This is a genomic window from Robiginitalea rubriflava, from assembly GCF_052540725.1.
Genome location: NZ_CP199309.1, coordinates 3081453 through 3139123, shown reverse-complemented (window position 1 = coordinate 3139123; position 57671 = coordinate 3081453). Strand labels below are relative to the sequence as shown.

Sequence of the window (57671 nt, the reverse complement as noted above, 5' to 3'; positions counted from 1 at the left end):
CGTTTTTGCGAACCATATAGGCTTTCAGGAAAGTTTGCTTCAGGACCTCACTCATGCCACAGCCAAAATACAATGGGAAAACAGCAGCCCTCCTTCAAACCCGGCCGAGCTGGAAAAACAACAGCAACAGCTACAAAGGAACAATGAAAAAAGCATTCAAAAGGCATTGCATACCGCATTTGCAGAACGCCTGCCGGTACATTTAAATCTGCCCTTTGAAGAACCGCTGTACGATAGTACCGCTAAACCATCAGTAAGCCCGGAATATCAGCCCGTTCGAAAAGAAGCTTCTCAAATTCAGCAGCTGGAGGAGCTGGCCCGGGCCTGGAATAAGGCATCCAGGAAAATGATTCTGATAGGGGAGAGCAGGCCGGGCTTGCTTTCGGGATCGCAATTGCAGGCTCTTGCAGCAGACCCCTCTGTCCTGGTTTTTACCGAAACCACCTCCAATCTGCAACATCCGGATTTCTTTCCAAGTATCGACAGTATTATGGGCCCTTTGGAACTTCGCCACGATAAGGAGGAGCAATTCAAAAAACTGCAACCTGAGCTATTGCTGACCATGGGGGGGATGATCGTCTCAAAGAAAATCAAGCAGTTCCTGCGCCAGTACGCCCCCTCTGAGCACTGGCATTTGAGCCCGCTTGGTGCCCCGGATACTTTTTACTGCCTCAAAAAGAAACTGGCATACAGCCCAACCCGTTTTATGGAGGCTTTCCTGCCCGAAACAAAAGCGGTGGCCAGCGATTACCAATCTTATTGGGAAGGGTTTCGTTCCGATTACAGGGAAAAACGCAAGCAGTACCTCGGCAAAATCCCATTTACGGATATGAAAGCCTTTGAACTCATCAGCCGGGGGATACCTGCAAACTGGCAGATACAGCTGGCGAATAGTTCTACCGTACGCTATGCCCAGCTGTTTGACTCCGACCCCTCAAATCCGGTATATTGTAATCGCGGTACCAGTGGGATTGAGGGCAGCACTTCCACAGCGGTGGGTGCAGCCCTGAAGAACGAATTCCCCACCGTATTGATCAGTGGCGATCTCAGTTTCCGGTATGACGTCAATGGATTATGGAACCAGTATCTCAGGGATGACTTCAGAATCCTGGTTTTGAACAATGAAGGGGGCGGGATCTTTCGGATCCTGCCTGGGAAAGAAGATTCTGAGGAATTTGAAACTTTTTTTGAAACGGTACAGCACAGCCCGCTGCAACCCCTTTGCGAAATGTATGGTTTGCACTATGAAATGGCAGATTCTACCGAGAGCCTCGAAAAAGCCCTGAAATCATTCTTTAAACCGAAAGGCAGGCCTGCCTTACTCGAAATCAGGACCCCCCGCAAGCTCAATGATAAAGTATTGCTCGGCTACTTTGATTACTTGTCTTAACTTTGGGGAGCTATCTACAAAAAGCCGAAATGAACAAGCGAGAACTACTGATTGAACAATACGCCGAGCATATTCGCTCCAAATTCGGACAGGAGCCGGACCTGGCGTTTCTGAAAAAAGTCACCATTGGTCTGGGACCATCAATATACAAGAATGACGCATCCAAAGTTTCTGGTTCTGATCAAACGGAGCTGGAACGGGTTAAGCACAATTTTCTGATTGCAAAACTCGGTTTGGAAGACAGCCCGGAATTGATGCAGGCCATAAATGAAGTAATGGAGCAGTACGGGGCATCGGTACGGAATAAGCACAGGGCAGTGATTTATTACATGCTGGCCCGCAGATTTAATAAAGAAGCAGTATATCAATAAAAACCGGGAATTATCCCGGTAGCCTGAAGCTAGATACTTTCTGAGATATGATTGAACTTGGGAACTACAATACCCTGACCATTTTAAGAAGCACCCGTGTGGGCTTATTCCTGGGGGATGAAGAGGTAGATGACCTTTTGCTGCCAAACAAGTACATTCCCGAAACTTTCAATATAGGCGACAGCATAGAGGTATTTTGCTACCTGGACCACGAGGAGCGACCTGTGGCCACAACCCTGAAGCCCTATATTACCCGGAATACTGCTGCTTTCCTGGAAGTAGTGGATTTAAACGAATTCGGGGCCTTTCTGGACTGGGGCCTGGAAAAGCACCTTTTTGTTCCCTTTCGCGAACAGCTGGAACCCATGGTGAAGGGAAAACGCTATGTGGTGTATTGTTACCTGGACCCTAAATCTTTTCGGCTAACCGCCTCTTCCCGCCTGGATCGCTTTCTCAAGGCTTCGGGGGAAGGATTGGAAATGGGGGAGGAAGTCGCCTTGCTGGTATATCGGGAAACGGAACTGGGTTTTGAGGTAGTCATCAATAACACACAATTGGGGCTGGTATTCAAGAACCAGGTTTTCCAAGCCCTGAAGGTGGGGGACAGCCTTCCAGGGTATATAAAACATATCCGTGCGGATGGAAAAATTGATGTGGTATTGCGGCCGCAGGGATACAGAAGCCTGGAACCGGCAGCCAATACGATTTACGAAGCCCTGCAGGCGGCAGGAGGGACACTCCCTCTGCATGACAAGGCCAGCCCTGAGGCAATAAAGTCACAACTGGGCATGAGTAAGAAGATGTTTAAAAAAGGGGTGGGAGCACTGTACAGGGAGCGCAAGATTGAATTGGGAGACAATTTTATAAAACTGCTCTAATTACTTAAGGAGGGCTTTTTAGACTTCGCCTGTGATCCTTTAAATAGGTGCTGTATACTGACAGAATTAGTTTGTTGGATATGAGCAATTTAATTACATTTACTCCATCTGGAACTAAAATAAGCTGCACATGCCTTTTATAGAAGAAAGCGATTTACTGGAACTGCATAAGGATATCGACAAGGCTCAGATCATTAATGAGCGCTTGTTGGATCAGATCAAATTCAAGAACAAGGAACTGCGCAGATCCAAGATCCAGCGGAATATTTTTGCAGGAGTAACCGTATTGTTTCTGATTGGCACCCTGGCAATTACCTCATTCTCAGCAGGCCTTGCCTCCAGTAAACAGAAAAATGAGGATATGGCACTGGTTTCCATTGACAGCCTGGATGCCTTCAGGGATCGCCTGCGCAATCTGCAGCAGCAAAACCAGGAACTCAGCCTGGTAAAGGAATTCTACCTGGCTAAAAGCTTTCTTGAAAAAGAAAAAATTTACTCGGTTCAGATCAAGGCATTTGTTGAAAACAATATCAATCTGGCACCGGAAACACTTACCAATACCATGTTTGTAAAGACAAATCCCTTTTACGCCTATTCGCTGGGGAATTTTGAAACTTTGGAAGCGGCCCAGAATTTTCGGAAAGAATTGGTTTCCATGGGCTTTAAAGATGCCTTTGTTGCTTCTTATCAGGATGGTAAAAGAATTCAAATCGAACAACCGCAGTAAGCTTGCAATCACTTAGGACGTGGCTCAGGGCAGCCCGATTAAGGACCTTACCTCTTTCAGTGGCCGGCGTGCTGGCAGGTACCGGAATTGCCAATGGTTATGGGTATGCAGACACCCTATTATTTGTATTAACCCTGCTTACCACTCTTGCCTACCAGATTATTTCAAATTTTGCCAATGACTACGGGGACGGAGTAAAAGGCACCGATAACGATCTTCGGATCGGACCCAAACGCGTTTTGCAAAGCGGCGCACTGAGTCGTTCAAAACTCAAAAGAGGCATTGTGATCATGGCGGGCATAGGCGGCTTGCTAACCCTGCTTACGCTGCTAAGGGCCTTTGAGGGAGAGCTGTTTTCGTATTTCTTGCTTTTTGCCGGCCTGGGCGCTATGGCCATATGGGCTGCCGTAAACTATACTGTTGGTGATAATGCTTATGGATACCGGGGGTTTGGAGATCTTTTTGTTTTCCTCTTTTTTGGATTACTCAGTGTTCTGGGAACCCTTTTTCTATATACAAAAACCATTAACTGGGAAGCTGTTTTACCGGCAATTGCCGTGGGAGCCCTGAGTGTTGCCGTACTCAACCTGAATAATCTGAGGGATATCGAAAATGACCGGAATTCCGGGAAGCGGACACTGGTTGTGCAGTGGGGATTCCAAAAAGGCCTGATTTACCATTTTGCCCTTTGCCTGCTGGCATTCAGTGCAATGCTGATATTTGTTTTCCTGCAGGATCGGCCGCTCACCTATAGTGGATGCCTGCTCCCATTTCTGATCATAGGGAGGCACCTGATAAAGATATACAGCGTACAAAATCCGAATAAACTTGACCCGGAATTAAAAAAAGTTGCGCTGAGCACCTTTGTGATGGCCTTAATCATATATCTTGTGAATAATTATTTTTTGTAAATTTGATCAGGAATAACCTTAACTAAACCCTATTTACTTTGGAACGACCGATAAAGATTCTCATTGTTGAAGACAATGTGATTATTGCTGATGACATGCAATCCATGCTGGAGGAGATAGGCTATGAGATTGTAGATAATGTAATCGTCTACGAACAGGCCGAAGAAGTCCTGAAAACCAAAGAGGTGGACCTTGTGCTGATAGATATCATCCTTGCCTCTGATAAAACCGGAATAGACCTTGGGAAACATATCCGCGAAAACTACGATATCCCTTTTATTTTTGTCACCTCCAACTCAGACCGGGCTACCGTTGAAAACGCCAAAACCGTTAAACCTAATGGCTATCTGGTAAAGCCATTTGAACAACAGGACTTATACACCTCCATAGAGATTGCCTTGTCCAATTTTATTTATGGAACAAAAAACCAAAGCAGTTCTGCGGATAATGCGGAAGTAGCAGACGGAATGAGTTCCAACTCTGTTCTTAAGGATTCCATCTTTGTTAAAAAGCAACACCTTTATTACCGGATACAATTTGAAGATATTCAATTCATCAAGGCAGACAACGTGTACCTGGAAGTGAACACGGCAGACAAGAAATTTCTGGTCCGCTCTCCTCTGAAGGACTACCTGGAGAAACTCCCGAGAAACAAATTCTACAGGGCCCATAAATCCTATATCGTAAACGTAGACCATATTGAGGCAATTAATTCTAAAGATATCCTCATTAACAAAAACCTCATCCCGATTTCGAAGGACTTTAAGGAATTCATCATTTCCGCAATGAATTCATAGGGGTTTAATTCCCCCGATTTAGAGGAAAATTTTCCAATCCTTGCATTTCACAACACTATTGGCTGGGTTCACAACAATTAGTTGGTTCCCTGGCTATGGCTGCCATATATTTGAAGTGTTCTTAAAAAATTAATTTTTTCATTTTCATATAGTGTTCTCGTAAAAGAGTCTTATCCTTCAGGGTAGGGCTCTTTTTAATTTTGGGAAATTCAACTGCCCTTTCCAGTCCTTCATTCCGGGTAAGATAACAGAATCAGGGGTGTTCACAACAAGTTAGCCACTCTACACAACAATTTGCATTGCACCTTGAGGTTTAAGGTTATTTTTGGCTCTACTAGAAGTCAGATCCCAAATCTTACTTTTTTGATAGAAAGGCTATGTGGTTTCACATGGCCTTTTTTATTGCTGCCGGTCTTCCAAAAACACCTGCCAAAACGCCACTTGCATGCCTTACAACACTATGGCCCGGATTTACAACAAATAATAGTGAAACGCGTTAGAAATAGGTAAGTTTGAAAATTGAAATAATCGGGCATCAACTACCCGGGAGATTGAAAACAGGGCTACAATCGATGAAAATCAGGATCTTATACTTCTTACTGGCTTTGCTTTGCTGTGGCACCACTATGACCTGGGCACAGGATGACACCTTCCAGGTGGAAGATCCGCTTCGGGCTTTCGAGGAACAACCCTCGGCTTTAGAGAAGTTCAAATTCTTTTTTGAAACCTCAAATCGCTATGAGGAAAATTCGGCTTACGACTGGATGGACCGCGTAAATGCCGATCTGAGTGAGGCTACCCGCAATAAAGACACCGCAGCTGTTAAGGCTTATGAACTGATGCGGGCACAGCTTTACTACGATTTGGGAAGTTTTCAGCAAAGTGTATCCATTGCAAACAAGCTATACACCAAAACAACAGATAACGAACCTGATATGTTGTTGATGCTTCTGGACCTTATGGATCAGAATTACGGACAGCTGCAACTCTACGATAAACAGGTCGAGGTTCGAAAGAAAAAGAAAGAACTCGGGTTAACCGAGCAGGTCTTCTTTTACGATATATATGCCAACCTGGGGCTGTATCGCAAGGCGATGGAAGACTATATCTATGACAAGAAAAAGACCATAGACAACACCAACCTTTACGAGCAGGCTGCCTACCATAATGAAGTCGGAAAATTCCTTCTGATGGATAAATCTGCGGCTTCTGCACTCTCTTATTTTAAGCAGGCACAAGGCTATGTTGTGGTGTACAACAACGATATGACCACGGTTAAGACCGAATCTGAAATCAGCCAGGCCAAACTGTTGAACGGCTTTATAGAAGGGAATATCGGAAAGGCCCATGTATTGCTTACTCAATACGAAGAGGCATTACCCTTCCTGGAAAACGGAATTGGAATATTAAACGAACAGCATAAGGTGATTTATCGGGCCGAGATCTTTGAAAACACCCTTTATCTGGCCCTCGCACATATGGAATTGGGGAATCTCAGAAAAGCCAAGGAATACCTGGACGGTCCCTGGGACATTTCCAAACCCAAGCTGGTTTTGGAGCGCAATGGTTTGCTGGCCGCGTATTACGATGCTATGGGGGATTATCGCAACCAGGCCCTTTACCTGAAACGGAATGTCCGCCTGCAGGATTCAATCAATGACAAGGAGTCTGCAATCCGCAGGCAGCAGATGCTCGCCATCGTAGCCAACGAAGAGCTCGATAATTCCAGGCAGATGATTGATGACCAGCGTAAACAACTGGAGGAACGCAAGGCAGAATTAAAGGCAAAGGACATGCGGACCAACCTGGTTTTCATCTCCCTGGTATTTACGCTGCTCGGATTTGCCGGTCTGGTATACGCCTACCTGAAGAGTATCAAAAACCAGCGCCTGATTGCGGAACAAAAGCATATTATTGAAAATTCCCTTACGGAGAAAGATTCGCTGCTGAAAGAGATCCACCACCGGGTGAAAAACAACCTGCAGATGGTATCCAGCCTTCTCAGTCTTCAAACCAAGAATACCCGAAGCAAAGCGGCCATTGAGGCCCTGGAGGAAGGGAAGACCCGGGTTAAGGCGATGGCACTTATACACCAGAAACTCTATCAAAACGATGACCTTTCAGTGATTGAAATGCAGGGGTACATCGAAAGCCTGATCAACAGTGTGCAATCCGTATTTAAAAAAGGCGGGCATAACATCAACATTACTATAGATGCTGAAGGGGTGGAACTGGATATTGACCGGGCCATTCCTTTTGGACTGATCCTCAATGAACTGGTTTCCAACTCCTTTAAATACGCTTTTCCGGAAGACGATGCCGATGGAAAAATCTATATCCATATTCGCAAAAATGGCGATGGTGGGTTCTTTGAATACACTGACAATGGCATTGGGATGCCCGATGACGTCTCCGATCGGGAAAACGAATCTATGGGAATCCGGCTGATGAGGCGCCTTGTAAACCAACTGCAGTCTACCCTGAATATAGACCGGAATGCAGAAGGAGTTCGTTTTTGGTTTAATTTTAAATAACTTTGGGAAAAACACTTCCCATGAAAATCACTTTTCTCGGCCACGCAGCCTTATTAATTGAAACCGGAGAGCACCGTTTGGTGGTAGATCCCTTTATTACGGGTAACGAACTGGCCAAAGGTAAAGTAGACCTGAAATCCTTAAAGCCCGATTTTATTTTAGTCACCCATGCCCATCAGGACCATGTCCTGGACGTACCGGCCCTTGCAGAGGCAAGCGGGGCCACAATTATAAGCAATTACGAAATAGTCAGCTATTACCAGCAAAAAGGCTTTGAAGGCCACCCTATGAACCATGGGGGGAATTGGGATTTTCCTTTTGGCAAGGTTAAATATGTAAATGCGGTTCACACCTCTTCATTTGCAGACGGGACCTATGGGGGGCAACCCGGGGGCTTTTTACTGAGTATTGACGACAAACAGATTTATATTGCCGGAGATACGGCCCTGCATATGGATATGAAGCTCATTCCGGAGTATGGAGATCTAAATCTGGCAATCCTGCCCATTGGTGATAACTTTACCATGGGGGTTTCAGATGCGCTTAGGGCCTCGGAATTTGTGGAGTGCGATACCATACTTGGAGTACATTACGATACCTTCGGCTACATTAAGATAGATAAGGAAAAGTCAAAAGCCACCTTTGAAGCGGCCGGGAAAAAGCTTCACCTGCCTGAGATTGGGGAAAGTATGGAAGTGTAGGGTAAATAAAATTGTTTTGAAATAAAAAAGCTGCAGGTTTCCCTGCAGCTTTTATCATTAAAAGGTATCGCGCTTAATTTCCTTCGCTCATGGAGAAACTACCATCACCTTTAAAATTGGTGACACGGATGGTTACTGTCCAGATTCCTGGGGAGCCGGCAGCCGTAACCCCACTAAAGGAGTCGGGTTCTACGCTTCCGTCCAGTACGCTATCCAGTACAACTACACCTTGTGAATCTTCCACGATCATCTGGAAAGTTCCTTCCGTTGTGGCCGTTATATCTGCATTGTAATCGGCTGTGCTGAGATTGTTGTTCCAGCTGAACATTCTTACGGCAGTTCCGCCATTCCCGGTAAAACTGGCGTCTATATCCCCGTTGAAATCGGAACGGTCACCCACTACAAAATCGGATGGGCTGGTCGTTAACTGTGTCCCGTTTACGGTAACACGTGCAAATGCGTCATCGTCATTGCTACAGGCAATAAACAGTGTTAAGACAGGTAACAATAATAATAGTTTAAAGTTTCGCATGGTTTTAAATTTAGAATTCATAGTAATACTTTTTTTGCGATTCGGTTCTATACAAAACTTTTAACGGCTAATACCCTACCGTATTGCCTTTTTTTTTTTTTGGTAAGATGCCCTTAAATTAAGTACCAGCCATCCCGGTTTGAACAGTGTATTTAAACCACCTGGCTTTTCAGCACCAACTTATGTAGTAATCGCGGAAAAAACCGCTTAAGATATACCCCTGCGGTTTCTTTTCCGCCAATGTATTTTTCCCAGGTCTTTTTTTCAATGGCATCTGCCATTTTCCGGGCAAAGCGTTCCGGGCTCAGGCCGTTGGAAGTGGCTGTATCCTGCTTATTCTGTGGGCTGCCATCAGCTGTAAGGGCATTTTTCGCAATATCAGTCTGTACGAAGCCCGGGCAGATCAAACTCACCGCAATACCGTCTTTTTCGTGTTCCATCCGCAGCACGTCAAAAAAGCCGTGCAGGGCGTGCTTGGCACCGCAGTACCCGGAGCGGAGCGGGGAACCAAACTTACCCATCAGGCTGGTGACCGTTACAAAGTGCCCGCTTTGCTGGTTTATAAAATGGGGCAGCAGTGCCTTGGTGAGGGCAACAGTACCCAGGTAATTGACCCGAATCAATTTTTGATATACCTCCATTTCGGTATCCGCTATTAAAGAACGCTGGCTGATCCCGGCATTATTGACCAGGATATCAATACGATCAAAAAGGTTACAGGCCTGCTGCACTTTTGCGGATAAGGAATCCATATCCGAGAGGTCCAGGGGTAGGATGCGCACCCGATCCGGGAAGGCACAGGAGGCTTTAACCTGTTTCAATTTGTCTGCCGAACGGGCTGAAAGGATTAAGGAACAGCCCTTTGAACTCAGTTCATAGCTCAGCGCTTCCCCAATCCCTGAAGAAGCCCCGGTTATCCAAAATACCTTATCTGAAAATGCCATAGTACGTACTTTTAAAGACCAAAAATATACGTAAATTTGGCCTGCTTCTATGAGGGCTACTTTCACAAAATATATTCTGGAATTCAAGCGACCTGGTGGGACCTCCCGCGGGGTGCTTCGCAGCAAGGAAACCTTTTTTATCTATCTGCAGGAGGGCACCAACTGGGGAGTAGGGGAATGCGGCCTATTCAGGGGGCTGAGTGCAGACGATCTCCCGGATTACGAACAGAAACTGCAATGGGCCTGCGACCAAATAGAACAGGGAGAAAGTGCGCTACGGCAGGCCTTGCAAAAATACCCCAGTATCGTTTTTGGCCTGGAGCAGGCCTTTCGCTCCCTGCAATCCGATAAGCCAATGGAATTGTTTCCTTCGCCTTTTTTAACAGGGCAGCCCATCCCGATCAATGGCCTGATCTGGATGGGGGATATCTCCTTTATGCAGGAGCAGGTAGCGACCAAACTGGCTGATGGATTTCGCTGTCTCAAGTTAAAAATAGGTGCCCTGGATTTCAGTGAAGAGTTCAAACTGCTACAAAGCCTCAGGGAACGCTTTAGCGCAGAGCAGCTTGAAATTCGCGTGGATGCTAACGGCGCCTTCCATCCGGCAAACGCCCTTCACAGACTTACGGAACTGGCCAGCCTGCAGCTGCATTCCATAGAGCAGCCCATCAGGGCAGGACAAATTCCCGAAATGGCAGCTTTGTGCCGGAAAAGCCCGCTGCCGGTGGCCCTGGATGAAGAATTGATCGGGGTATTCGAAAGAAAAGAAAAAAAGGCCTTATTGGAACAGATCCAACCAGCTTATATTATACTAAAACCCAGTCTTACAGGAGGCTTCGAAGCTTCCGGGGAGTGGATCAGTCTGGCCGAAGAACTCCGAATCGGCTGGTGGGTAACCTCTGCCCTTGAAAGCAATATTGGACTCAATGCCATTGCACAGTGGACGGCCACCCTGAACACAAAGTTACCCCAGGGCCTGGGAACCGGAGGCCTCTTCACAAATAATATAGCTGCGCCATTGGAGGTAAAAAATGCTAACTTGTGGTACCGGCCGGAAAAGGGCTGGGATTATTCCCAAATAAATCGAATATGTACATAGAACAAGGTTACCGGGGCGATATTGGCCTCTGGAAATATTTATTTATACCCGGCGGGTTTATAGCCCTGATGGTTTTTAATTACATAGTTACTATCAATTCTGATGTGAGTGTGGATGAATTGATGGCCAATATGATAGCCGAATTGGGATCCAATACGGTTTTGATCCTCTTACTGGCACCCCTTGCTTTCGGATTGGTGGTGGTTTTAGGCTGGACCAAGCTGGTACATCCGCAGTCTATTCGTTCCCTGACTACCTCGCGAACGAAGATTGACTGGAAGCGTGTTCTTTTTGCTTTTGGGGTGTGGACACTTATAACGGTGGGTCTTACCTTGCTTGATGTCTATCTGAGCCCGGATGACTACGTCTTAAATTTCCGCTGGGAAGCCTTCTGGAAACTGGCAGTGATTGCCGTATTACTGATACCGCTGCAGACCAGCTTTGAGGAATATTTGTTCAGGGGGTACATGATGCAGGGCCTGGGAATCCTGGCCAGGAACCGCTGGGTCCCCCTGGTGGTTACCTCGGTTTTGTTCGGCCTGATGCACCTGGGGAACCCGGAAGTTACCAAATTGGGATACGGGGTAATGGTCTATTATATCGGGACGGGGTTTTTCCTGGGAATCATCACCCTTATGGACGAAGGTCTGGAACTGGCCCTGGGCTTTCACGCCGCCAACAACCTGATTACAGCGCTTTTGGTAACTGCAGACTGGACGGCCTTTCAAACGGATTCTCTTTACAAGGACATTTCGGAACCCGGCCTGGGCTGGGATGCTTATATCCCTATTTTTGTGGTGTTTCCTTTGCTTTTATGGTTTTTTGCCCGTAGATACGGATGGACAGACTGGAAGCACAGGCTGAGTGGAAGGGTTTTAGCTAAGGAAGCTGCCCGAGAACGATTTAAAGAAATAAACTGATGAAAGAACATTTTCACCACGAATTTTACCTCAATGGCCGGAACTATGCCTATGAGGACCTTAGTGAAGTGGCCTACAGCCTGGTCAAGGAGGGCGAACCCTATGAAAAGCTTATCGGAGACTTTTTGCTGGACTGGTTATCAGACAGCTCTTTTATAGATCAGAAAACATCCGGTTCCACCGGGGAACCCAAATGGATCCAAATCCCTAAAATAAGCATGGTCAACAGTTCTAAGGCCACCTCCAAGAGGTTTCACCTGGAACCTGGGTCCAGGGTTTTGAACTGTCTGGGGATGGAGACTATTGCGGGTAAAATGATGCTGGTTCGCGCTATGGTTTCTGGCTGGAAAATTGATTGTGTCCAGCCAACTGCAAACCCACTTGAAAATTTCAAGCAACCGCTGGACCTGACGGCCATGGTCCCGCTGCAGCTGCAAAATTCCCTCAAAAAACTCCGGAAAGTATCCAAAATTATTGTCGGGGGCGCGCCCATGCCTTCTGAGCTATTAGCAGCCCTGCCAAAATCAGGCACTGAGATCTACGAATCATACGGGATGACGGAAACCGCCAGCCATGTTGCCCTCAGGAAGTTAAAGTCTGTGCCCGAGGACCAGGATAGAGAAGAGGTACTCGAACCTTTTGAAGCTATTGAAGGGGTACATTTTGAGACGGACGAAAGATCCTGTCTGATTATTCACGCCAGTCATCTCTCGGATAAACCTTTTGTAACCAACGACCTGGTAAAACTGGAAGGGGAAACCCGCTTCCGCTGGCTGGGTCGGTTAGACCATGTGATCAATTCCGGGGGTGTGAAGCTGGTACCCGAAAAGTTGGAAGACCGGATGTCCGGAATGATCAAGGACCGTTTCTTTCTCAGTTCCCTTCCCGACCAGGAGTTGGGGGAAAAAATGGTTCTGATAGTGGAGACGGATAAAGACCCAAACGGGTATCTGCAGGCTTTACGGGATTCCAAACAGTTCAGTAAATACGAAATCCCAAGGGAGGCCTATCAGATTCCCCATTTTGAAGAGACTTCCTTTGGTAAAATTAACCGCAGGGATATTGTAAAAGAAATAATGAAAAACCGCTAGGATGAATCGGATTATACTACTGCTATTGTTTTTTGGCCTTGGTTCACTTTCTGCCCAGAAAATCCTGCCCGAGGTGGAACGGGCGAAGCTTGTGGATGATATTTTGCAGCAGCGAATGGATTCTCTCCTGCCGGGCCTAATGGATCGCGAAGGAATCGATATGTGGATACTGATTTCCAGGGAGTATAACGAGGACCCGGTGCTGAAGACCTTCCTGCCGGCAACCTGGCTGAATGCCAGGAGAAGGACCATTCTGCTCTTCTATCGCGATAAGGCTGCCGACCGCCTCGATAAATTAGCCGTAGCGCGCTATAATATCGGGAAGGATATCATTTCGGCCTGGGATAAGGAAAAGCAACCCGATCAATGGGAGCGGCTTATGGAGCTAATTACCGAACGAAATCCTCAGAGAATTGGACTGAATTTTTCCACGGACCACAACATTGCAGACGGTTTGGACAAAACGGATTACGATTTATTTATGTCCAGATTGCCACAGGAGTATAAAAGCAAGGTAGTCTCGGCTGAAAACCTGGCCCTGGGCTGGATTGAGACCCGAACCGAAAGGGAGATGATCCTGTATTCCCATCTGGTGCGAATCACCCATGAAATTATTGCGGAAGCTTTTTCCGATGCAGTCATCATGCCCGGGTTAACCACAACCACAGAGGTGGAATGGTGGATGCGACAAAAAGTAACAGATATGGGCCTGAACACCTGGTTTCACCCAACCGTAGACATACAGCGCAGCTCCAAACAACTCCAGGGGCATCTGTACGCTTTTTCAGATCGGCCCGAAAACCAGACAATTCTGCCCGGAGACTTGCTGCACTGCGATTTCGGGATCACCTATCTGAGATTAAACACAGATTGCCAGCAGCTGGCCTATGTACTGAAACCCGGGGAAACGGATGCCCCGGATTTTTTAAAACGAGCCCTGAAAGATGGCAACAGGGTACAGGATTATCTTACAGAGAATATGCAGCAGGGCCTGAGCGGGAACGAAATTCTGAAGCGCTCCCTTACTGAGGCCAGGGCGGCAGGCCTGAAACCGGCCATCTACACCCATCCTTTAGGAAGCTATGGCCATTCTGCCGGTACCACTATCGGGATGTGGGATGCCCAGGGGGGTGTAAACACTGCAGACGGGACTGAATACGGCTTGCACAGGCGTACTGTCTATGCCATTGAATTGAATACCACTGTGAATATCCCAGAATGGGGCAGGGATATCCGGGTGATGCTGGAAGAGGCCGGATACTTCGGTCCAGAAGGCTTTCGCTACGTTAACGGGCGCCAAACCAAACTCCGTTTGCTCTCAGGGCAATAACCGATGTGCAAATCGTTAAAATTTCTTAAGAGGGCTTGAATTCCGGGCCTGATATTTTTTTATTCCGTATCTTTAAGTAGCTAAAAATGCAGTTGTTATGAAAAAGATATTGATATTATTATTGTTTGCCGGGCCCCTGCTATGGTCCCAGCAAAACCAGAAAACAATACGCGGGATGGTAACAGACGGCCGGGCCCCCCTGCCCAATGTTTCCATTGAAGTGGAACAGTCTGCTACCCAGACCTATTCTGATGAGGACGGGCGTTATGAAATAAATGCCAATGTCGGGGATATCCTGGTGTACTCTTACCAGGGTATGAAAACCCTGAAAATCCGGGTAGAAGATGTTACCCGCATCCTAAACCCTGAAATGGTCATGGATGTGGCCCAGCTGGATGAGGTAGTTGTGATTGGAAGCAACCGCAAGACCCAGAAAGAGCTGGCGATGGAATATTCCCAAAACGAGCGACTGATCCGGACGGCTTTTGGTATCCTGAATGCAGATACGGCACCTGGGAACATCCGGTTTATGAATGAACGACAGATCAACCCGGTATACCTGTGTATCCTGGATTTATTGCGGAATCAGTTCGCCGGGGTGGAAGTAAGGGGTAGCTGTACAGGCGCAACCGGCCCGGGAGCGATAAACAACCAACTCACCAATATTGCGGGAGTAGCACAACCCGATGCTGATTCCTTCCGTGAATTTGACAATACCACCAGCGGGAAAGTCTTTATTAGAGGCGCCAGCTCGGTTTTTAACCCCCGGTCTGCCATTTTTGATGTGGACGGGCAGTTATTTAACGATCCGCCGCTATGGCTGGATGTCAAGCAGATCAAGAGACTGGCGATTTTGAATAATTTTGCCACTACCACCATCTATGGGAATATAGGAGCCGGTGGCGTCATCGTTATCAATACGCTTACAGGCAGCCCTCGTAATAACGAAATAGTGGATATGGCCCGCCTCCGCAACAACTATGTGAGCGGACCGGTTTTACAGCCAAATGAAGTGGCTGCGAATGAGCCATCATATATGAAAGCCTTAAGGGATAGCAATGCCGGTTCCGTGCAAGCGACTTATGAGGATTACGCAGCTCGCTACGGAGGTTCTCCTTATTTCTTCATGGATGCTTACAGACACTTTTACGAAGAAAGAAAGCAGCCTGAAGCGGCAGATGCCCTCTTGCAGGAGCACTCCTACCTCTTCGATAAAAACCCGGTCTTGCTAAAGGCCTTAGCATACATCTACCAGGCACAGAACCGCCAGGCAAAGGCAAATGAAATATACAAGGAAGTACTGCGGCTACGACCCAATTACGCCCAATCGTATATGGACCTGGCCAACAGTTATCGTGAACTTGGGGATTACGAAAAGGCAGCCGCTATTTATAAGCGCTATGACTATATGGTCGGGGAGGGTATCATGCCCAGGGACAGTGTATCTCTGTTCCCAATCATAAACCGCGACTTTAATAATTTGCTCTCCCTGCATCAGGCAGCACTGGTCAGCAGTGAAAAAAGATCTGACCTCTTCGTAGATGAAGAAGATTTTGAGGGTACCCGGCTGGTCTTTGAATGGAATGACGGGGAGGCTGAGTTTGACCTGCAGTTTGTGAACCCCGGAGGACAATACTTCAAGTGGAGCCACTCATTGGCAAGTGACGCCGAAGGCATCATGCTGGAGAAGGAATTAGGCTTCAGTACAAAGGAATATTTGATTGACGATTCCCTTCCCGGTACCTGGAAAGTAAACATTCATTATTCAGGCAACAAAAGCCTGACGCCCACTTACTTAAAGGTTACCGTTTATAACAATTACGGAAGTCCCGGTCAGACCAAGCAAACCAAGGTCTATAAACTATTCCTTAAAGATGTGAATCAGGAATTGTTCAGACTCACCAAAGGCTCTACGCTGGCATTCAATTAATTGCCGGTTACAATCACGCCCGTCTGAAGTGCCGGGCGCGATTTTTATACAGGGATATTCAGCTTATTATCAATATGGCTTGGTTTTTGTGCTGTAATAGACAATTACCAGGCCATATTCACATACATTTATTTTCTATAATCAAGTTCAAATGAAAACATTCAGAATATTCTTTCTCAGCTTTCTTTTAGCCCTTCCATTAGGCGCACAGACACGGCAAACGCATACCATTCAGGGTACCATCACTGACGGGAAAAACCCAATAGAGAATGTGGCCATTAGTGTGGAAGGCACCGAAAACAGAGTGTTTTCAGATGCAGACGGGAAATATTCGATTCAGGCCAATACGGGAGACCTTCTTATGTATACCCTTATGGGAATGAAAGATTACATCATCCGCGTGGAAGAGAAAACCCGTTTCCTAAACGTAATCATGATCCCCGATGTAACCGAGCTGGATGAGGTAACAGTAACCAATAGCAACCGTAAGTCACAGGCAGAGCTGATGAAGGAATACCCCATCAATAAGCGACTGATTCGCACCGCCTTCGGGATACTCGATGCCGATGCCCTGGCAACAAACGTCCGGTTTTTGGATGAGGATCAAATAAAGCCCATAGGCCTCTGTATCATCGATCTGCTAAGAGCACGGTTCGCCGGGGTACGTGTAACTGGTAACTGTCAGGAAGGTGGCCGGGTTTTCCTGAGAGGTGGAGTGGGCAGCCTCACCCAAAGTACCGGTGTAGTTTATGATGTGGATGGGATGATCCTTTCCCAGGCACCTATCTGGATAGATGTAAATAACATCAAACGTATTGCCATAATTGCCGGCCTGGCCGTTACAATGAAATACGGCACTTTCGGAAGCCAGGGTGTAATTGTAATCAATACCAAAGGCTTTAGCCCGCAGTGGGATCAGAAATACGATTTGGCGAGGTTGAGAAACAATTTTGAAACAGGGCCGGTACTCACCGCTGAGGCCATCAAGGAAAACCAACCGCAATACCTTAGTTTACTGCAGGAGAGTGTTTCTTTTGAAGAGGCTCGGGAAAAATACAATTCCCTGAAAGCCATGTACAGCAGTTCAGGTCATTTCTTTCTGGATGCCTATAAACACTTTAGTGAAGACAGAAGACAGCAGGCCTTCGCAGATGAGATAATAGAGGAGAACCTGGCGGTATTCCGGGAAGATCCTAATTTGATGAAAGCCCTGGCTTTTGTGTATCAGTCTGAACAGCGCTTCGAAAAGGCTCTTGAATTATATAAGGAATTGTTCATCCTTAGGCCGCATTACAGTCAGTCCTATATGGATTTGGCAGCTGCCTACCGGGACGCCGGCGCATTCGATCGGGCAGCGGCCATGTACGCCCGTTACAAATATCTGGTAGATGAGGATTTCCTGCAGGCCTCAGAAGATTTTTCAAAAATCATGCAGCATGACAGTGATAACCTGCTATTTCTCCATGGCGATAATATAGGGGTGGACCTACGGAAAATCCAAAGGGATGCCTATGTTGAGAACACTACCCGGCTTGTCTTTAACTGGACCGATATGGAAGCCGAATTCGAGCTGCAATTTGTAAATCCTGAAGGGCAATACCATACCTGGAAGCATACCTATATCGATAATGAGGATCGCCTTGTAGATGAGAAACGGAAAGGTTATATGGTGGAAGAACAGATTATTGATAGTTCCCTGCCGGGCCTCTGGAAGGTAAATGTTAACTATCAGGGAAACAAAAGCCTGACCCCAACCTATTTAAAAGTAACTGTTTACCAGAACTTTGGAAGCCGGGCCCAGTCCAGGCAAATAAAAGTTTATAAGCTTTTCCTCAAAGATGTAAACCAGGAGCTTTTTAAAATTGCTACCGGAAATAGTATGGTTCTGAACAAATAGTAATGCCTGGTCAAAAAAAATTAAGGATCTGAATTTCCTGAATCAAGTTCACCAGTGATTTAAACCTGCAATATTCCCATATTAAAATCGCGGCTAATTGGCGCGTGATCGGCGGCAGCTATGCCTGTAGAAATCCAGTTCCGGGTTTCCAGCGGGTCGATTACCGCATCTGTCCAGAGGTGTGCCGCTGCGTAATAGGGTGATATCTGACGGTCATACCGGGCTTTTATTTGTTCAAACAGGGCTGCTTCTTTGTCCTTGTCTATGGTTTCTCCTTTTTTCTTAAGACTGGCTTTTTCGATCTGAAGAAGCACCTTGGCCGCAGAATTTCCACTCATTACAGCCAGTTCTGCACTGGGCCAGGCCACAATGAGCCTTGGGTCGTAGGCTTTTCCGCACATGGCGTAATTACCAGCCCCGTAACTGTTTCCGATTACTACTGTAAACTTGGGTACTACCGAATTACTTACGGCATTCACCATTTTAGCCCCATCCTTGATTATGCCCCCGTGTTCGCTTTTGCTGCCCACCATAAACCCTGTAACATCCTGAAGGAATACCAGCGGTATTTTTTTCTGGTTGCAGTTGGCGATGAACCGGGTGGCCTTATCGGCTGAATCCGAATAAATCACACCCCCGAACTGCATTTCGCCCTTCTTGGTTTTAACAACTTTCCGCTGGTTGGCAACAATCCCAACCGCCCAGCCGTCTATACGGGCATAACCGGTAAGCAGGGTTTTTCCGTATCCTTCTTTGTATTGTTCAAAAGAAGATTCATCCACCAGCCTGCTGATGATCTCCAGCATATCGTATTGCTCTGTACGCGAGGCGGGTAATAAACCATAGATATCTTCCGGATTGGCAGCAGGCTTGGCTGCTTTTTTACGATTGAAGCCTGCAGATTCCGGGGCTCCCATTTTATCCAGGAGGCTTTTGATACGATCCAGGGCATCTTTATCATCTTTTGCCTTGTAGTCGGTAACCCCGCTTATTTCACAATGGGTGGTAGCTCCGCCCAGTGTTTCATTGTCAATACTTTCACCAATAGCCGCTTTAACCAGGTAGCTTCCGGCCAGAAAAATACTTCCGGTTTTGTCTACTATCAGGGCTTCATCACTCATAATCGGCAGATAGGCCCCACCGGCTACACAGCTTCCCATTACGGCCGCTATCTGCGGAATGCCCCTGCTGCTCATTACAGCGTTATTCCTGAAGATACGTCCGAAGTGCTCTTTGTCTGGGAAAATTTCGTCCTGCATGGGAAGGAAAACCCCGGCACTATCTACCAGGTAGATAATCGGAAGGTGGTTTTCCATGGCTATCTCCTGCGCTCTTAAGTTCTTTTTGCCGGTTATCGGAAACCAGGCTCCGGCTTTTACCGTTGCATCATTGGCGACAACCACACAGAGGCGGCCCTGCACCCGCCCGATTTTAACAACTACTCCGCCACTGGGACAACCCCCGTATTCTTCATACATTCCATCTCCGGCGAAGGCTCCTATTTCAAGGGCTTCTTCGGGAGCATCCAATAGGTAATCGATACGCTCCCGGGCCGTCATTTTTCCTTCTTCCCGTTGTTTTTTCAGGCGCTGTTCGCCACCCCCCTTTTTTATTTTGGCATATTTCCGACGTAAATCGGATAATCTTAATTTATTATGGTCTTCGTTCTTGTTAAAAGTAACATCCATGGTTCGATTCAATTTCAGCTGGAACAGCCCTAAAGATACGGAGGATTTATGATTAACTTTGGATTTCACACAAAAGCATAATGGCAGATAAAATCAACTGGGGAATTATAGGCCTGGGGAGAATAGCGCGGAAATTTGCAGAAAACCTGCAGTTGCTACCCTCCGCCCGGCTCGCTGCTGTCGCTTCCCGGGATATAGACAAGGCCATAGGCTTTGCCAGCGAATATGGAGCTGCCAAAGCGTATGGGTCCTACAAGGAGCTACTGGAGGATAAGGCTATAGAAGTAGTCTATATTGCCACCCCGCACACCTTTCACCTGGAACACAGCCTGATGGCGCTGCACAGCGGAAAGCACGTGCTTTGCGAGAAGCCTTTGGGCATCAATGCCCGGCAGGTAGCCGAATTGCAAAAAGCTGCTTCCCAAACGCGATTATTTATGATGGAAGCGCTGTGGAGTAGGTTTAACCCCTCTATTCGGGAAATCTTACAGAGAGTAAAATCGGGGCAATTGGGAAAACCGGCCTATCTCAGGGCCGATTTTGCTTTTCCCGCCCTGGACCGGGATCCCTCGGGTCGCCTCCTCAACCCGGAACTGGGAGGGGGGTCCCTTCTGGATATTGGAATTTACCCGGTTTTCCTGGCCTATCTGTTTCTGGGGGTTCCGGATGAAATTAAAACCGTCACCCATTTCGGCCCTACCGGAATTGAACAGCAGATAGGGATGGTATTCAAGTATCCGCAGGCAGTGGCCCTGTTGTACAGCGGGCTAAGTTCCCGCTCCGGCCTGAGTGCGGAAATATCTGGTACCCTTGGCAGCATTTACCTGCATCCACCCTGGTATAAAACGGATGGATATGAACTGCAGATAGGAGAGGAGCGCAGCCAGGTTTCACTCCCGGCACAGGATAATGGTTTTCTTTACGAGATTGAGGAGGTCCACCACTGTCTGCAGAACCGGCAACGGGAAAGTAATCTGTGGTCCCTGGAAGACAGCCACAACCTGCTTGGCATTCTGGACCGGGTAAGGGAAGCATCAGGAATCGCTTTTCCCGGAGAATCCGCCGGCTAAGGGCTGTGCATTTGGCCAAAAATTTACGATATTTGAACTCTACCAAACTAACGAAACATGGGAATGAATAAGAATACGGTTCTGGCCTATGCCACTATTATTATGATTATTGTGGGAATAGGATTGATCGCTTTAGGTGCCTTCAGGTATAATGAGGTGGCCGGATGGGGATTCGCGGCCGTCGGAGTTGGATTTTTTGCTATTGCCTGGGTGTTCAATGCCCTTAAAGGAAGGGTTTAAAACAACCTTCCATTTTTCATCTTAAATAATAAAATGTATGTCAGACGATAAGAAGGTAATCTTCTCAATGTCCGGGGTTACCAAAACTTACAAAAATGCCAATACCCCGGTACTTAAGAATATTTATTTGAGCTTTTTTTACGGGGCCAAAATAGGCATATTGGGGCTGAATGGCAGTGGGAAATCAACACTTCTCCGGATTATTGCCGGCAAGGACAGCAATTATCAGGGAGATGTGGTCTTTTCACCGGGCTACAAGGTGGGATACCTGGAACAGGAGCCCGAGCTGGATGATAATAAAACAGTTCTTGAAGTCGTAAAGGAAGGCGTAGCCGAGACAGTTGCCGTACTGGACGAGTACAACAAGATAAACGACATGTTCGGATTGCCGGAGGTATATGAGAATGCTGACAAAATGCAGCAGCTTATGGATAAGCAGGCCGCGCTGCAGGACCAGATTGACGCCAGCAATGCCTGGGAGCTTGATTCGAAACTGGAAATTGCCATGGATGCGTTGAGGACGCCTGAACCGGATAAAAAAATACAGCTGCTCTCCGGAGGGGAACGCCGCAGGGTGGCCTTGTGCCGTTTACTTCTGCAGGAGCCGGATATTCTATTGCTGGATGAACCGACCAACCATCTCGATGCCGAATCGGTTCACTGGCTGGAGCACCACCTGGCGCAATACAAAGGAACGGTAATCGCGGTGACGCACGACCGGTATTTTCTTGACAATGTCGCGGGATGGATCCTGGAACTGGACCGTGGGGAAGGGATACCCTGGAAGGGGAATTACTCCAGCTGGCTGGAACAAAAATCCAAGAGGCTGGCCCAGGAGCAAAAACAGGCCAGTAAACGGCAAAAGACCCTGGAGCGCGAGTTGGAATGGGTGCGTCAGAGCCCTAAAGGCAGGCAGGCCAAACAAAAGGCCCGATTAAACAATTACGATAAGCTATTGAGCCAGGACCAGAAACAACTGGATGAGAAACTCGAGATTTATATCCCTAACGGGCCCCGCCTGGGAACCAATGTGATTGAAGCCAGTGGGGTCAGCAAAGCTTACGGGGATAAACTCCTTTACGAAGACCTGAATTTCAAGCTGCCCCAGGCAGGAATTGTGGGCATTATTGGCCCTAACGGAGCCGGTAAAACCACCATTTTCCGAATGATCATGGGAGAAGAAACCCCGGATAGAGGAAATTTTTCTGTTGGTGATACCGTAAAACTGGCTTATGTGGATCAGAGCCATTCCAATATAGATCCTGAAAAAACAATTTGGGAGAATTTCAGCGGCGGACAGGAACTGGTAATGATGGGGGGGAGGCAGGTTAATTCCCGCGCCTACCTGAGCCGCTTTAATTTTTCGGGTAGTGAGCAGAATAAAAAAGTCAGCATGCTTTCAGGAGGCGAGCGGAACAGGCTGCACCTGGCCATAACTCTGAAAGAGGAGGGCAATGTGCTCTTATTGGATGAGCCCACCAATGACCTGGACGTAAATACACTCAGGGCTCTGGAAGAAGGACTGGATAACTTTGCCGGGTGCGCGGTTATCATTTCGCATGACCGCTGGTTCCTGGACCGGGTCTGCACCCACATCCTGGCCTTTGAAGGGGATTCACAAGTGTATTATTTCGAAGGGTCTTTTTCCGATTATGAGGAAAATAAAAAGAAACGCCTCGGGGCGGATATCATGCCCAAAAGGATCAAGTATAAAAAGCTTATTCGCGATTGACAAAAAAACCCGGATTCGTCCGGGTTTTTTGATTCTATTACGGATAAAGACTTAATAGTCTTCGGACGGATACCAATCTAACTGCACCACTTCAATATCCGGGTCTGCCTGAGTAACCAGTTCCCTGAATTTTGAAACATCACTAACCTCCGGCCTTCCCCTGTAGTGGTAGGGATAAACCTGGGCGGGTTTAAATTCCAGTACGGCGTTTGCCGCACTATCCACCGTCATGGTATACGGCAGGTTCATACAGACAAAGGCCTTGTCGATATTTTCAAGAGCCCGCATTTCCGGTATATCCTCTGTATCTCCCGAGAAGTATATACGCTCACCATTTTTCTCCAGCACATAGCCATTCCCCCGGCCCTTTACATGAAAATCTTTGGCTTCCTCCCGAAGGTTGTACATAGGGACTGCTGTAACGGATATCCCGTAGCGCTCCTTCTGCTCCCCATTGCTGAGGATGTCAATCTGGGTAGTAAAAGAATCCGGCATCTGATCTGCCACCGCCTGTGGCATTACAATCTTTGCTTGTTGTGTCTGCAGCCCCATCAGTGTTTCCAGATCGAAATGGTCTCCGTGAATATCTGTTATCAGGATCAGGTCGGGTTCGGGATACTCACTAAAGGCTTCGGCTCCGCCCACCGGGTCTACATAAATGGTAGTATTATCCCAATTCAACACGGCTGTGGCATGAGATATGGGAAAAATCTGCAGCTTGGCAACTGCTTCTTTCTCCGTTTTGTTTGTCGTGGTTTCGACCTCCGCGGCCTGCAGCTCATCTTTTTTGGAAGAATCCTTACAGTTGACCATTAACAGCGCATTCAGGATCAACAAATAGCAAAGGCTCCTTGTAGGTTTAAATAAATCTTTTAACATCATTCTTTTTTGAGTTTTGAAACCCTTAAAGATAAGACTATTACAGCTCTGGGTGAAGCATGATAAAAAAATTTACAGCTTCCGAAATCCAGATGAGCTATTAAAGCGTATATAGACTGAAACAAAAAATACTTTTAACTTTTAAAAAGTAATCAATTCAAAAATTATGGCAGAACAAAAAAACAATAATGGATTAAAGGTAATAGCAGGATTATTAGGAGTGATCCTTCTAGGTACCATCATTTACACTGTAAGCCTGTATCAGGATAAGAAAAAGACTGAAACAGCCCTTACCGAAGAAAAAGAATTGGTAGTTGAAGACCTGAACAGCCTGAAGTCCGAATACGACAAAGCAATTCTGGAAAGCAATGCCACCAACGAGGAATTGGTAGCAGCTCGCGACAATATTGCAAAGTATATCGATTCAGTAAAATCAATGAAGGCAGATATTGCTACGCTTTCAAGGTATCGTCGTCAGGTTTCCATCCTTAAAAAGGAAAGGGAAGCTTTATTGAAGCAAGTAGACTCCCTTAAAGAGTCCAACTCCCTGATTGCCATGCAACGCGACAGTACCTTTGCTGAACTGGAAAAGCAAACCGTATTTAACGATTCCCTGGTTGTACAGAATACGCAACTGGCTGATGCCGTAGAGCGCGGATCTGCCCTTAACCTGACTAAATTCACTGTGGATGCAGTACGGGAAAGAAGCAGCGGGAAACTGGTATCTACATCAAGAGCCGGACGTACTGACAAGCTGAAAGTTTGTTTTACCGTTGCCGACAACGTAATCGCAGAAGCCGGAGATCGTGAATTCTATATCGAAGTGCTCGATCCTCAGGGGAACGTGATGGGCGGAGGAGCTACTAAATCTATGGAAGAAGGGGCTACTGTAAGCTATACCAAAGGGACTAATTTCTACTATGAAAATGCAACTCTGGACGTATGTGACTACATCAGCAACTACTCCGGAGAGTTCCAGAAAGGAAACTATATGGTCAATGTATATGATGATGGCCTTAAACTGTTAGGTACTTCTAAATTCGAATTGAAGTAAGTAAACACAATCCATTAACAAAAAGGGATCCGAATCGGATCCCTTTTTTCATTTACAGACCTTTGGTATTATTTCATAATTCGCCAACCATATCTTCCGGCTTAACCCAGGCATCGTACTCTTCTTCGGTCACATATCCCAGCCGAACCGCTTCTTCCTTCAGAGTAGTACCATTCTCGTGGGCTGTATTGGCTATTTCTGCAGCCTTGTAATACCCGATTTTTGTATTGAGGGCAGTTACCAGCATCAGAGAATTGTTCAATAATTTCTCGATCGTTTTATGGTTGGGTTCAATTCCGGAGGCACAGTTCAAATCAAAGCTTATGCAGGCATCTCCCAACAGACGTGCAGATTGCAGGACGTTGGCAGCCATTACAGGCTTGAATACATTTAACTCATAATGACCCTGGGTTCCTCCCACTGAAATAGCTACGTCATTACCAATTACCTGAGCGCAAACCATTGTAAGCGCCTCACATTGGGTTGGGTTAACTTTCCCCGGCATGATGGAACTTCCCGGTTCATTAGCCGGAATAATGATTTCGCCTATCCCAGACCTGGGGCCGGATGCCAGCATTCTGATGTCATTGGCAATTTTATTCAGCGAAACGGCGAGTTGTTTTAAAGCTCCGTGCGTTTCAACCAGGGCATCATGCGCAGCCAGCGCTTCAAACTTATTTGCTGCTGAAACAAAGGGGAGTCCTGTAAATTCTGCTATAAATCCGGCGACCATTTTGGCGTATCCCTTTGGGGTGTTCAGACCCGTACCCACGGCAGTCCCCCCAAGTGCAAGCTCGCTGAGGTGCGGCAGTGTATTTTCCAGGGCTTTTAAGCCATGGTCCAATTGGGAAACATAGCCCGAAAACTCCTGGCCCAGGGTCAGGGGAGTGGCATCCATCAAATGCGTCCTTCCTATTTTGACCACCTTCATATAGGTTTTGGACTTCTGCTCCAGGGTATTGCGCAATTGGCGGATACCCGGGATGGTTTCCTCCACTATTTTTTTGTAGATCGCAATGTGCATCCCGGTTGGGAAGGTGTCGTTTGAAGACTGCGATTTATTTACATCATCGTTCGGTTGCAGGGTTTTTTCACCTTCCCCAATTTTTTTCCCGGCTATTTCATGGGCGCGGTTGGCAATCACCTCATTGACATTCATGTTGCTTTGAGTACCCGACCCGGTTTGCCAGATAACCAGGGGAAACTGATCATCGTGTTTGCCTTCCAGAATTTCATCGCAGACCGCCGCAATGAGATCCCTTTTGGCCTCGGAAAGGACCCCTAATTTGCAGTTGGTATAAGCGGCTGCTTTTTTCAGATACGCAAATCCGTAAATGATTTCAAGGGGCATAGAGGCAGGCGCGCCTATTTTAAAATTATTGCGGGAACGCTCCGTTTGGGCTCCCCAGTATTTGTCTGCAGGGACTTTTACTGCCCCCATGGTGTCTTTTTCAACTCGAAATTGCATGATTGGAAGTTTTTACAAAGGTACGGAATCAACCAAAAATTCAGACCGGGCAAAAGGCAGGATATTTTCAAAATTGATTTGCAGTTTTAAACCAATTCCTGCTATCTTTGTAGCTCAAAGCGCAAAAAGATGTTTGAGTTCGATCAATACCTGGGCTTTCTGGCCTTTCTTACCATCCTGACCATCGGTTTCTGGCTGATGATGTTCCTTTTGTTATTTGTTGTTCCCTACTGGCTGGGAGGTAACCTGATGGAGCTCTGGAAAGAGCGCAGGGAGGCTAAACGTGCCCGGCGCGAATCATAAGACCAATAAAAAAGGCGGGATTTTGTCCCGCCTTTTTTATTGTCATATAAATAAAGCTTCTGTTACGTACCACTCCCGAAGCCTTCTTCATCGTAGTCGTCATCCCGGCCATTACGACCATTTCTTTTTTTTGACTCGTTAAACCGGTAGACAAAGGAAAGCCTAATAGAGCGAACCCTCCACTGGAACTCACTGTCTGAGGTAAAAAAGTCAGTTTGTGTAAAGGAGCGGCGAACCCGCGAATTAAAAAGGTCCTGAACGTTGAGTAAAATGGTGCCATTATCGTTCATGATATCCTTACTGAAGGCCAGGTTCAGCGAAAAAATACCTTCTGATTTGGTCTGTGCGTTCTGGGTAGGGCCCCTGTAGAACATATTGGTTTGCCAGTCAATTTTGGCAGGCAGCGTAACTTTGGAACTGAAGCGGGCGAACCAGCTGTTGTTTTCTGCCCCGTAATCTACGTTGTTAAAAGTTCCTTCCGTCACAAAGCGGAAAAAGTTAAAACTACTATTGATCCGCAGCCAGCGGGTGGGATTAAAAAGGACCCCTGCTTCCGCTCCAACCCTTTGGTTGGTGGAAAGGTTTATAGGGATGGATCGCACAATTTCGATACCATCTGTGGTTGTTTGCCCGGTCTGTTCCTGAACCCTTTCAAAGGAACCGGTCTCCCGCTGATAATATACTGAGGAAGTAAGGGTCAGTTTTTTCCAGCGCTTCAGATAGCCCAGGTCAAAGGCATTTGCAAAGGCCGGGTCCAGATCCGGGTTTCCCTGAAAAATATTCGTCCGGCTGCTGCGCGATGGAAAAGGATTGATAAACCAGCCCCTGGGCCTGTTAATCCTCCGGTTATACCCCAGGGAAATATTTTCTGAATCCGAAAGTTCATAAATCAGGTTGACAGTTGGAAAGAGCCCCAGATAGCGCTTGTCGAAATTAAGGTCTACATCCTGCCCCAGGGTTTCCTCCAGGTCCGCCAGGTCAAATTCAGACTCAACTTCACCTTTGAGCTGGGTGTATTCCAGTCGCAATCCCGTAAGGAAGGAAAATTTCCCCAGTTTACTTCCGTATTGGGTGTAGGCTGCATGAACGTTCTCGTTATAGGTAAACAGGTTGGTGAGCGTTTCATTGATAACCAGGTTCCCGGAAGCCTGATCCAGAGAATCCAGGCGGTAGTCCGTTATTTCCTCTTCCAGATTGGAACGAAAACCAGCCTCAAACTGGGAGTCTTCCATGGGTAAAACATAATCTGCCTGTATCAGCCATTCGTTCCGGTCTTCAGCCTCCAGGACATTCTCCAGTGCCAGAAGTTGCTCATTCGGGAAGGTATTCCGCTCTTCAATTACAGCTTCAACATCTTCCCGGTCAATAGAATATTGGGCATCTACGGTTAATATATGGCCTTCATCGTTAAACTTATTGCGGTAATTCAGGGAAACCTGATAGCTGTTGTCGTCTTCGGTTTCATCCTCCTGGCGGAAGGTTCGGCTTTGCAGGTTACCATCGTTTGAGCGGATCGTTGCATTTTCAGTAACATCGTTATCTTCTGAAAAACGCCAGAAGAAACTCCCCGTAAGGCTGGAATTTTCACTAAAAAAATACTCCATCCCCAGGTTGGTGTTAAAACTCTGATCTTTTCGGTTGATATCCCGGTCTTCCGTAATCCGGTCAAAGGATCCGGAAGTATAGGTATTGTCAAAAAAACCGTTTCCCGGGGAGTTGCGGTAGCGAACCCCGGTAGTATTGAAGATATTTACCCTGTTGGTTCGCATATTGACGTTTGTGGTAATCCCGCTGGTTGCCGGATACCCCAGAAAGGAATTGACCGATCCGTTAAAGCCCAGGGTCTTTTCCCGTTTTAAAATGATATTCAGGATTCCTGCCGTTCCTTCGGCGTCATACCGGGCAGAAGGGCTTGTAATTACTTCAACCTTTTCAATGGCATCAGCCGGCAACTGCTGCAGGGCGTCTGTAGACCCGAAACCTGCCAGGGCGGATGGTCTTCCATTGATCAGAATACGAACATTCCCATTCCCTCTGAGACTTATATTGCCTTCTACATCCACATCTACTGAAGGAACGTTATTTAAAGCATCTGAAACGGTTCCTCCACTGGTGGTGATGTCCTTGCCCAGATTATAGATTTTCTTGTCCAGGCGTACCTCAACGGTGGTACGCTCTCCAACGACTTCAACGGCCTCCAGTTCCGCAACATTCACTGCCATACGGAAGGTGCCCAGATCTTTGGATTGGTTTAATTGTTGATTGTCTAGACTGTAAGATTTATAGGAGATATACTCTACCCGGATATTGTAGTTTCCGGCAGGAGCTTTAACAGAGAATTTTCCATCGAGATCTGTAATGCCTCCGGTTACCCTTGTTGGGTCTTCTGAAGACTGCAGTACCAGAGTGGCATATTCAAGTGGCCTTCCCGAGTCCTGATCCAAAACCGTTCCGGTTAAGGTTATTTTATCATTCTGCCGACGTTGCGATCGTTGCGCCTGAAGGTTCAGACAAAATACTGCCAGGAGCAGCACCAGGGAGTTTCTCATAAAGGGGGTTTAGGTTTTCTTTTTCTTTTTCTTCTTTTTCTTGTTCTTTTTGCTATTGTAACCGTTTTCCTGAAGATCTACGAAAGCCTCGTATTTCTCCACAGGTAATCCCTCTTCCAGTTCTTTGCTCTGGTTAATACTGATCTTTTCAAGGGATTCCCGCATTTTATCTGCGGGCAGTTCTAAAATTTGAAGTTCGATGCGTTGTTTTAGATACTTGGTCAGGATAGATGAAACCACTGCCTGCTCGAAGTCGTTCAATTCAAGGGCTTCTGTGAGTTTTGGCATTTCCTCTTCTACCATTTCTTCCGCTGTCTTCGGTTCAGGTTTCTTCGGTTCCGGTTCCGGACCCCTTGGAATGGCTGTACGTTGTCTTCCCAAATATCCGTTTCGTCCAAATTGGCTGTGGGCTAACTGGCTGGAGAGCAGCAGAAGCATTAAAATGAAAATTATTTTTTTCATGGTTTCGGTTTTTAGATTCCTTAGGTCGCTTTAGGTTTAAGCCCTAATGGTTAAATGTTTGTTAAACAATCAAAAAATATATTAAACAATAAATCAGGAGAATAAATCCCTGATGGTATCGGCAGGCCTGGCCACTACCGCCCGCTGGTCTTTTACAACAATTGGGCGTTCGATCAGTTTCGGATTTTCAGTCATGATACCGATCAATTCATCCGCGCTTATTTCTTTTCCCTTGTATTTCTCTTTCCAGATGGCCTCGTTTTTTCGCAGGAGTTCCCATGGAGACATGTGTAGTTTTTTTAAGAGGGACCTGAGTTGCTCCGGGCTAAGCGGGTTTTTCAGATATTCGATTATTTCTATATCCGCACTAATTCCCTTTAGGTATTCCAGGCCTTCCCTGGACTTGCGGCATCTGGGGTTGTGATAGATCTGTACCATATTTAAGGATTGTATAATTAACTTTCATGCTGCCCCATCATCATCAGATAGGCTTTCAGGAAACGGTCAATATCCCCGTCCATAACGGCGTCTACGTTCCCCGTTTCCTCTGCGCTGCGCACATCTTTTACCAGCTTGTATGGATGCATTACGTAATTGCGTATCTGTGAGCCCCATTCAATTTTCATCTTGGAAGATTCTATAGCATCCCTTGCTTCCTGCTTTTTGCGCAATTCGATTTCATACAATTGGGATTTCAGCATTTTAAGAGCTGTTGCACGGTTGTCGTGCTGCGATCTGGAATCTGAGCATGAAATCTGTATCCCGCTGGGTTTGTGATACAATTGTACCTTGGTTTCAACTTTATTGACATTTTGCCCTCCCGCCCCGCTGGATCGGGCAGTAGTTATTTCAATGTCTGAGGGATTGATATCGATTTCTATGGACTCGTCTACCAGAGGGTAGACATAGACAGAGGCAAAGGAGGTGTGTCTTTTGGCGTTGCTGTCGAAAGGAGAAATTCTGACCAGGCGGTGCACTCCATTTTCCCCTTTTAACCAGCCAAAGGCATAGTCTCCTTCAATTTCAAGGGTTACTGTTTTGATCCCGGCCACATCCCCTTCCTGGTAATTGAGCTCCTTGACCTTGTATCCATTTTTCTCAGCCCACATCATATACATACGCATGAGCATGGAAGCCCAGTCACAACTTTCCGTACCCCCTGCACCGGCGGTTATCTGTAAAACGGCGGTCAGATCATCTCCCTCTTCGGAGAGCATATTGCGGAACTCCAGCTGTTCAATGGCCTGTTCGGCTTTTTCCAGCTGTTCTGCCAGTTCTTCGTCGCCAAGCTCCCCCTGTTCGTGAAATTCGGTAAGTACTTCCAGGTCTCCGACTAAGCGTTTGGCCTGTTCAAAATCCCTTACCCAGTTCTTTTTCCCTTTAAGGGTTTTCATCACCTTCTGGGCTTCCATTGGATCATCCCAAAAGCCGGGCGCCAGGGTTTTTTCCTCCTCGTTCTGGATTTCGATGCGTTTGGCATCTATGTCAAAGATACCTCCTTAACGCGCCAAGGCGTTCCAAAAGCGTTTTCAGCTTGTCGTTCATATCAGATTTTTAATGGGGCAAAAATAAGATGTTTTTATGAAAGCAAATGCTATTATTGCTGGGATTCCACAATTACCTTATGCCGGCTTTCATTCCCTCCGGGACCAATAACAACTCCTTTGATAGCTGCGCAGTCTGCGTAATCTTTCCCATGGGCCACTTTGATATGGTCTGTGCTTGCCAGTAAGTTGTTAGTGGGGTCAAACCCCAGCCATCCGATGGACGGAATAAACGCCTCTGTCCAGGCATGCATCTGGGAATCTCCAAAATATCCCAGCCCCTGATGCAGGTATCCTGAAACATACCGGGCCGGTATCCCGTGTTTGCGGGCAACTGCTATGAATAAATGTGCAAAATCCTGGCAAACCCCCTTGTTAATGTTAAGTACTTCATCCAGGCCGCTCTCCACATGGGTAACCCCGCCTTTATATTCCAGGAGCTTGTTTACCCATTCGTTGAGCGCCTTTAAATTCTCAAAAGCGGTTGCATGCTCCTCAAAACGGAAAATCTCCTTGGTTTCAGGCAATGTGGTTAGCCGGGTATGTCGTAAATAACGCTGATGCGCAACCTTAAAATCCAACTTGCCGAATTGATCTTCAAAAAAAGGAACCAATGCTCCTGAATCGAAATCAAAGGGGTTTGTGTGTGCTTTTTCAAGGGTAAAAACACCCTTAAAACTTATTTGTTGAAAGGACTGTCTGGCACGCAGGCGAATGGCCTGGAATCCCAGCGGATTTACTGAATATTCCCAGGGTAAACCGAGGCTGTTGGTGAATTCTGCACTGAGCAGCTGCTGCCCTTCCGAAACTTCAGGGATGATCAGGAATTGCCAGTACGCCTCAATGAGCGGATGCTCATATTCATTCTCGGACTCATACTGAACCTTGTAAAGCTGTGTCATAGGCGGGTAAAGAAAAGACTATTTGTCTGGTACTTAATAATTGAAAAATTCTTTTTCCATATAATTCCCAATATTGGCCAGTTCAGATAAAATATGATCGATAAAGGCCTGTATATCTTTTTCAATATCCTCTACAATTTTATATTGGTATTCCGCCCGTACCTTACCCACCAGGAAAGCTGTGGAATCCTTCGGATGCCTGTGAGTTGTATCCAGGACACAAATATGCTTGTATACCTGATTAAGGCTATTCATTACGGATCTGGGACAATCCGGATTCAATATCAGAAATTCCAGGGTGCTTATGCTGGTTGGGGCTTTTTTGTAAAGCCTTCGGAACATATCGTAAGATTCCGCACATTTTAAAAGCGTAGTCCATTCGTAACTGTTGCTGAAGCGATCGCCGTAGCTGCCTTGTGATTTTTTAGCGTCGTTGTACTTCGCGTTGATGATGCGGGTAATCTGAAAGGCCCTTTCAATATTAACCCCCATCATGATAATGGCATAAATGGAATCGTGTAAAAGGGTGGCCCTGATCTTACCCCTTAGGATTGCAGTCATTTCGGTAACCTGCATCGTAAAATCAAAAAGCCCGGTTTTGACGAATTTATTTTCTGGATAATCTGAAACAAAGTGGTAGAATTTATTGATTGACTCGTATAATTCTGTGGAAATCAAGTCCCTGGCACTATTGGCATTTTCCCGGGCATAGGTTATTGTATTGTAAATGGAGATCGGGTTTTCTTTACTAAAGCCTATTTTGTGCAAGACCTTGTTTTCCTGCAGGTTGGTTTTCCCCGCATCAGGGTCTCCCATCATTTGCAGCATGGAACTCAAAACGAACTGCCGGGACTGGGAAAGTTCATTAGGCGCATCCAGGGATGAAAAATAGTTGACATTAATAAAGCGGGCCATATGCTCTGCACGCTCCAGGTAACGCCCCATCCAGAAAAGATTATCCGCAACTCTTGCTAACATGAATTGATTATTTTTTAAGCACCCAGGTATCTTTCGATCCGCCTCCCTGAGAAGAATTAACAATTAAATTACCGCGACGCAGGGCAACCCTGGTAAGGCCTCCCTTTAAAACAAAATCCTTTTCCTGCCCCAGCACCGTAAAAGTACGCAGGTCTATATGCCGTTGTTCGAAGGATTTTGTGTCTTCTATATAGGTAGGGTGCACCGAAAGGGACATAATGGGCTGTGCTACGTATTTTCTCGGGCTTGCCTTAATTTCGGCCCGTACTTTCTCCACCTCCTCATCACTCAGTCGATTGCCGATTGAAATGCCATAACCCCCGGCTTCATCAACGGGTTTGATCACCAGTTCCCGGATGTTATCCAGAACGAATTCCAGGTCTTCAGGCCGGTTACAATGGTAGGTGTGTACATTTTTCAGGATGGGCTCCTCCCCGAGATAATACCGGATAATGTCCGGGACATAGGTATAAACAGCCTTATCGTCGGCCACTCCGGTACCTGGTGCATTGGCCAGGGTAACATTTCCCTTCTGATAGGCTGCAAATAACCCAGGCACGCCCAGGGTGGAATCCTTCAAAAATTCCAGGGGGTCGATGAATTTATCGTCTATACGCCTGTATATAATATCTACCTTTTCGGGCCCCCGTATGGTTTTCATATAGACAAAGTCATTCTCCACGAACAAATCCCTGCCCTCCACCAATTCCACTCCCATGGTTTTGGCAAGATAGGAATGTTCATAAAAGGCAGAATTGTACATGCCGGGGGTTAATACAACTGTGTTAGGGCTATCCACCCCCTGCGGTTTTACAGATTCCAGAAGGTCCAGAAGATTTTCAGCATAATTGGTTACCGTGTGAGCCTGGTAATGGTTAAAAACCCCGAACAGCGCCCTTTTCAGGGCTGTACGATTGCTCAATACGTAGCTCACCCCGGAAGGGCAGCGGATATTGTCCTCCAGCACATAGAATTCCCCATCGCTGTGCCGGATCAGGTCAGTGCCGGAAATATGGTTGTAAATGCCCCCCGGAGGATCTATTCCCTGCATCTGATCCAGATAATTTTCGGAGGAGTTTATCAGTTCGAGAGGAATAACCCCGTCTTTCAGGATTTTTTTATCGTGGTACAGGTCCCAAAGAAAGGCATTTAAAGCTCTGCAACGCTGCTTTGCACCGCTTTCTATATGTGCCCATTCGGCTGCTCCTATGATCCTTGGGAACAGGTCAAAGGGAAAGATTTTCTCGTTGGCTTTCTGGTCTCCGTATACCCTGAAGGTTATACCCTGGTTAAAAAAAGCAGACTTTGCCTTGCTGTTTAACTGATTATATTCTTCAAGAGACTGTTTTCCGTAGAGATTAAAAAGCTTTTTGTAGACTTTGGTCACTTCTCCCTCACGATCGAAAATCTCATCAAATAAGACCGGGTTTCTCTCGTAAGAATCGAAAATAGTGTTTTTCGCTTTGCTCATATTCAATCTTTCAAATAAGATACTGTTTTTTAAGAATTATAAAAGTAATTACCACTTTAATAATCTGGAAATCCGAATCTGGAGGCTTTTAATGATTTTAGTGTGGCCAATATATAGATACCAGCTTTTATAAAAGGGCATTTTCTTATACATTTAAGCCAAAATCATTTCCATGAAGAACATATACCTGCTTGCCGCCTGTTTTTTTATTTTTTCGGCGACCTCGGCCCAGTTTTCTGAGCAACGCAAATCTTTCCAGAAATATGAAGGTTATTTTGATTTCTATTACGATGACACTAAAGACAAAATTTATCTGGTGGTAGATAAGCTGGATACAGACTTTCTGTATGTTTACGGCCTGAGCAGTGGTATTGGCAGCAACGATATTGGCCTGGACCGGGGTCAGTTAGGCAGTGAGCAATTAGTTCGATTCAAAAAGGCAGGGAATAAAATTTTACTGATGCAGCCCAATATGAAGTTCCGCGCCCTTACAGAAAATTCCCTGGAACGAAAATCCGTGGAGCAGGCATTTGCCAGTTCAGTACTATTTGGCTTTCCTATCGTTGAAACCATAGGAGCCAATTATATTATTGATTTTACGGATTTTTTGATGCAGGACGCTCACGGGGTTTCAGACCGGCTCAAGCGCAGCAAACAGGGATCGTATTCTCTGGACGGCTCCAAAAGCGCCATGAACCTGGAACGAACCAGAGCTTTTCCAAAAAATTGTGAGTTTGATGTAATGCTCACCTTTAAAGGAAGTCCCGCAGGCGGCTATATTCGTTCGGTTAGCCCAAACCCGAAATTGGTAACTGTTGCCCAGCACCATTCCCTGATCGAGCTACCAGATGATGGTTTTGAAAAAAGGGTTTATGACCCCAGGAGCGGGGCGAATATGTTTTCCTACTATGACTACGCTACCCCCGTGGAAGATCCCATCGTTAAAAGATTTGTAACCCGGCACCGGCTCGAGAAAAAGGATCCTTCTGCAACTGTAAGTGAAGCCGTGGAGCCCATAATCTATTATCTGGACAATGGTACTCCGGAACCAGTTCGTTCCGCACTGTTGCAGGGAGGACAATGGTGGAACCAAGCCTTTGAAGCAATCGGATTCAAAGACGCCTTTCAGGTTAAAATACTGCCCGATGATGCGGACCCAATGGACGTACGTTACAATGTTATTCAGTGGGTTCACCGTTCTACCCGTGGCTGGAGTTACGGGAACAGTGTACAGGACCCGCGTACGGGTGAAATTATTAAGGGGCATGTGAGCCTTGGAAGTCTCAGGATCCGTCAGGACTTTATGATTGCACAGGCCCTGGCCAACAAACCTTTTGAGACTTCGGATGAGAATACGGCACAAATGCTGGAGCTTGCCCTTGCCCGCATACGGCAACTCTCTGCCCATGAAATTGGCCATACGCTTGGCTTTGCACATAATTTTGCGGCCAGCACCAACAACCGGGCTTCGGTTATGGATTATCCGCATCCCTATTTCAGGCTGCAAAATGGAAATATTGATTTTTCCCAGGCATACGATACCGGTATCGGAGAGTGGGATAAGGTAAGTGTGGCTTATGCCTATTCTGATTTTCCCGAAGGGACAAATGAGGGAGAGGCCTTGGATGATATCCTCAAAGATGCTGCGGAGCAGGGGCTTCGCTATATTTCCGACCAGGATGCACGGCCCAGCGGTGGTGCACATGCCTTTGGACACCTGTGGGACAACGGTCCCGACGCAGCAGAAGAGCTGGAGCGTGTTTTAGGAATCAGAAATGCGGCCATAGAAAATTTCTCAATAGCCAATATCCGCACAGGCGAGCCCTATTCTGTGCTTGAAGACGTTTTCGTACCCCTGTATTTCTTCCACCGTTACCAGACGGAGGCCGCTACCAAGCTAATAGGAGGGATAGACTATTCTTATGCTGTTCGGGGCGATGGCAGCATTCCCTGGAAGACCCTGCCCCGCGGGGAGCAGGAGAAAGCACTTGACGCAATATTAAAGACGCTTCAGGCCGCCAATCTGGCCATTCCTCAGCGAATTCTGGGGCTTTTCCCTCCCCGGGCCAAAGGCTATCCCGCAGGCAGGGAATCTTTTAAGGGCCGGGCCGGATTGAGTTTTGATGCACTCGCAAGTGCTGAAACGGCAGCAGATATGACCCTTGGCCTTTTGTTGCACCCTGAAAGGGCAAGTCGATTAATCCAGCAACAAGGCCTTAATCCCGGGCAGTTATCGCTTAAGGAGGTTTTGGGAAGACTGCGGGAGCAAACGGTGGATTCAAGTCCAAAATCTGACTTTTTGAGACAGGTGCAGGAGGTTGTCAATTTCAGGGTTTTATACCATATAATGGTGCTGGCACATTCGGATGCGGTGCATCCCCAGGTCAACGCGGTTGCCGCAGCTGCCTTAAGATCGCTTAGAGCAGACCTGCTTAAATCAGGGGGCAGTGCAACGGCCAGGGAGATGGTACGGCGCATTGACCGTTTTTTTGAGCACCCTGAGCTGTTCAAAGTCCCGCAAGTTCCTGTAATACCGGACGGTTCTCCGATTGGGATGGCCTGTTTTCAATAAATAGAGGCATGGAAGTTAATCTGATCAGCGATACAGTGACCCGCCCCGGTGCCGGCATGTTGGAGGCAATGATGAATGCCAGGGTAGGGGATGATGTCTTTAAGGAAGACCCAACTGTAAATGAACTGGAAAACAAGGTTGCTGATTTCTTCGGAATGCAAGCTGCCCTTTTTTTTCCAAGCGGCACAATGACCAACCAAACGGGAATTAAACTGCATACACAACCCGGGGAACAACTGATATGCGATAAATTTGCCCATGTTTACAATTATGAAGGAGGCGGGGTAAGCTTTAACAGCGGGGTTTCCTGTAAGTTGGTGGATGGGGACAGGGGAATGATGACCGCTGAACAGGTAAAGGCTGCCATCAATCCACCGGACTTTTACCACAGCCCCCTTACCTCCCTTGTCTGTGTGGAGAATACTACCAATAAAGGGGGAGGTGCCTGCTGGGACTTCGAAGAACTGAAGCGTATCCGAACGGTTTGTGACACCCATGGACTTGCCTTCCACCTGGATGGGGCGCGTTTGTGGAATGCCCTGGTTGCCAAAGCCGAAACCCCAGAACAGTACGGAGAACTATTTGATACTATAAGTGTATGCCTTAGCAAAGGGCTGGGATGTCCGGTTGGTTCGCTGCTGGTGGGCACAAGGAAACATATGGAAAAAGCCCTGAGGATTCGAAAGGTTTTGGGGGGTGGGATGCGGCAGGCAGGTTATCTGGCTGCTGCAGGCCTGTACGCCCTGGAACATAATATCAACCGTCTGAAGGAAGATCATAGGAAGGCCAGGGAACTGGGTGAAATCTGGGCCTCTAAAGACTTCGTGAGCTACGTGGCGCCGGTGGAGACCAATATTGTGATATTCGAATTGGAATCAAAAGTGATTGATGACACCCAAATGACCGAAAGGCTGGAGAAAAAGGGGATTCGCCTGATTGGCATGGGGCAAGGGAAACTCCGCATGGTTACCCATCTGGATTATACGGACCAGATGCATGACTATACCTGTTCCGTTATCCAGAAACTTTCAGTTTAGCAGCTCATGAAGAAATGATGCAGTTTCGGGTGTTTTTGATCCCGTTTTCCATTCCAGCTTCAGATCGATAAAGTTGGCTATTGCCAATAATTATACCCTGTTCATCCTTGAGTGAAAACTGAAATTTGCCCGTATGATCCGTTTTTCGCTCGAAACAGACGGAACTTTTAACAAGGGGTTTAAGGGCCTGCATCTTTTGAAGGGCATCCTTTTCGGAATTAAAGGGTACGCTTTCCAAGAGGGTATGCCCCCGGCTGCTCTTAACCAGAAACTTATAACCTTGGTCGGTATCTTTAACTACTTCCAACAATTGAATGCGGGTTTAATTGAGGGTTAATAAAAGTTTTTATTTCAGAAAATTATCCAGGCCGGGAATATTGGGCATTCCTTCTTTGGCAACCGCAGCCAGTTCTTTTTCGTGAATTTCACCGGCTTTTCGAATAGCCTTGTTGAGGGTAATTACCAAATAATCCGATAACTGTTCCGGGTCTTGCAGCAGTGACTGGTCTATCTGCACCTCTTTTATTTCCCTGTTGGCTGTTATAACGACCTCGATAAGACCCTCAGCCCCCGTTTCTTTCAGGCTTACTCCATTGAGGCGCTCTTTGGTTTGCTGTACTTTCTGTTGGGTCTCTTTTAATTTTCCCATCATTCCCATCAAATCTCCAAACATGTTATTTCTCTTTTTGGTCTTCCAAAATTACTAAATTGAATCATACCGCTTTCATAAAAAAACATTTCAGTGATGGGGCATCATTCTTTCCCTAAGTATTATTTTTGCATCTTCCTTTACTAATCTGCATCCAGTTATGTCTCAACCCAATCCTCCTGTTGCTGCAATAAGGCCAAAAAAGCTGGAAAAACACGGCCATATTCGCATTGACAATTACTACTGGCTAAGAGAAAGGGAAAGCGAGGAGGTGCTTGATTATCTGAAGGCAGAGAATGCTTATTATCAGGCAATGACTGCCCAAACAAAGGAGATGCAGGAAACCTTGTTTCAGGAAATGAAAGGACGGATCAGGGAAGATGATACCTCCGTTCCGTACCGATATAACGGTTACTGGTACGTCACTCGCTATGAAACCGGAAAGGAATATCCTTTTTATACCCGTAAAAAAGGGAATCTCAGAGCGGAGGAGGAAATGCTTTTTGACTGTAACCAGCTGTCAGCCGGGCACGACTATTTCAACCTGAAGGGGATCTCCATTAGCCCGGATAACCAATATGCAGCCTTCGGGGTAGATACGGTTTCCAGACGGCAGTATTCGATTCGTATAAAAAATCTGAATACCGGGGAGCTTTTAGCAGATTTGTTAGAAAACACTACGGGCAGTGCCGTTTGGGCATCGGATAACAAGAGTCTCTTTTATACCCGCAAAGATCCGCAAACCCTCAGATCTGATAAAGTCTACAAGCATGTTTTGGGAACCGACCCTGAAGAAGACCTTCTGATATACGAAGAGAAAGATACCACCTTTAGCACCTATGTATACAAAACCAAATCCAGGGAATATATTGTAATTGGTTCTTTCAGTACCCTTACTTCAGAATACAGGATTATAAGGGCGGATCAGCCAGAGGCCGATTTCAGGATCTTTGCTGAAAGGCAAAGGGGAGTGGAGTATTCTATTTACCACTTTAAGGATTACTTCTATATCCTTACCAATAAAGACGGGGCCTTTAATTTTAAGCTCATGCGGACCTCTGCCCGGCAGACGGCTTCCGAATATTGGTCAGAATTCATTCCGCACCGGGAAGATGTACTGCTGGAAGATGTAGAGATATTTAAGGATTACTATGTTGTTTCGCAGCGGGATAATGGCCTGAGCCGGATACAGATCAATCGATGGGATGGTCAGGAATCCTATTTTCTTCCTTTCCAGAGCGAGACCTACGTGGCATACCCATACGTAAACCTGGATTTCGATACTGAAACAATGCGCTATGTTTACAATGCCATGACCACCCCTTACAGCATTGTCGATTTTAATATGCGTACCAGGGAAAAGACCATTCTAAAACAGCAGGAAGTGCTGGGGGGGACTTTTAAGGAGGAAAATTACCGTTCCATGCGCCTTTGGGCCCCAGCCCGCGACGGGGAGCGGGTGCCCATTTCTGTAGTGTACCATAAGGACACCCCCCTGGATGGGAGCAGCCCCTTGCTACAGTACGCTTACGGTTCCTATGGAAGCACCACCGATCCTTATTTTTCAACTACACGGCTAAGCCTTTTGGACCGCGGCTTTATATATGCCATTGCCCACGTCAGGGGAGGGGAATACCTGGGGAGGCCCTGGTATGAGGCGGGCAAATTGCTTCATAAAAAAAACACCTTTACTGATTTTATCGATTGTTCCAGATATCTGGTGGAGGCCGGATATGTGCAAACTGAACATCTTTATGCATACGGGGGCTCGGCCGGAGGGCTGCTGATGGGAGCGGTTATTAATATGGCTCCCGGCCTCTATAATGGGGTGGTGGCTGCGGTCCCCTTTGTAGATGTGGTAACGACCATGCTGGATGAAAGCATCCCACTCACCACCGGGGAATACGACGAGTGGGGGAACCCGAATGATCCGGAATACTATCATTATATGCTGTCTTATTCGCCTTACGATAATGTCCGGCCTCAGGATTATCCGAATATGTTGGTTATAACCGGGCTACATGACTCTCAGGTGCAGTATTGGGAACCCGCCAAATGGGTAGCGCGGCTCAGGGCGCTCAAAACCGATACAAACCGGCTCTTGCTTTATACCAATATGGATACCGGCCACGGGGGCGCATCCGGAAGGTTTGAAGCCCTTCGGGAGACCGCCAGGGAATACGCCTTTCTGATTGATCGGGAACAGAAAAACAGCTAATAAAAAAAAATATAGTAATTTTGTCCCCGTAAAGTAATTCCTACTGCAGGAATGCTTTCACCTAACCTTACTTTATGGAACAAAAGATTAAGGCCTACAACAACATCCTTGAACTTATCGGCAACACTCCTTTGGTAAGCCTGAACAAGCTTACTGCAAGCTTTCCGGGGGAATACTACGCCAAACTGGAAGCCTTTAACCCTGGCCATTCCGCCAAAGATCGCATTGCGCATTATATCATTGAAGAGGCAGAAAAAAGCGGCTTGCTAAAGCCCGGAAGCACTATTATAGAAACTACATCCGGGAATACCGGGTTTAGTCTTGCAATGGTGAGTATTATCAAAGGGTATGAGTGTATTCTGGCGGTTAGTTCAAAATCTTCCAAAGATAAAATAGATATGCTTCGCTCCATGGGAGCCAAGGTATACGTATGCCCGGCCCACGTGAGTGCAGACGACCCCAGATCCTACTATCAGGTAGCCAAGCGCCTGCATGAGGAAACCAAGGGTTCTGTTTATATCAATCAATATTTTAATGCCTTTAATATACAGGCGCATTACAGGAGCACCGGCCCTGAGATCTGGGAACAGACTGCCGGGCAAATTACGCATCTTGTGGCCTGTAGCGGGACCGGGGGGACTATTTCCGGAACGGCTCGTTTTTTAAAAGAGCAAAACCCTGATATTAAAGTAATTGGTGTAGATGCCTACGGGTCAGTACTTAAGAAATATCACGAGACCGGAGAACTGGATACCGCTGAAATCTATCCCTACCGCATTGAAGGGCTAGGGAAGAACCTGATCCCAGAGGCTACGGACTTCGAAATCATTGATGAATTCATCAAGGTTACTGATGAGGAAAGCGCGCACACCGCAAGGGAGCTTTGTCGCACAGAAGGAATTTTTGCGGGTTATACCAGCGGGGCGGTAATGCAGGCGATCAAACAATTGCAGGCCTCGGGCACCTTCGACGAAAAGAGCAGGGTAGTGGTAATATTTCCGGATCATGGATCGCGCTACATGAGTAAGGTCTACAGCGATCAGTGGATGGACGCCCAGGGCTTTTTTGACAGCAAGCATGTTGAAGAACCCAAGCAAATCGAATTTATCAAATAATACAAGACTTCTCTTTTCAAATTAGTCCCAGGCCCCGGATAGCAAGTGCATCCGGTCGCATGTGAAATTTTTATGATTCCTCTGCAAAATTCTGTACTTTTGCCCTTTAATTAGCGCTGAAAGCCATCCGTCCGGGATTTGGCTTTTTTTGCGAATATTTAAACCAAGCTAAGCTACATGAGAGATATATTCGATCGGATAATTGAAAATAAAGGCCCATTGGGTAAATGGGCATCACAGGCTGAGGGTTATTTTGTTTTCCCCAAACTGGAAGGCCCAATATCAAACCGGATGAAATTCCAGGGAAAAGAGGTAATCACCTGGAGTATAAATGATTATCTCGGACTGGCAAACCTGCCGGAAATTAAAAAAGTTGACGGGGATGCCGCCCTTGAACACGGGGCGGCCTATCCAATGGGAGCCCGGATGATGAGTGGTCATACCGATTACCACGAGCAACTGGAACAGGAACTGGCGGCTTTTGTCAGTAAGGAGTCTGCTTATTTGCTGAACTTCGGATATCAGGGCATTATGTCGGCTATAGACGCCCTGGTCTCAAAGGATGATATTATCGTGTACGATGTGGATTCCCATGCCTGTATCATCGACGGGGTTCGACTGCACGTTGGAAAACGCTTTACATTCAAACATAATGACATTGAATCCCTCGAAAAAAACCTGGAACGGGCTACCAAAATGGCCGAACAGACTGGTGGCGGAATTCTGGTTATTTCTGAAGGCGTATTCGGAATGCGCGGGGAACAGGGAAAACTAAAGGAAATAGTTGCCCTGAAAAAGAAATATACCTTTCGCCTGCTGGTAGATGATGCACATGGGTTTGGAACCCTGGGGGAGACCGGAGCTGGTGCCGGAGAGGAGCAGGGAGTTCAGGACGATATCGATGTTTACTTTGCCACTTTTGCAAAATCCATGGCAGGAATCGGGGCTTTTCTGGCTGCTGATAAGGAAATTATTGATTATCTAAAATACAACCTGCGTTCGCAGATGTTTGCCAAGTCGCTTCCTATGGTCTATGTTAAAGGCGCTCTAAAGCGGCTGGACATGTTGCGAACCATGCCGGAGCTGAAAGATAAACTCTGGGAGAATGTAAACGCATTACAGAACGGTCTGAAAGAAAGAGGTTTTGATATAGGAACAACCAGTAGTTGCGTTACCCCGGTTTACCTGAACGGCAGTATCCCGGAAGCCATGGCGCTGGTAAAGGACCTGAGAGAGAATTATGGAATATTCTGCTCAATTGTGGTTTATCCGGTTATTCCCAAGGGCTTGATCCTGCTGCGAATGATCCCAACGGCCACCCATACTGCTGAAGATATTACCGAAACCCTTGAGGCATTTTCCGCTATTCGCGACCGCCTCGAGAATGGCACCTACAAACGCCTCTCGGCGGCTGTAGCTGCTGCCATGGGAGAATAAATAAAGCCGGAGTTAAGCTCCGGCTTTTTTTTACAGGCTTTTTCTGAAGGTACACCTGCGTTTGTATACCTTGGGGTCGAAATTCTTCCAAAGCGCCTGAATAGCTTTATTATCGGCAAGCTCAGGAGTTCGATAGCACATCTGAACCCTTTTTTTTCGAAAGATCTCGTAATATTCATTAAAAATAATGGCTGTAACGCCTTTATTCTGGTATTCGGGGTGTATTCCTATCAGGTAAAAAATAGCATCCTTATTATATCTTTTGGCGCGGAGCAGGTGAATGAATCCCAGTGGGAAAAGTTTTCCTTTGGCCTTCTGCAGTGCTTTGGAAAAGGAGGGCATTACAATAGCGAAGGCAATCAGGCGTTCTTCGCTGTCCAAAATAAACTTGATGTATTCCGGGTTGATAAAGGAAATGTACTTCTTTTTAAAATAAGCTTTCTGTGCATCTGAAATCCGTACAAATGAAGACAAACGGGAATAGGTCTCATTAAAAAGATCGAACATCTGGTCCACATAAGGCATCAGTTCAGAAGTTTTACTGAAATTCATTGCCTTCAGGCCATATCGCTGTTTAATCAGGCCCTGTATTTTTTTGAAATACTTAGGGTCTGCATTGACAACAGGGAATTTGCTTTCCAGGTATTCTTTCTCAACTTCAAAACCCATGGCACGGAAATGTTCCTTGTAATATTCGTAATTGTACCAGGTAACCATGGAACCCAGTTGGTCAAAACCCTCAGTGAGCACCCCTACCTTGTCCATATTGGAAAAACCCATAGGGCCTTCCATGTACTCAAGCGTATGCTCCCTGCCAACAGACGCTACCTTTTCCAACAGGGCTTCTGAGACCTCAGGGTCATCTACAAAGTCGAACCACCCAAAACGCATTTTTTTAAGCCCCTGCTCCTTTACTTCCTGCCAGTTGATAATGGCGGCTACCCTTCCCTGAATTTTTCCATTTTTATAAGCCAGAAAAAATCGGGCTTCCGCATGCTGGAATACCGGATTGGTCTGCGGATCAAAGCTCTCCATCTCGTCCTTGATAATCGGGGGAACCCAGTAGAGTGAATCCTTGTATAAACCGAAAGGGAAACAAATGAAACTTTTCAGTTCGCTTTTGGACCGGACTTCTTTGATTTCAACCATTACAGCATTTTGAACGACCCAATATTAGGAATAAATCCGAACAGAATAAAACAGAAGCGGTTAATAAAATACGATGAGGGCTCAGGACCCTATATCCCAGTCATTTTTCTTTTTTTTACGGGCCTTTCGTTCCTTTTTGCGGAGTTTTTTCAGTTCCTTTTTGGACATTCCGGCGGGTTTGCCCTGATTCTTCATGCTATTTCTGCCGATGCGGTCCTGGTCTTCAATAGGGATGGGGTCATCATTATGGAAATCGAGTCGGTAGGATACCCCACTGGAAATAAACAGGCGGCTGGGGGTATTTTTAAAACTTCCCCCCAGGAGCAGGTCTGCCTGGAAATTTTCACTGAACAGATGCGCAACCCCACCCCTGAGGAGAATATCCGAATAACGGTCGCTACTGATCCCCTGGTTTTCTATAAAAACGCTCCATTTGGGGTTGCGAAGGGCCCTGGACAGGGAAACCAGGTAACTCCATTCCGGAAAGTCGGTACCAATACGGTCATAGGCGATATTGGAAATAAGCACCATACGGGGCGTGAGTTTGCTTTGGGTGGCAATCATGGCCCGGGGTGACACTATCGGATCGTCGGGGTAAAAGGGATTATCACCCAGATTAAAATTGGCTCCGGCATAAACAGATATGGCCGGAATCAGGTTTTTAAACTGAAATACATTATTGGCCCTCCAGCTGTATAAGTTGGGTTTGTTTCGCTCCGGGTTTTTGTAAGGGTCAAAAAGCAGGAATTTAAGCCCCAGTCGATTCCGGTAAAAATTTGTATACGTTTCCTGCAGGTCAATGTTGAGGAAATCGATTTGCTGTTGCTGGAAAATACCCTCCCAGTGAATTTCAAGTTTTTCAAAGAAAAGGCCGTATCGTAGTGCGATATCACTACCGAAAATGTCGGATTCAGTATTGATCAGATTATGATCCTGCATTTCATAAAAAAGCCCGGCTTCCGCCTGAATCACGTTCTTGCCAACGGCATAAGCGCTTACGGCCTTTCCGGGCCGGTTGGAATTGATTACATCTGTATACTGTGCACGGGTGCTGAGGCCAGCAAAAAAAACGATTAATAATAGATATACAGATATACTGTGAAGGTACATTCTATAAGGTGCTACAGCCATTTTAGATTTATTTTAGGACTTTTGTACTGTTTATAAAACGACAGAATTGTACTTTTGATATACAGAGACTCCATAATATGGGCATTTTACGAACAATTTTATTTATAATCCTCGGTTACTACCTGCTAAAAATACTGGGCAGGATATTTCAGCCTTGGATTCATGCATATGCCGTCCGAAAAACAGAATCTTATTTCAATACTACTTTTCAGTCCCGGGATAAGGGACCGCTTAAGGATGAGAAAGTGGGAGAGGTCAGTATTGACAAACCCCCCGTGAAAACCAGAAAAACCAATTCGGACGTAGGGGAGTATATCGATTTCGAAGAAATAGAGTAAAATTCCTTTCAACCGACCAATGAAATTTAACTTTAACGCATTCCTCAGACATTTCTTCGTAATAACTTTTCTGGGACTGGCGGCTCTTGCCTATTTCTATCCCGTTTTGCAGGGGAAGGTGATCTATCAGTCTGATATTGTGCAGTATAAAGGGATGGCCGAGGAACAGGAGCAATTCCGGGATCAATACGGGGAAGAACCATATTGGACCAATAGTGCTTTTGGCGGGATGCCCACCTACCAGCTCGGGGCCCGCTATCCGCATGATTATATCAAAAAGCTGGACCGGGTAATACGATTCCTTCCAAGACCGGCCGATTATTTGTTCCTATATTTTCTGGGCTTCTACATCCTGATGTGCTGCCTGAAGGTGGAGTACCGCCTGGCTATTCTGGGAGCCCTGGCCTTTGGTTTTTCAACCTATTTAATCATAATTTTAAATGTAGGTCATAATGCCAAGGCCCATGCCATAGGCTACTTGCCAATGGTTCTGGGGGGCATAATCCTTACTTTTCGCAAAAAATACTTCTGGGGTTTTATCCTCACATCCCTGGCAATGGCTCTTGAGATTCAGGCCAACCATTTTCAGATGACCTACTACTTCTTTTTACTGGTCATGGTGCTGGGGGCGGTTTACATGATTTATGCGATTCGGGAAAAGCAGCTAAAACACTATTTCATAAGCCTTGGGATACTGATTCCGGCTGTAGCCCTGGCTTTACTGACCAACGCCACTTCACTGCTCGCCACCAAAGAGTACGCAGACTGGAGTACCCGCGGGACCTCGGCCCTCACTATTAATCCGGATGGCAGTCCAAAAACACGTCGGGATGGGCTGGACAGGGATTACATCACTCAATACAGCTATGGGATAACAGAGTCCCTTAATTTACTGGTTCCCCGCTTATTTGGGGGAGGTTCGGTAGAAAAGCTGGGAGAGGGCTCACGCACCTACGATTTTTTAACAGATCAGGGGGTTCCCAGAACTCAGGCCCTGGAATTTACCAATGAAATGCGGCTGTACTGGGGAGATCAGCCAATTGTTGCGGCTCCGGCTTATATCGGGGCGGTTATCCTGTTTTTGTTTTTGCTGGGAATCCTGTTGGTTCGGGGCAGGGCCAAATGGTGGTTACTATTCGGAAGCCTGTTGGCCCTTTTGCTTTCCTGGGGAAAGAACTTTGGCGTGCTCACAGACTTTATGATTGATTATTTTCCATTCTACAATAAATTCAGGGCGGTTTCTTCCATACAGGTCATCCTGGAATTATGCGCCCCTGTTTTGGCTGTTTTGGCTTTAAAAGCTTTTTTAAATTCCAAGGTAGACCTGCGCTCAAAAAAAGTGGCGTTATCCATCAGTTTTCTGAGCATGATGGGAATTGGGCTGGGGCTGTTGCTTTTAAAGTCCGCCTTTGATTTTACCGGAGGGAGTGACGAGATCATGACCCGCTATTACGGGGAAGAGCTCGTATCGCTGATCCGGAGAGACCGGGAAGCGGTGTACGTCAATGATACCTTGCGTTCCATGACCCTTATTGCCCTAACAGCTGGAATTCTATGGGTCTCGCTCCGAAAGAACTTAAAACGGGAATGGGTTATTACGGCAGCAGCCGTTCTGGTAGTAGTGGACCTTGTTGGCGTTAATTTACGGTACTGGGATAAGGACAATTTTGTATCCTCACGAAGGATGGAGAGGCCCATAGCCAGAACGAAAGTAAATCAGCTAATCCTGCAGGACACGGCTTATTACAGAGTATTAAATTTGAATGAAGGGCTCAACGGGGCAACCACTTCTTTTTTTCACAAATCCCTGGGGGGCTATCATGCGGCAAAACCGGCCCGCTTGCAGGACCTTTTTGAATTTCATGTGTACAAGAACAACCGTCGGGTGCTCAATATGCTGAATGCCAAATATATTATCCAGCCCGATGAAGAAGGGGCCGCTTCTGTTTCCCTCAATCCGGAAGCCCTTGGAAGCTCCTGGTTTATCAGAACCCTTGTTCCCGTATCTTCTGCAGATCAGGCTATCATAGCCCTGGATACACTGCAGGTTTCCGAAACAGCCCTGATTAACACCTCCGATTTCCCTGAGGCGAGTCGGAAAACCTTTGCCAGGGATTCTACTGCCCAGATCCGCTTGGCCTCTTATCAGCCCAATGCTCTCAGGTATCATTCAAAAAATGGATCTGATGGCTTCGCTGTTTTCTCTGAAATGTATTATCCCGAAGGATGGAATGCCTATATTGATGGAAAAAGGACTGCCCATTTGAGGGTGAATTATACCCTTAGGGGTCTGGAGATCCCGGCTGGAGAACACGAAATCCTGTTTAAATTTGAACCGGAAGTAGTCCGTTTCGGGAGTAAAATCAGCCTGGCCGGTAATGTTGCCCTGCTACTGATAATTCTGGGGGGCATTCTGTATAGTACCATTAGAAGGCGCAAACCAGAGGCCTGATGCAAAAAGTCCTGATCCTTACCTATTACTGGCCTCCGGCCGGTGGCCCCGGAGTACAGCGCTGGCTTTATTTTGTAAAGTATTTACGGGAATTCGGCATTGAACCCGTTGTCTTTATCCCTGAAAATCCACAATACCCCATAATTGACGAAGATCTCCAACAGGCTGTACCAGAAGGCCTCCGTGTTTACCGTCATAAAATCTGGGAACCTTTCAAGCTGGCCGGTATTCTGGGGAAGTCCAAAACCCGTAAAATGCGCTCCGGAATCCTGAACCGGGACAACCCGTCTTTGGCCGATAAGGTTTTGTTATGGATCAGGGGTAATCTTTTTATCCCGGATGCCAGGAAGTTCTGGGTGGGTTCGGCTTTGAAGGTTTTACCTGAGATTATTCACAAAGAGGGAATAGAAACCCTGATTACAACCGGCCCTCCCCACAGCGTGCATCTGATAGGATTAAAGCTCCGGGAGCAGAAAAATTTACGTTGGGTGGCCGATTTTCGCGACCCCTGGACCACTATTGGATATCACAAGGCCCTCCGCCTGACAAAATGGGCCAGGCGCAAACATCTGCAACTCGAGAAAGAAGTACTCAACAAGGCCGATCGTATTATCACCACCAGCGAGACCACCAAATTAGAATTTGAAGGGCTCACTACAAAGCCGATCAGTGTAGTCACAAACGGTTATGATTCAAAGCCCGCAGGGGCGGAACAACCAAAGGGTCCCTTCACAGTAGCACATATCGGCTCCCTTTTAAGCGGACGCAATCCGCTGGCGCTGTGGGAAGGCCTTGGCGAGCTGCTCGGGGAAGATGAGGGCTTCATAAAGGATTTTCAATTGGAACTTATTGGTTTGGTAAGTGAACAGACCCTTAGGGACATTGAAAGCTGTGGCCTGAAACCCTTTGTGAAACTACGCGAATACATTCCTCATAAACAGGCAAAAGAGGCCCAGCGAAGCGCACAGGTCTTGTTGCTTATTGAGATCGATGCCCCGGAAACCTGTGGAATTATCCCTGCCAAACTCTTCGAATATATGGCCGCTTCGCGACCCATTCTGGCAATAGGTCCGACCGGGTGGGAGGCAGGCAAACTGGTAGAGCGCAGTAAATGCGGAGCTTTTTTCCGATATTCGGAGAAAGAAAAAATAAAGAATCAGCTTCTGAAATGGTATTCGGCTTATCGTAAAGGGGGTCTTGAGATCCCGGCCAAGGGGGTAGAAAAGTACCATCGTCGGGCGCTCACTGAAGAATTGGCCAAAATCCTCTTATGGGAATAATAATCAGGCAATCCATTAAGAATACAATGCTTACCTACGCTGGTTTTGGCCTGGGGGCACTTAATACGCTTGTACTCTATACCCGATTCATGTCAGAAGAATACTTTGGCCTGGTGGGTGTTTTACTCTCTACTGCCACCCTGTTGATGCCGTTAATGGCATTTGGAATCCCCAATACGCTTGTTAAATATTACGAAGGGTATAAGACATCAGACCGCTCCGATCGCTTCCTGAGTCTGATGTTACTTTTGCCTGTTGTTATAATTGTTCCTCTGGGTCTGTTCAGTTACTTCGCAAATGACGCCATAGGGGCCTTTCTGGCACATAAGAATCCGATTGTAAAAGGATATGTATGGCATATTTTTATTATTGGGATGTCCATGGCCTATTTTGAAGTATTCTTTGCATGGAGCAGGGTACAGCTCAAGACTACCTTCGGAACCTTTTTAAAAGAGGTATTTATACGTCTGGCAGTCATGATTTTACTGATTCTGCTGGCGTATCAACGGATTGACGTAAAAACTTTTTTAAATGGACTGGTGCTTTTGTACCTGCTTCGTTGCCTGATTATGGGGGTATATGCACTGCGTACCACTCCCTTTAAATTATCGTTGGGAAAAATCAGTGGCGGGCGCTCCGTAATTTGGTATAGCACGCTTATAATCCTCGGGGGCTCTGTTGCCGTTCTGCTGCTGGAGGTGGATCGTTTTATGATCAACCAATACATACAAATTGAAAATGTCGCCTATTACACGGTTGCCATTTTTATGGCTACCGTGATTATTGTACCCTCCCGGGCCATGCACCAGATTACCTATCCGCTTACGGCATCCCTTTTACACAAGAAGGACACGGAGGGACTCAGCCAGCTCTATAAAAAAAGTTCACAAAGCCTGCTCACAGTGGCGGGACTGATTTACTTATTGATTTTGCTGAATCTGGAAGATCTGTACCAGTTGTTGCCTGAGAACTACAGTGATGGGTTTGTAGTGGTATTGCTCATTGGCGGGGTAAAACTGTTCGATTCTTTTCTCGGGATCAACAATGCCATCCTTTATAATTCCAGATATTATCGCAGCCTGCTGCTGATGGGTGTGCTTCTGGCGGCCCTCACCGTCCTCCTGAACATGTGGCTGATCCCGGTATTTGGTATTGAAGGGGCCGCCTATGCAACTTTCACTGCCGTTTTCCTGTACAACCTTGCAAAACTGTTTTTTGTGCGCTGGAAATTTTCCCTGGTGCCCTGGTCTGCCAGCACCTTCCGCCTTTTGATTTTAATGGGGGGTTGCGTCCTTGTTTTTTACTGGATGCAATTACCTTTTCACCCAATGCTGAACATCGGTATTAAAAGTCTGCTGCTTTGTCTGGTATTTGCAGGCTCGGTGATCTACTTTAATTTATCTGAGGAAATAACAGGCTTCTTCACGAAATTCCTTAAAAAATAAGCCCCGGAAAGAGATTCTTTCTCGGGGCTTAAACAACTAACCAACCTAAAAACGATTTTTACTGTACCCGTTTCCTGTTGCTCCGGGTGGAAACGCTACTCCTCCTGCTATTGGTAGAGTTGCTTTTCCGAACTGCTGAAGACCTGTCGGACTTCCTTGCAGGGCTGGCTTTGGCAGTAGAACGGCTGCTTCGCTGAACACTGCTTCTGGCCTTATCATTGCGCTGCGGACTCCTGTTGGCAACCGGCTTGCGACTGCTTACCGATCGGCTCGTCTTAACCGTGCGACCTCTGGGCGTATTGCGCACTTCGCGGGTACTCCGGCTTACCACACCTTTTTTGCTAACTGTACGGGTACTTCTATTAATGTTAGCTTTTCGGCCATTGTCGCCATTTCTTACCGCGGTACGGCTGCTTCGGCTAATGTTAGCTTTTCGGCCATTATCGCCATTTCTTACAGCGGTACGGCTGCTTCTGCTGAAATCACCTCCACGGCTAGCCGCTTTGTTGCTGCGGTAATTACCCTGGCTTCGGCTCATTCTGTCCGCTCCCCGGTTGGTGGCAACCCTGCTGGACCTTCTGTCTGCATTAAAGCTGCGACGTGCAACCCTGCTGTCATTGCGGTATATCCGGTTTCTGTCCTGTCTTGCCTGGTAACGGTAGGTATTCCCAACCCTGGCATAAGCACGTCTTACGTTGTGTCTGTAGGGACGATAATAGGTATACCTGACCGGGTTATAAAACCTTCTGTAAGGCCTGTTATACACCAGGCAGAACCCTACTGCCGGACGAACAAAGAATCGGTGGAATGGACGGTATATATAATTTCTGTTATAGATGTTTATGAATCCTACGTGGTAGTCAAAAAACCCTCTGTTATTGTAAAATACCCGCATTCCTCCAATACGGTACAGGCGGCCATTATTATACCAGATGTTAACCCCGCCAATACGGTTTACCCTTCCGTAGTAGTCGTAAAAAACGGGTACGTTTTCTACCTGGATTACAGCTCCGTAGTCATCGTATTGTACAAAGGGGTTGTAATCGAACCCTGAATTAAAGGTTATTTGTGCACCTCCCAGGCGAACATTGGCCCCCACATTAACGCGGTTGTCAATAAAAAAGTCGAATTCACCATCCGGATACACTGAAAAGGTAATTCCATTCTCAACAAAGATGAATGAATTGTTGTACCTGAAAGCATTGCTCAGTGCAACCTTATTTTCTGTCGACGTGGCCGAGGAACTTCCGGTTCCCACGAAAAGAGCCACTAAAAGGAATACTAAATTTTTCATACTATAAGGTTTAAAGTTCCGGATGTAATTATTTGCATCCATCCTATAGTAAACAAACAGCGTGCCAAAAAAATACGTAATAGTATATATACCTGTATATCAACGTATTATACGTATAAAATAGAAGGTATTTCCTTTCAGAGACCAGAAAGGGGTGCTCAGGATATGCTATCGCCTAATTTTGCCCTGAGGAATTTTCCAGTTATGGAATCGGGATTGCCGGCAACCTTTTCAGGCCTTCCAAAAGCCAGCAATAGCCCGCCCTTGTCACCACCATCTGGCCCCAGATCGATAATAAAATCAGCACATTTGATCAGGTCGATATTATGCTCTATAACGATTACGGAATGCCCTTTGGCGATCAGGGCGTCAAATGAAGCGAGTAATTTTTTGATATCGTGAAAATGCAGTCCTGTTGTGGGTTCGTCAAAGATAAACAGACCTTTTTCCCGGCTTTGTCCCTTGGTTAGAAAGGAAGCCAGTTTAATTCGCTGTGCTTCGCCCCCGGATAGGGTAGAAGAGGGTTGCCCCAGGGTAACATAACCCAGACCTACATCCTGTAAGGCCTGTAATTTGGAGGCTATTTTATCCTGCTTGTGCTGGTTAAAGAAGTCTATTGCATCATGTACAGTCATATTTAGCACCTGATCGATTGAGGCGCCTTCGAATGTTACCTCAAGTACATCCTTTTTGAATCGCTTGCCTTTACACTGATCGCATTCCAGGTGGACATCGGCCATAAACTGCATTTCCACAGTAATTTCTCCTTCTCCTTTACATTTTTCGCATCTGCCACCGTCCACATTGAATGAAAAATGCTTGGGCTTGTAGCCGCGTATTTTACTCAGTTTCTGGCTGGCAAAAAGGCTTCGTATATCATCATAGGCCTTCAGGTAGGTTACCGGATTGGAGCGGGAAGACCGGCCAATGGGGTTCTGGTCTACGAATTCTACGTAGGAAACAAAGCTGAATTCCCCATTTACACTGGTATGCTGCCCGGCTTTATCACCGTACCCCCCCAGTTTTTTTTGTAAGACCGGGTAGAGGATGCGGTTGACCAGCGTACTTTTCCCGCTTCCTGAAACCCCTGTTACCACCGTTAAAACCTGAAGTGGGAAATCCACATCAATATTCTGCAGGTTGTTTTCACGCGCGCCCTCAACCCTGATAAAACCTTTTTGTTCCCTTCTTTTCCTGGGCAGTGGTATTTCCAATGAGCCGTTAAGGTACTTAGCCGTAAAAGAGTCCCCTCTCAGGATGGCCTGAAGGGATCCTTCCCCTACAACTTCTCCTCCCAGCGTTCCGGCCTCGGGGCCAATGTCTATGATATGGTCTGCAGCCCGCATCATTTCCTCGTCGTGTTCCACAACAATCACGGTGTTGCCAAGATCTCTCAGGGATTTTAAAACTTCAATCAGGTTCTCCGTATCTCTGGGGTGCAACCCAATGCTGGGTTCATCCAGGATATACATAGAACCTACAAGGCTGCTGCCCAGAGAAGTCGCCAGATTGATTCGCTGGCTTTCACCTCCTGAAAGACTGTTCGATTTGCGGTTGAGCGTGAGATAGCCCAGACCTACTCTTAGCAAATATGAAAGGCGGTTAGTGATTTCCACCAATAACCTCTGGGCAATCTTTTTATCCTGCTCGCTGAGTTGCATTCCCTCAAAAAATTCAGCAAGGCGGTAAACCGGAAGGTTAACCAGCTCTGTAATGGATTTTCCGTATACCCTTACGTATTCCGCCTCTTTTCGAAGCCTTTTGCCTTTACACTGGGAACAGCGGGTTTTCCCCCGGTAACGGGACAGCATTACACGGTTCTGGATTTTATAGCTTTTGTCCTCCAGCTTTTTAAAAAAATCATTCAGACCGGTAAAGTACTGATTCCCTTCCCAAACCAGGGTTTTTTGCTCTTCAGTCAGTTCAAACCAGGGCTTGTGAATCGGAAAATCGAACTTGTAGGCATTGTCTACCAGTTCGTCCCTGTACCATCCCATACTTTCACCCCTCCAGGGGAAAATAGCGTTATCGTAAACGGAAAGGGCCGTATTGGGGATAACCAGGTCTTCATCAATTCCGATCACATCGCCATAGCCTTCACACCTGGGGCAGGCTCCGTAGGGGTTGTTAAAGCTGAATAAATGTACATTGGGTTCCGGGAAACTAATGCCGTCCAGTTCAAATTTGTTACTGAAGGTAGTCTGCTTTCCGGTTTCGAGATCTTCTATGCTGCAAATCCCTTTCCCTTCAAAAAATGCCGTATCTACGGCTCCCGCCAGCCTGTTCAGGAAATCTTCGTCTTCCCGCACAATCACCCGGTCTACGACCAGCTCGAAATTTCTCCCGATCCCGGGCATCTCCTCCTGAATGCGTAATACTTTCCCATTGGCTTTTATCCGGGCATAGCCCTGCTTTGAAAGTAATTTCAGGCTTTTTTGGACGTCCCTGTCTTCGGGGATGTTAACAGGGGCCAGAAGCAGCAGCTTACTCCCCTCTTTGAACGTTTTTACAAAATCCACCACATCGTGAACCCGGTGTTTTTTTACTTCGCCTCCGGATACAGGTGAAAAGGTTTTGCCAATACGGGCATACAGTAATTTCAGGTAGTCGTAAATTTCCGTTGAAGTACCCACAGTAGATCGTGGATTGGTGGAATTTACCTTTTGCTCTATGGCTATTGCCGGGGCAATACCGCGAATGTACTCCACTTTGGGCTTATCCAGTTTTCCCAGGAACTGCCTTGCATATGAGGAAAGGCTTTCCACATACCGTCTTTGACCTTCTGCATAAAGCGTATCAAAAGCCAGGCTGGACTTACCGGAACCGGACATTCCGGTGATAACCACCAATTTATTTCTGGGAATGGCCACATCCACATTCTTAAGATTGTGCAGATTGGCACCTTTGATCAGGATCTGGTTTTTGATATCAGTAGTGGAAGATTCAGGCATGCTGCTCAAATAAGGTGCAAAGATACAACTTGTCACCCTCAATAACCAGCCACCTTTTTGTCCTCATTCTGAAAGAAACAAATCTTTACATTTTTTTATGAAAATAAAATTTACCTATATTTGAGAAGTAATTCATAAAATCGATCACGCCTATACAGCACAATTACTTTTTTGAAATGTAGCGAATGATTCCCACGGTATACCTGCCTGTGGGATTCCGAACCAAAAAAAGTAAGTTGTATGGAATTACAGATCGATGACTCCACCCTGGTCCGAAATTATTTAGCCGGCGACGAAAACGCACTGGCAACCCTGATTAACCGACACAACCAGCGTCTCACAAGTTTTATTTACTCCAAGGTTTTTGATAAGGAAATCACAGAGGATATTTTCCAGGACACCTTTATCAAGGTGATCCGAACCCTGAAGCTTGGGAAATACAATGAGGAGGGGAAGTTTTTGCCCTGGGTGATGCGCATTGCACATAACCTGGTAATGGACCACTTCAGAAAGAACAATAAAATGCCCCGTTTTGAGGGAAGTCCGGAGTACAATATTTTTTCTGCCCTGAAAGATGACCAGCTGAATGCTGAAAAGCAATTGATCAAAGAACAGATTGAAACGGATGTATCCGCCCTGATAGCGGAACTCCCTCCGGAACAACAGGAAGTTATAAGTCTGAGAATGTATCAGGACATGAGTTTTAAGGAAATTTCCGAGAATACAGGGGTAAGTATCAATACCGCCCTGGGACGCATGCGCTATGCCCTGATCAACCTCAGGAAACTGATTGAGCAACATCAGATTGTTTTAACGAATTAATGTACCGTAGGTCGAGTTAAGGTACAGGCATTGGTCCTGCTTGCGTTATCTTCAATATAATAATGCAACGTATGGAACATATCTACCCCCATCCTACAGATCATTGTAAACTGGTTTCAACCTCTGAGGAAACCATTCGCTTCCTCACAGATTATTCAAAATCCCTCTCTGTAATCAAAGCAGACGGGAAAACCTTTGAGAGCAATCTGAACTGATTCCGAAGCCTGCCAACACATTTTCACCCAGATTATTGTACACAATTGTGTCCCTTTTTTGTTCCACTAAGGCCTTTTATCTATAAAGGCTCATTTTTAGTGGGTATTTCACCGAGTGTATTTTCTTCATTTTTATTCAAAAAAACTAAAATCATGTTTTGACATCAGGTTTTGAGCGTTTGACAACATAGTTTTTCTGCGGGGAGGCTCTTTGGCTACTTTTAGAATGTGTTTGAAAGCAAGTTGCTGATTACACCCCTTAAAAGTAAATAACCGAAAAGCCTGCACACGGCCCTAAACTGAACTAAAAATACGCTCTATGGAACTACAGATCGACGACTCAGCCCTGGTACAAGATTACATTAGCGGAAATGAGCGCGCCCTTGAAATTTTAATCAACCGGCACAACCAGCGCATCTCAAGCTTTATTTATTCAAAAGTCCTTGACAGGGATATCACGGAGGATATCTTTCAGGACACCTTTATTAAGGTTATCAAAACCCTGAAGAAAGGAAACTACAGCGAAGAAGGGAAATTTTTGCCCTGGGTAATGCGCATAGCACACAACCTGATCATCGATTTTTTCAGGAAAAACAAGCGCATGCCTAAATTTGAAGGAAGTGATGATTTCAATATTTTCACGGTTATTGGAGACGATCGCCTGAATGCAGAGAAACAACTCATCAAAGACCAGATAGACAGCGATCTTGGCCAGCTCATTGACGAATTGCCTGATGATCAGCGGGAAGTTTTAATCATGCGCATATACAAAGACATGAGCTTTAAGGAAATTTCCGAATGTACTGGAGTGAGCATAAATACTGCCCTGGGGCGGATGCGATACGCTTTGATCAACCTCAGGAAGATTATCCAGAAAAACAAGATCGTTCTAACCAACTACTAATCAGAAAGGCGTAAACAATATTTCCATTTGCCCCGCGTTATCTATGTGTAACGAACTCTAAGCATATGGAAAAAATTTACTCAGAAAAGGCCGATGCCTGTAAAATAGTTCGGGTCTCTCAGGATACCATAAACATGCTGTTACAGTATTCCCGTTCTTTACATGTATTAGGTTACAAGGGCTTCAAATTTGAAACAAATTTGAATTAAAACATCCGACCCGCTTTTAGCGGGTCTTTTTTTTGGCCCAATATTCCTGCAGCACCTTCTT

The 57671-nt window shown here is 46.4% G+C and carries 50 protein-coding genes (2 of these 50 cut by a window edge); 31 read left to right on the top strand and 19 right to left on the bottom strand.

What is annotated here, in order from left to right; genetic code table 11:
- The 8 genes from menD to ACT6NU_RS14165 all read left to right on the top strand — a co-directional run.
- Positions 1-1390: the 3' portion of a 2-succinyl-5-enolpyruvyl-6-hydroxy-3-cyclohexene-1-carboxylic-acid synthase gene (menD, locus tag ACT6NU_RS14200; RefSeq protein ID WP_445382336.1), read on the top strand. The gene continues 365 nt to the left of window position 1, outside the view; the window shows 1390 of its 1755 coding nt (coding positions 366-1755); its start codon lies beyond the left edge, outside the window; its stop codon occupies positions 1388-1390.
- 29 nt (positions 1391-1419) lie between these two features.
- Positions 1420-1761: a DUF2853 family protein gene (locus ACT6NU_RS14195; RefSeq protein ID WP_445382335.1), complete on the top strand. Its 342-nt coding sequence runs from the start codon at positions 1420-1422 to the stop codon at positions 1759-1761.
- A gap of 47 nt (positions 1762-1808) precedes the next feature.
- On the top strand, positions 1809-2639 hold the full coding sequence (locus ACT6NU_RS14190) for a CvfB family protein (protein ID WP_445382334.1): 831 nt from the start codon (positions 1809-1811) through the stop codon (positions 2637-2639).
- Between the two features lie 130 nt (positions 2640-2769).
- Positions 2770-3366: an SPOR domain-containing protein gene (locus ACT6NU_RS14185; protein ID WP_445382333.1), complete on the top strand. Its 597-nt coding sequence runs from the start codon at positions 2770-2772 to the stop codon at positions 3364-3366.
- Between the two features lie 2 nt (positions 3367-3368).
- Positions 3369-4277: a 1,4-dihydroxy-2-naphthoate octaprenyltransferase gene (gene menA, locus ACT6NU_RS14180; RefSeq protein WP_445382332.1), complete on the top strand. Its 909-nt coding sequence runs from the start codon at positions 3369-3371 to the stop codon at positions 4275-4277.
- A gap of 38 nt (positions 4278-4315) precedes the next feature.
- Complete coding sequence (locus ACT6NU_RS14175) at positions 4316-5074, top strand: LytR/AlgR family response regulator transcription factor (RefSeq protein WP_445382331.1); 759 nt, start codon at positions 4316-4318, stop codon at positions 5072-5074.
- A 572-nt stretch (positions 5075-5646) separates the two neighbouring features.
- The gene (locus ACT6NU_RS14170; RefSeq protein ID WP_445382330.1) at positions 5647-7608 is read left to right on the top strand and encodes a sensor histidine kinase; all 1962 of its coding nucleotides are present in this window, start codon (positions 5647-5649) and stop codon (positions 7606-7608) included.
- Positions 7609-7628: 20 nt separating this feature from the next.
- A complete protein-coding gene (locus ACT6NU_RS14165; RefSeq protein WP_445382329.1) occupies positions 7629-8309 on the top strand; it encodes a metal-dependent hydrolase in 681 nt (226 codons plus the stop codon).
- 73 nt (positions 8310-8382) lie between these two features.
- Here the strand turns inward: ACT6NU_RS14165 and ACT6NU_RS14160 are convergent, their stop codons facing one another.
- Positions 8383-8862, bottom strand: a complete 480-nt coding sequence (locus ACT6NU_RS14160) for a hypothetical protein (RefSeq protein ID WP_445382328.1) — start codon at positions 8860-8862, stop codon at positions 8383-8385.
- A gap of 131 nt (positions 8863-8993) precedes the next feature.
- Positions 8994-9785: an SDR family oxidoreductase gene (locus tag ACT6NU_RS14155; RefSeq protein WP_445382327.1), complete on the bottom strand. Its 792-nt coding sequence runs from the start codon at positions 9783-9785 to the stop codon at positions 8994-8996.
- A gap of 49 nt (positions 9786-9834) precedes the next feature.
- Here ACT6NU_RS14155 and ACT6NU_RS14150 point away from each other — a divergent pair, with 49 nt between their 5' ends.
- From ACT6NU_RS14150 to ACT6NU_RS14125, 6 genes are all read left to right on the top strand, one after another.
- A complete protein-coding gene (locus ACT6NU_RS14150; RefSeq protein ID WP_445382326.1) occupies positions 9835-10884 on the top strand; it encodes an o-succinylbenzoate synthase in 1050 nt (349 codons plus the stop codon).
- Positions 10875-11804, top strand: a complete 930-nt coding sequence (locus ACT6NU_RS14145) for a lysostaphin resistance A-like protein (protein WP_445382325.1) — start codon at positions 10875-10877, stop codon at positions 11802-11804. The genes ACT6NU_RS14150 and ACT6NU_RS14145 overlap by 10 nt, the downstream gene beginning before the upstream one ends.
- Positions 11804-12895, top strand: coding sequence for an AMP-binding protein (locus ACT6NU_RS14140; protein WP_445382324.1), 1092 nt, complete (start codon positions 11804-11806; stop codon positions 12893-12895). The genes ACT6NU_RS14145 and ACT6NU_RS14140 overlap by 1 nt, the downstream gene beginning before the upstream one ends.
- A gap of 1 nt (position 12896) precedes the next feature.
- Positions 12897-14225: a M24 family metallopeptidase gene (locus tag ACT6NU_RS14135; RefSeq protein ID WP_445382323.1), complete on the top strand. Its 1329-nt coding sequence runs from the start codon at positions 12897-12899 to the stop codon at positions 14223-14225.
- Positions 14226-14322: 97 nt separating this feature from the next.
- A complete protein-coding gene (locus ACT6NU_RS14130) occupies positions 14323-16155 on the top strand; it encodes a carboxypeptidase-like regulatory domain-containing protein (protein WP_445382322.1) in 1833 nt (610 codons plus the stop codon).
- Positions 16156-16306: 151 nt separating this feature from the next.
- Positions 16307-18052, top strand: a complete 1746-nt coding sequence (locus tag ACT6NU_RS14125) for a carboxypeptidase-like regulatory domain-containing protein (RefSeq protein WP_445382321.1) — start codon at positions 16307-16309, stop codon at positions 18050-18052.
- A 59-nt stretch (positions 18053-18111) separates the two neighbouring features.
- Here the strand turns inward: ACT6NU_RS14125 and ACT6NU_RS14120 are convergent, their stop codons facing one another.
- Entirely contained in the window at positions 18112-19740 is a 1629-nt protein-coding gene (locus tag ACT6NU_RS14120) for an acyl-CoA carboxylase subunit beta (RefSeq protein ID WP_445382320.1), read from the bottom strand.
- Positions 19741-19820: 80 nt separating this feature from the next.
- On the opposite strand from ACT6NU_RS14120, the gene ACT6NU_RS14115 reads away from it, so the two are divergent.
- From ACT6NU_RS14115 to ettA, 3 genes are read left to right on the top strand one after another with little or no spacing between them, the layout of a single operon-like run.
- Positions 19821-20810 (top strand): Gfo/Idh/MocA family protein, encoded by a 990-nt coding sequence (locus ACT6NU_RS14115; protein WP_445382319.1) that lies wholly within the window; start codon positions 19821-19823, stop codon positions 20808-20810.
- Between the two features lie 57 nt (positions 20811-20867).
- On the top strand, positions 20868-21050 hold the full coding sequence (locus tag ACT6NU_RS14110) for a CAL67264 family membrane protein (protein ID WP_445382318.1): 183 nt from the start codon (positions 20868-20870) through the stop codon (positions 21048-21050).
- A gap of 37 nt (positions 21051-21087) precedes the next feature.
- Positions 21088-22782: an energy-dependent translational throttle protein EttA gene (ettA, locus tag ACT6NU_RS14105; RefSeq protein ID WP_445382317.1), complete on the top strand. Its 1695-nt coding sequence runs from the start codon at positions 21088-21090 to the stop codon at positions 22780-22782.
- Positions 22783-22833: 51 nt separating this feature from the next.
- Here the strand turns inward: ettA and ACT6NU_RS14100 are convergent, their stop codons facing one another.
- Positions 22834-23664: an MBL fold metallo-hydrolase gene (locus ACT6NU_RS14100; protein ID WP_445382316.1), complete on the bottom strand. Its 831-nt coding sequence runs from the start codon at positions 23662-23664 to the stop codon at positions 22834-22836.
- 163 nt (positions 23665-23827) lie between these two features.
- On the opposite strand from ACT6NU_RS14100, the gene ACT6NU_RS14095 reads away from it, so the two are divergent.
- Positions 23828-24715 (top strand): hypothetical protein, encoded by an 888-nt coding sequence (locus tag ACT6NU_RS14095; protein WP_445382315.1) that lies wholly within the window; start codon positions 23828-23830, stop codon positions 24713-24715.
- A 73-nt stretch (positions 24716-24788) separates the two neighbouring features.
- Here the strand turns inward: ACT6NU_RS14095 and fumC are convergent, their stop codons facing one another.
- On the bottom strand, positions 24789-26183 hold the full coding sequence (fumC, locus tag ACT6NU_RS14090) for a class II fumarate hydratase (RefSeq protein ID WP_445382314.1): 1395 nt from the start codon (positions 26181-26183) through the stop codon (positions 24789-24791).
- 129 nt (positions 26184-26312) lie between these two features.
- Between fumC and ACT6NU_RS14085 the strand changes: the two genes are divergently transcribed.
- On the top strand, positions 26313-26486 hold the full coding sequence (locus tag ACT6NU_RS14085) for a hypothetical protein (protein WP_445382313.1): 174 nt from the start codon (positions 26313-26315) through the stop codon (positions 26484-26486).
- 62 nt (positions 26487-26548) lie between these two features.
- On the opposite strand, the gene ACT6NU_RS14080 is transcribed toward ACT6NU_RS14085, so the two are convergent.
- The 7 genes from ACT6NU_RS14080 to ACT6NU_RS14050 all read right to left on the bottom strand — a co-directional run bounded on the left by ACT6NU_RS14080 (position 26549) and on the right by ACT6NU_RS14050 (position 34392).
- Positions 26549-29035: a TonB-dependent receptor domain-containing protein gene (locus tag ACT6NU_RS14080; RefSeq protein WP_445382312.1), complete on the bottom strand. Its 2487-nt coding sequence runs from the start codon at positions 29033-29035 to the stop codon at positions 26549-26551.
- Between the two features lie 9 nt (positions 29036-29044).
- Positions 29045-29497 (bottom strand): hypothetical protein, encoded by a 453-nt coding sequence (locus ACT6NU_RS14075; protein ID WP_445382311.1) that lies wholly within the window; start codon positions 29495-29497, stop codon positions 29045-29047.
- A 93-nt stretch (positions 29498-29590) separates the two neighbouring features.
- Positions 29591-29935 carry an arsenate reductase (glutaredoxin) gene (gene arsC / locus ACT6NU_RS14070; protein ID WP_445382310.1) on the bottom strand — a complete coding sequence of 115 codons (345 nt, stop codon included), beginning with the start codon at positions 29933-29935 and terminating at the stop codon, positions 29591-29593.
- 17 nt (positions 29936-29952) lie between these two features.
- Positions 29953-31042 (bottom strand): peptide chain release factor 2 gene (prfB, locus tag ACT6NU_RS14065; protein ID WP_445382309.1). Its coding sequence is split into 2 segments (ribosomal slippage): positions 29953-30984 and positions 30986-31042, totalling 1089 coding nucleotides; the frame shifts between segments, so codons are not numbered across the junction.
- Positions 31043-31094: 52 nt separating this feature from the next.
- Positions 31095-31943 (bottom strand): transglutaminase-like domain-containing protein, encoded by an 849-nt coding sequence (locus ACT6NU_RS14060; RefSeq protein ID WP_445382308.1) that lies wholly within the window; start codon positions 31941-31943, stop codon positions 31095-31097.
- Positions 31944-31976: 33 nt separating this feature from the next.
- Positions 31977-32921, bottom strand: coding sequence for an alpha-E domain-containing protein (locus ACT6NU_RS14055; protein ID WP_445382307.1), 945 nt, complete (start codon positions 32919-32921; stop codon positions 31977-31979).
- A 7-nt stretch (positions 32922-32928) separates the two neighbouring features.
- On the bottom strand, positions 32929-34392 hold the full coding sequence (locus ACT6NU_RS14050) for a circularly permuted type 2 ATP-grasp protein (protein WP_445382306.1): 1464 nt from the start codon (positions 34390-34392) through the stop codon (positions 32929-32931).
- A 172-nt stretch (positions 34393-34564) separates the two neighbouring features.
- On the opposite strand from ACT6NU_RS14050, the gene ACT6NU_RS14045 reads away from it, so the two are divergent.
- Together ACT6NU_RS14045 and ACT6NU_RS14040 are read left to right on the top strand one after the other, a co-directional pair.
- On the top strand, positions 34565-36964 hold the full coding sequence (locus ACT6NU_RS14045; protein WP_445382305.1) for a zinc-dependent metalloprotease: 2400 nt from the start codon (positions 34565-34567) through the stop codon (positions 36962-36964).
- Between the two features lie 8 nt (positions 36965-36972).
- Positions 36973-38001 (top strand): threonine aldolase family protein, encoded by a 1029-nt coding sequence (locus ACT6NU_RS14040; RefSeq protein ID WP_445382304.1) that lies wholly within the window; start codon positions 36973-36975, stop codon positions 37999-38001.
- Between the two features lie 4 nt (positions 38002-38005).
- On the opposite strand, the gene ACT6NU_RS14035 is transcribed toward ACT6NU_RS14040, so the two are convergent.
- Together ACT6NU_RS14035 and ACT6NU_RS14030 are read right to left on the bottom strand one after the other, a co-directional pair.
- Positions 38006-38308, bottom strand: coding sequence for a YegP family protein (locus ACT6NU_RS14035; protein ID WP_445382303.1), 303 nt, complete (start codon positions 38306-38308; stop codon positions 38006-38008).
- Positions 38309-38347: 39 nt separating this feature from the next.
- Positions 38348-38674, bottom strand: a complete 327-nt coding sequence (locus tag ACT6NU_RS14030) for a YbaB/EbfC family nucleoid-associated protein (RefSeq protein WP_445382302.1) — start codon at positions 38672-38674, stop codon at positions 38348-38350.
- Between the two features lie 136 nt (positions 38675-38810).
- On the opposite strand from ACT6NU_RS14030, the gene ACT6NU_RS14025 reads away from it, so the two are divergent.
- From ACT6NU_RS14025 to ACT6NU_RS14015, 3 genes are all read left to right on the top strand, one after another.
- Positions 38811-40868 carry a S9 family peptidase gene (locus ACT6NU_RS14025; RefSeq protein ID WP_445382301.1) on the top strand — a complete coding sequence of 686 codons (2058 nt, stop codon included), beginning with the start codon at positions 38811-38813 and terminating at the stop codon, positions 40866-40868.
- Between the two features lie 74 nt (positions 40869-40942).
- Positions 40943-41983 carry a PLP-dependent cysteine synthase family protein gene (locus ACT6NU_RS14020; RefSeq protein WP_445382300.1) on the top strand — a complete coding sequence of 347 codons (1041 nt, stop codon included), beginning with the start codon at positions 40943-40945 and terminating at the stop codon, positions 41981-41983.
- A gap of 177 nt (positions 41984-42160) precedes the next feature.
- Entirely contained in the window at positions 42161-43420 is a 1260-nt protein-coding gene (locus ACT6NU_RS14015; RefSeq protein ID WP_445382299.1) for an aminotransferase class I/II-fold pyridoxal phosphate-dependent enzyme, read from the top strand.
- 30 nt (positions 43421-43450) lie between these two features.
- Here the strand turns inward: ACT6NU_RS14015 and ACT6NU_RS14010 are convergent, their stop codons facing one another.
- Positions 43451-44569, bottom strand: a complete 1119-nt coding sequence (locus ACT6NU_RS14010) for a GTP cyclohydrolase (protein WP_445382298.1) — start codon at positions 44567-44569, stop codon at positions 43451-43453.
- 81 nt (positions 44570-44650) lie between these two features.
- Positions 44651-45700, bottom strand: a complete 1050-nt coding sequence (locus tag ACT6NU_RS14005) for a transporter (protein ID WP_445382297.1) — start codon at positions 45698-45700, stop codon at positions 44651-44653.
- 77 nt (positions 45701-45777) lie between these two features.
- Here ACT6NU_RS14005 and ACT6NU_RS14000 point away from each other — a divergent pair, with 77 nt between their 5' ends.
- The 4 genes from ACT6NU_RS14000 to ACT6NU_RS13985 are packed head-to-tail and all read left to right on the top strand — an operon-like array spanning position 45778 to position 51215.
- Entirely contained in the window at positions 45778-46038 is a 261-nt protein-coding gene (locus ACT6NU_RS14000) for a DUF4834 family protein (protein WP_445382296.1), read from the top strand.
- A gap of 19 nt (positions 46039-46057) precedes the next feature.
- On the top strand, positions 46058-48490 hold the full coding sequence (locus ACT6NU_RS13995; protein WP_445382295.1) for a YfhO family protein: 2433 nt from the start codon (positions 46058-46060) through the stop codon (positions 48488-48490).
- Positions 48490-49770 (top strand): glycosyltransferase family 4 protein, encoded by a 1281-nt coding sequence (locus ACT6NU_RS13990; RefSeq protein ID WP_445382294.1) that lies wholly within the window; start codon positions 48490-48492, stop codon positions 49768-49770. The genes ACT6NU_RS13995 and ACT6NU_RS13990 overlap by 1 nt, the downstream gene beginning before the upstream one ends.
- Positions 49761-51215, top strand: coding sequence for an oligosaccharide flippase family protein (locus ACT6NU_RS13985; protein WP_445382293.1), 1455 nt, complete (start codon positions 49761-49763; stop codon positions 51213-51215). Before ACT6NU_RS13990 ends, ACT6NU_RS13985 begins: the two co-directional genes overlap by 10 nt.
- 58 nt (positions 51216-51273) lie before the next feature.
- Here ACT6NU_RS13985 and ACT6NU_RS13980 read toward each other — a convergent pair whose 3' ends face one another.
- Together ACT6NU_RS13980 and uvrA are read right to left on the bottom strand one after the other, a co-directional pair.
- A complete protein-coding gene (locus ACT6NU_RS13980; RefSeq protein ID WP_445382292.1) occupies positions 51274-52509 on the bottom strand; it encodes a hypothetical protein in 1236 nt (411 codons plus the stop codon).
- Positions 52510-52667: 158 nt separating this feature from the next.
- Positions 52668-55460, bottom strand: a complete 2793-nt coding sequence (uvrA, locus tag ACT6NU_RS13975) for an excinuclease ABC subunit UvrA (protein ID WP_445382291.1) — start codon at positions 55458-55460, stop codon at positions 52668-52670.
- Positions 55461-55700: 240 nt separating this feature from the next.
- Here uvrA and ACT6NU_RS13970 point away from each other — a divergent pair, with 240 nt between their 5' ends.
- The 3 genes from ACT6NU_RS13970 (at position 55701) to ACT6NU_RS13960 (ending at position 57401) form a co-directional block, all read left to right on the top strand.
- Positions 55701-56282, top strand: a complete 582-nt coding sequence (locus ACT6NU_RS13970) for an RNA polymerase sigma factor (RefSeq protein WP_445382290.1) — start codon at positions 55701-55703, stop codon at positions 56280-56282.
- A gap of 71 nt (positions 56283-56353) precedes the next feature.
- Entirely contained in the window at positions 56354-56497 is a 144-nt protein-coding gene (locus ACT6NU_RS13965) for a hypothetical protein (protein ID WP_445382289.1), read from the top strand.
- Between the two features lie 319 nt (positions 56498-56816).
- Positions 56817-57401 carry an RNA polymerase sigma factor gene (locus ACT6NU_RS13960; RefSeq protein WP_445382288.1) on the top strand — a complete coding sequence of 195 codons (585 nt, stop codon included), beginning with the start codon at positions 56817-56819 and terminating at the stop codon, positions 57399-57401.
- Between the two features lie 225 nt (positions 57402-57626).
- Here the strand turns inward: ACT6NU_RS13960 and nth are convergent, their stop codons facing one another.
- A protein-coding gene (nth, locus tag ACT6NU_RS13955) for an endonuclease III (protein WP_445382287.1) crosses the window boundary here: on the bottom strand, positions 57627-57671 show its 3' end. The gene runs 618 nt beyond the window's last position; the window shows 45 of its 663 coding nt (coding positions 619-663); its start codon lies beyond the right edge, outside the window; it ends in the stop codon at positions 57627-57629.

Coding starts and splice junctions, on each gene's coding strand:
- ACT6NU_RS14060 (WP_445382308.1), bottom strand. CDS start 31,943: ATGACACAGCTTTACAAGGTTCAGTATGAGTCCGAGAATGAATATGAG.
- ACT6NU_RS14040 (WP_445382304.1), top strand. CDS start 36,973: ATGGAAGTTAATCTGATCAGCGATACAGTGACCCGCCCCGGTGCCGGC.
- ACT6NU_RS14025 (WP_445382301.1), top strand. CDS start 38,811: ATGTCTCAACCCAATCCTCCTGTTGCTGCAATAAGGCCAAAAAAGCTG.
- fumC (WP_445382314.1), bottom strand. CDS start 26,183: ATGCAATTTCGAGTTGAAAAAGACACCATGGGGGCAGTAAAAGTCCCT.
- ACT6NU_RS14055 (WP_445382307.1), bottom strand. CDS start 32,921: ATGTTAGCAAGAGTTGCGGATAATCTTTTCTGGATGGGGCGTTACCTG.
- ACT6NU_RS13985 (WP_445382293.1), top strand. CDS start 49,761: ATGGGAATAATAATCAGGCAATCCATTAAGAATACAATGCTTACCTAC.
- ACT6NU_RS14010 (WP_445382298.1), bottom strand. CDS start 44,569: ATGGTTGAAATCAAAGAAGTCCGGTCCAAAAGCGAACTGAAAAGTTTC.
- ACT6NU_RS14150 (WP_445382326.1), top strand. CDS start 9,835: ATGAGGGCTACTTTCACAAAATATATTCTGGAATTCAAGCGACCTGGT.
- ACT6NU_RS13980 (WP_445382292.1), bottom strand. CDS start 52,509: ATGAAAAATTTAGTATTCCTTTTAGTGGCTCTTTTCGTGGGAACCGGA.
- ACT6NU_RS14130 (WP_445382322.1), top strand. CDS start 14,323: ATGAAAAAGATATTGATATTATTATTGTTTGCCGGGCCCCTGCTATGG.
- ACT6NU_RS14080 (WP_445382312.1), bottom strand. CDS start 29,035: ATGAGAAACTCCCTGGTGCTGCTCCTGGCAGTATTTTGTCTGAACCTT.
- ACT6NU_RS14170 (WP_445382330.1), top strand. CDS start 5,647: ATGAAAATCAGGATCTTATACTTCTTACTGGCTTTGCTTTGCTGTGGC.
- arsC (WP_445382310.1), bottom strand. CDS start 29,935: ATGGTACAGATCTATCACAACCCCAGATGCCGCAAGTCCAGGGAAGGC.
- ACT6NU_RS14100 (WP_445382316.1), bottom strand. CDS start 23,664: ATGATGTTAAAAGATTTATTTAAACCTACAAGGAGCCTTTGCTATTTG.
- ACT6NU_RS14050 (WP_445382306.1), bottom strand. CDS start 34,392: ATGAGCAAAGCGAAAAACACTATTTTCGATTCTTACGAGAGAAACCCG.
- ACT6NU_RS14115 (WP_445382319.1), top strand. CDS start 19,821: ATGGCAGATAAAATCAACTGGGGAATTATAGGCCTGGGGAGAATAGCG.
- ACT6NU_RS13960 (WP_445382288.1), top strand. CDS start 56,817: ATGGAACTACAGATCGACGACTCAGCCCTGGTACAAGATTACATTAGC.
- ACT6NU_RS14075 (WP_445382311.1), bottom strand. CDS start 29,497: ATGAAAAAAATAATTTTCATTTTAATGCTTCTGCTGCTCTCCAGCCAG.
- ettA (WP_445382317.1), top strand. CDS start 21,088: ATGTCAGACGATAAGAAGGTAATCTTCTCAATGTCCGGGGTTACCAAA.
- ACT6NU_RS14140 (WP_445382324.1), top strand. CDS start 11,804: ATGAAAGAACATTTTCACCACGAATTTTACCTCAATGGCCGGAACTAT.
- ACT6NU_RS14135 (WP_445382323.1), top strand. CDS start 12,897: ATGAATCGGATTATACTACTGCTATTGTTTTTTGGCCTTGGTTCACTT.
- uvrA (WP_445382291.1), bottom strand. CDS start 55,460: ATGCCTGAATCTTCCACTACTGATATCAAAAACCAGATCCTGATCAAA.
- ACT6NU_RS13970 (WP_445382290.1), top strand. CDS start 55,701: ATGGAATTACAGATCGATGACTCCACCCTGGTCCGAAATTATTTAGCC.
- ACT6NU_RS14015 (WP_445382299.1), top strand. CDS start 42,161: ATGAGAGATATATTCGATCGGATAATTGAAAATAAAGGCCCATTGGGT.
- ACT6NU_RS14125 (WP_445382321.1), top strand. CDS start 16,307: ATGAAAACATTCAGAATATTCTTTCTCAGCTTTCTTTTAGCCCTTCCA.
- ACT6NU_RS14155 (WP_445382327.1), bottom strand. CDS start 9,785: ATGGCATTTTCAGATAAGGTATTTTGGATAACCGGGGCTTCTTCAGGG.
- ACT6NU_RS14020 (WP_445382300.1), top strand. CDS start 40,943: ATGGAACAAAAGATTAAGGCCTACAACAACATCCTTGAACTTATCGGC.
- ACT6NU_RS14145 (WP_445382325.1), top strand. CDS start 10,875: ATGTACATAGAACAAGGTTACCGGGGCGATATTGGCCTCTGGAAATAT.
- ACT6NU_RS14195 (WP_445382335.1), top strand. CDS start 1,420: ATGAACAAGCGAGAACTACTGATTGAACAATACGCCGAGCATATTCGC.
- ACT6NU_RS14190 (WP_445382334.1), top strand. CDS start 1,809: ATGATTGAACTTGGGAACTACAATACCCTGACCATTTTAAGAAGCACC.
- ACT6NU_RS14165 (WP_445382329.1), top strand. CDS start 7,629: ATGAAAATCACTTTTCTCGGCCACGCAGCCTTATTAATTGAAACCGGA.
- ACT6NU_RS13990 (WP_445382294.1), top strand. CDS start 48,490: ATGCAAAAAGTCCTGATCCTTACCTATTACTGGCCTCCGGCCGGTGGC.
- ACT6NU_RS14000 (WP_445382296.1), top strand. CDS start 45,778: ATGGGCATTTTACGAACAATTTTATTTATAATCCTCGGTTACTACCTG.
- ACT6NU_RS14110 (WP_445382318.1), top strand. CDS start 20,868: ATGGGAATGAATAAGAATACGGTTCTGGCCTATGCCACTATTATTATG.
- ACT6NU_RS14030 (WP_445382302.1), bottom strand. CDS start 38,674: ATGTTTGGAGATTTGATGGGAATGATGGGAAAATTAAAAGAGACCCAA.
- ACT6NU_RS13995 (WP_445382295.1), top strand. CDS start 46,058: ATGAAATTTAACTTTAACGCATTCCTCAGACATTTCTTCGTAATAACT.
- ACT6NU_RS14120 (WP_445382320.1), bottom strand. CDS start 19,740: ATGGATGTTACTTTTAACAAGAACGAAGACCATAATAAATTAAGATTA.
- ACT6NU_RS14005 (WP_445382297.1), bottom strand. CDS start 45,700: ATGGCTGTAGCACCTTATAGAATGTACCTTCACAGTATATCTGTATAT.
- ACT6NU_RS14095 (WP_445382315.1), top strand. CDS start 23,828: ATGGCAGAACAAAAAAACAATAATGGATTAAAGGTAATAGCAGGATTA.
- ACT6NU_RS14160 (WP_445382328.1), bottom strand. CDS start 8,862: ATGAATTCTAAATTTAAAACCATGCGAAACTTTAAACTATTATTATTG.
- ACT6NU_RS14085 (WP_445382313.1), top strand. CDS start 26,313: ATGTTTGAGTTCGATCAATACCTGGGCTTTCTGGCCTTTCTTACCATC.
- ACT6NU_RS14185 (WP_445382333.1), top strand. CDS start 2,770: ATGCCTTTTATAGAAGAAAGCGATTTACTGGAACTGCATAAGGATATC.
- ACT6NU_RS14045 (WP_445382305.1), top strand. CDS start 34,565: ATGAAGAACATATACCTGCTTGCCGCCTGTTTTTTTATTTTTTCGGCG.
- ACT6NU_RS13965 (WP_445382289.1), top strand. CDS start 56,354: ATGGAACATATCTACCCCCATCCTACAGATCATTGTAAACTGGTTTCA.